The 56,624-nt window shown below is 55.7% G+C and carries 52 protein-coding genes and 6 pseudogenes (1 of these 58 running past the window's edge); 32 read left to right on the top strand and 26 right to left on the bottom strand.

Translation table 11 applies throughout. The features are described from left to right. The 8 genes and pseudogenes from FIV39_RS18975 to FIV39_RS33510 form a co-directional block, all read left to right on the top strand. Positions 1 to 381 carry the 3' portion of a phage major tail tube protein gene (locus tag FIV39_RS18975; RefSeq protein ID WP_090407600.1) on the top strand. The gene continues 123 nt to the left of window position 1, outside the view, so only the last 381 of its 504 coding nucleotides appear in the window; its start codon lies beyond the left edge, outside the window; its stop codon occupies positions 379 to 381. A gap of 14 nt (positions 382 to 395) precedes the next feature. Further along, a pseudogene (locus FIV39_RS33955) lies at positions 396 to 674 on the top strand (phage tail assembly protein); the annotation flags it as partial. Between the two features lie 24 nt (positions 675 to 698). Next, positions 699 to 1,004, top strand: a complete 306-nt coding sequence (locus FIV39_RS33950) for a phage tail assembly protein (RefSeq protein WP_244176495.1) — start codon at positions 699 to 701, stop codon at positions 1,002 to 1,004. A 140-nt stretch (positions 1,005 to 1,144) separates the two neighbouring features. Then, positions 1,145 to 3,658 (top strand): phage tail tape measure protein, encoded by a 2,514-nt coding sequence (locus FIV39_RS18965; protein WP_090407593.1) that lies wholly within the window; start codon positions 1,145 to 1,147, stop codon positions 3,656 to 3,658. Positions 3,659 to 3,667: 9 nt separating this feature from the next. After that, positions 3,668 to 4,513: a phage tail protein gene (locus tag FIV39_RS18960; RefSeq protein ID WP_090407590.1), complete on the top strand. Its 846-nt coding sequence runs from the start codon at positions 3,668 to 3,670 to the stop codon at positions 4,511 to 4,513. Next, positions 4,488 to 4,694, top strand: coding sequence for a tail protein X (locus FIV39_RS18955; protein ID WP_090407585.1), 207 nt, complete (start codon positions 4,488 to 4,490; stop codon positions 4,692 to 4,694). Before FIV39_RS18960 ends, FIV39_RS18955 begins: the two co-directional genes overlap by 26 nt. A gap of 16 nt (positions 4,695 to 4,710) precedes the next feature. Continuing rightward, positions 4,711 to 5,754: a phage late control D family protein gene (locus FIV39_RS18950; protein WP_090407581.1), complete on the top strand. Its 1,044-nt coding sequence runs from the start codon at positions 4,711 to 4,713 to the stop codon at positions 5,752 to 5,754. 63 nt (positions 5,755 to 5,817) lie between these two features. Beyond that, a pseudogene (locus tag FIV39_RS33510) lies at positions 5,818 to 5,979 on the top strand (glycoside hydrolase family 19 protein); the annotation flags it as partial. A 47-nt stretch (positions 5,980 to 6,026) separates the two neighbouring features. Here the strand turns inward: FIV39_RS33510 and FIV39_RS18940 are convergent. After that, positions 6,027 to 7,553, bottom strand: a complete 1,527-nt coding sequence (locus FIV39_RS18940; protein WP_090410117.1) for a Gfo/Idh/MocA family protein — start codon at positions 7,551 to 7,553, stop codon at positions 6,027 to 6,029. Between the two features lie 135 nt (positions 7,554 to 7,688). Here FIV39_RS18940 and FIV39_RS18935 point away from each other — a divergent pair, with 135 nt between their 5' ends. The 3 genes from FIV39_RS18935 (at position 7,689) to FIV39_RS18925 (ending at position 9,686) form a co-directional block, all read left to right on the top strand. Next, positions 7,689 to 8,222: a glycoside hydrolase family 19 protein gene (locus FIV39_RS18935; RefSeq protein ID WP_090407578.1), complete on the top strand. Its 534-nt coding sequence runs from the start codon at positions 7,689 to 7,691 to the stop codon at positions 8,220 to 8,222. Further along, complete coding sequence (locus tag FIV39_RS18930) at positions 8,219 to 8,743, top strand: lysis system i-spanin subunit Rz (RefSeq protein WP_090407576.1); 525 nt, start codon at positions 8,219 to 8,221, stop codon at positions 8,741 to 8,743. Before FIV39_RS18935 ends, FIV39_RS18930 begins: the two co-directional genes overlap by 4 nt. 148 nt (positions 8,744 to 8,891) lie before the next feature. After that, positions 8,892 to 9,686, top strand: a complete 795-nt coding sequence (locus tag FIV39_RS18925; RefSeq protein WP_090407572.1) for a DNA adenine methylase — start codon at positions 8,892 to 8,894, stop codon at positions 9,684 to 9,686. 2 nt (positions 9,687 to 9,688) lie between these two features. Here FIV39_RS18925 and FIV39_RS18920 read toward each other — a convergent pair whose 3' ends face one another. The 7 genes from FIV39_RS18920 to FIV39_RS18890 form a co-directional block, all read right to left on the bottom strand. Beyond that, positions 9,689 to 10,855: a Shedu anti-phage system protein SduA domain-containing protein gene (locus FIV39_RS18920; RefSeq protein WP_090407569.1), complete on the bottom strand. Its 1,167-nt coding sequence runs from the start codon at positions 10,853 to 10,855 to the stop codon at positions 9,689 to 9,691. Between the two features lie 319 nt (positions 10,856 to 11,174). Beyond that, positions 11,175 to 11,696: an HNH endonuclease gene (locus FIV39_RS18915; RefSeq protein ID WP_090407566.1), complete on the bottom strand. Its 522-nt coding sequence runs from the start codon at positions 11,694 to 11,696 to the stop codon at positions 11,175 to 11,177. A 277-nt stretch (positions 11,697 to 11,973) separates the two neighbouring features. Beyond that, positions 11,974 to 12,420, bottom strand: a complete 447-nt coding sequence (locus FIV39_RS18910; RefSeq protein WP_090407563.1) for a hypothetical protein — start codon at positions 12,418 to 12,420, stop codon at positions 11,974 to 11,976. A gap of 67 nt (positions 12,421 to 12,487) precedes the next feature. Further along, on the bottom strand, positions 12,488 to 12,961 hold the full coding sequence (locus tag FIV39_RS18905; protein WP_090407560.1) for a hypothetical protein: 474 nt from the start codon (positions 12,959 to 12,961) through the stop codon (positions 12,488 to 12,490). 1 nt (position 12,962) lies between these two features. Then, complete coding sequence (locus FIV39_RS18900) at positions 12,963 to 13,877, bottom strand: endonuclease/exonuclease/phosphatase family protein (RefSeq protein WP_143513900.1); 915 nt, start codon at positions 13,875 to 13,877, stop codon at positions 12,963 to 12,965. A gap of 156 nt (positions 13,878 to 14,033) precedes the next feature. Beyond that, the gene (locus FIV39_RS18895) at positions 14,034 to 14,219 is read right to left on the bottom strand and encodes a hypothetical protein (protein ID WP_090407554.1); all 186 of its coding nucleotides are present in this window, start codon (positions 14,217 to 14,219) and stop codon (positions 14,034 to 14,036) included. A gap of 590 nt (positions 14,220 to 14,809) precedes the next feature. Further along, positions 14,810 to 15,334: a hypothetical protein gene (locus tag FIV39_RS18890; protein WP_244176403.1), complete on the bottom strand. Its 525-nt coding sequence runs from the start codon at positions 15,332 to 15,334 to the stop codon at positions 14,810 to 14,812. Positions 15,335 to 15,872: 538 nt separating this feature from the next. Between FIV39_RS18890 and FIV39_RS33505 the strand changes: the two are divergent. Beyond that, positions 15,873 to 16,150: pseudogene (locus tag FIV39_RS33505) on the top strand (DUF6124 family protein). A gap of 88 nt (positions 16,151 to 16,238) precedes the next feature. Here the strand turns inward: FIV39_RS33505 and FIV39_RS18880 are convergent. Beyond that, the gene (locus tag FIV39_RS18880; protein WP_090407552.1) at positions 16,239 to 16,991 is read right to left on the bottom strand and encodes a metallophosphoesterase; all 753 of its coding nucleotides are present in this window, start codon (positions 16,989 to 16,991) and stop codon (positions 16,239 to 16,241) included. 196 nt (positions 16,992 to 17,187) lie between these two features. Here FIV39_RS18880 and FIV39_RS33500 point away from each other — a divergent pair, with 196 nt between their 5' ends. After that, on the top strand, positions 17,188 to 17,409 hold the full coding sequence (locus tag FIV39_RS33500; RefSeq protein WP_090407549.1) for a hypothetical protein: 222 nt from the start codon (positions 17,188 to 17,190) through the stop codon (positions 17,407 to 17,409). Between the two features lie 65 nt (positions 17,410 to 17,474). Here FIV39_RS33500 and FIV39_RS18870 read toward each other — a convergent pair whose 3' ends face one another. Continuing rightward, a complete protein-coding gene (locus FIV39_RS18870; protein ID WP_090407546.1) occupies positions 17,475 to 18,662 on the bottom strand; it encodes an MFS transporter in 1,188 nt (395 codons plus the stop codon). 493 nt (positions 18,663 to 19,155) lie between these two features. Between FIV39_RS18870 and mqo the strand changes: the two genes are divergently transcribed. Further along, positions 19,156 to 20,802, top strand: a complete 1,647-nt coding sequence (mqo, locus tag FIV39_RS18865; RefSeq protein ID WP_090407544.1) for a malate dehydrogenase (quinone) — start codon at positions 19,156 to 19,158, stop codon at positions 20,800 to 20,802. A gap of 85 nt (positions 20,803 to 20,887) precedes the next feature. On the opposite strand, the pseudogene FIV39_RS18860 reads toward mqo, so the two are convergent. Further along, positions 20,888 to 21,292: pseudogene (locus FIV39_RS18860) on the bottom strand (NADPH-dependent F420 reductase); the annotation flags it as partial. Between the two features lie 103 nt (positions 21,293 to 21,395). Here FIV39_RS18860 and FIV39_RS18855 point away from each other — a divergent pair. The 5 genes from FIV39_RS18855 to FIV39_RS18835 all read left to right on the top strand — a co-directional run bounded on the left by FIV39_RS18855 (position 21,396) and on the right by FIV39_RS18835 (position 27,032). Further along, positions 21,396 to 22,541, top strand: a complete 1,146-nt coding sequence (locus FIV39_RS18855; protein ID WP_090407541.1) for a tyrosine-type recombinase/integrase — start codon at positions 21,396 to 21,398, stop codon at positions 22,539 to 22,541. Next, the gene (locus tag FIV39_RS18850; protein WP_090407538.1) at positions 22,541 to 24,217 is read left to right on the top strand and encodes a hypothetical protein; all 1,677 of its coding nucleotides are present in this window, start codon (positions 22,541 to 22,543) and stop codon (positions 24,215 to 24,217) included. The genes FIV39_RS18855 and FIV39_RS18850 overlap by 1 nt, the downstream gene beginning before the upstream one ends. Further along, positions 24,214 to 26,103, top strand: coding sequence for a site-specific integrase (locus FIV39_RS18845; RefSeq protein ID WP_090407535.1), 1,890 nt, complete (start codon positions 24,214 to 24,216; stop codon positions 26,101 to 26,103). Before FIV39_RS18850 ends, FIV39_RS18845 begins: the two co-directional genes overlap by 4 nt. After that, the gene (locus tag FIV39_RS18840) at positions 26,100 to 26,501 is read left to right on the top strand and encodes a TetR family transcriptional regulator (RefSeq protein ID WP_090407532.1); all 402 of its coding nucleotides are present in this window, start codon (positions 26,100 to 26,102) and stop codon (positions 26,499 to 26,501) included. The genes FIV39_RS18845 and FIV39_RS18840 overlap by 4 nt, the downstream gene beginning before the upstream one ends. Before the next feature lie 237 nt (positions 26,502 to 26,738). Then, positions 26,739 to 27,032: an addiction module antidote protein gene (locus FIV39_RS18835; protein ID WP_090407529.1), complete on the top strand. Its 294-nt coding sequence runs from the start codon at positions 26,739 to 26,741 to the stop codon at positions 27,030 to 27,032. 408 nt (positions 27,033 to 27,440) lie between these two features. On the opposite strand, the gene FIV39_RS18830 is transcribed toward FIV39_RS18835, so the two are convergent. The 4 genes and pseudogenes from FIV39_RS18830 to FIV39_RS18815 all read right to left on the bottom strand — a co-directional run. Next, a complete protein-coding gene (locus tag FIV39_RS18830; protein ID WP_090407523.1) occupies positions 27,441 to 29,696 on the bottom strand; it encodes an AAA family ATPase in 2,256 nt (751 codons plus the stop codon). A gap of 286 nt (positions 29,697 to 29,982) precedes the next feature. Further along, positions 29,983 to 31,086 (bottom strand): hypothetical protein, encoded by a 1,104-nt coding sequence (locus FIV39_RS18825; protein WP_143513899.1) that lies wholly within the window; start codon positions 31,084 to 31,086, stop codon positions 29,983 to 29,985. After that, positions 31,087 to 32,319 carry a hypothetical protein gene (locus FIV39_RS18820; protein WP_143513898.1) on the bottom strand — a complete coding sequence of 411 codons (1,233 nt, stop codon included), beginning with the start codon at positions 32,317 to 32,319 and terminating at the stop codon, positions 31,087 to 31,089. A 612-nt stretch (positions 32,320 to 32,931) separates the two neighbouring features. Beyond that, positions 32,932 to 33,207: pseudogene (locus FIV39_RS18815) on the bottom strand (NADPH-dependent F420 reductase); the annotation flags it as partial. 99 nt (positions 33,208 to 33,306) lie between these two features. On the opposite strand from FIV39_RS18815, the gene FIV39_RS18810 reads away from it, so the two are divergent. Both FIV39_RS18810 and FIV39_RS18805 read left to right on the top strand, forming a co-directional pair. Continuing rightward, the gene (locus tag FIV39_RS18810; RefSeq protein ID WP_090407511.1) at positions 33,307 to 34,203 is read left to right on the top strand and encodes a LysR family transcriptional regulator; all 897 of its coding nucleotides are present in this window, start codon (positions 33,307 to 33,309) and stop codon (positions 34,201 to 34,203) included. A 132-nt stretch (positions 34,204 to 34,335) separates the two neighbouring features. After that, positions 34,336 to 34,665: a YXWGXW repeat-containing protein gene (locus FIV39_RS18805; protein ID WP_090407508.1), complete on the top strand. Its 330-nt coding sequence runs from the start codon at positions 34,336 to 34,338 to the stop codon at positions 34,663 to 34,665. Positions 34,666 to 34,671: 6 nt separating this feature from the next. Here the strand turns inward: FIV39_RS18805 and FIV39_RS18800 are convergent, their stop codons facing one another. From FIV39_RS18800 to FIV39_RS18780, 5 genes are all read right to left on the bottom strand, one after another. Then, positions 34,672 to 35,043, bottom strand: coding sequence for a hypothetical protein (locus FIV39_RS18800; protein ID WP_090407505.1), 372 nt, complete (start codon positions 35,041 to 35,043; stop codon positions 34,672 to 34,674). A gap of 71 nt (positions 35,044 to 35,114) precedes the next feature. Next, complete coding sequence (locus tag FIV39_RS18795; RefSeq protein WP_090407501.1) at positions 35,115 to 35,510, bottom strand: PIN domain-containing protein; 396 nt, start codon at positions 35,508 to 35,510, stop codon at positions 35,115 to 35,117. Then, a complete protein-coding gene (locus FIV39_RS18790; protein WP_186731540.1) occupies positions 35,507 to 35,821 on the bottom strand; it encodes an AbrB/MazE/SpoVT family DNA-binding domain-containing protein in 315 nt (104 codons plus the stop codon). Before FIV39_RS18790 ends, FIV39_RS18795 begins: the two co-directional genes overlap by 4 nt. A gap of 160 nt (positions 35,822 to 35,981) precedes the next feature. Next, positions 35,982 to 37,355: a nucleotide 5'-monophosphate nucleosidase PpnN gene (ppnN, locus tag FIV39_RS18785; RefSeq protein WP_090407498.1), complete on the bottom strand. Its 1,374-nt coding sequence runs from the start codon at positions 37,353 to 37,355 to the stop codon at positions 35,982 to 35,984. A gap of 147 nt (positions 37,356 to 37,502) precedes the next feature. Further along, positions 37,503 to 38,327, bottom strand: a complete 825-nt coding sequence (locus FIV39_RS18780; protein WP_090410113.1) for an aspartyl/asparaginyl beta-hydroxylase domain-containing protein — start codon at positions 38,325 to 38,327, stop codon at positions 37,503 to 37,505. A gap of 307 nt (positions 38,328 to 38,634) precedes the next feature. Here FIV39_RS18780 and fabV point away from each other — a divergent pair, with 307 nt between their 5' ends. After that, the gene (fabV, locus tag FIV39_RS18775) at positions 38,635 to 39,831 is read left to right on the top strand and encodes an enoyl-ACP reductase FabV (RefSeq protein ID WP_090407495.1); all 1,197 of its coding nucleotides are present in this window, start codon (positions 38,635 to 38,637) and stop codon (positions 39,829 to 39,831) included. Between the two features lie 55 nt (positions 39,832 to 39,886). Here fabV and FIV39_RS18770 read toward each other — a convergent pair whose 3' ends face one another. Next, on the bottom strand, positions 39,887 to 41,065 hold the full coding sequence (locus FIV39_RS18770; RefSeq protein WP_090407491.1) for an anthrax toxin-like adenylyl cyclase domain-containing protein: 1,179 nt from the start codon (positions 41,063 to 41,065) through the stop codon (positions 39,887 to 39,889). Between the two features lie 303 nt (positions 41,066 to 41,368). On the opposite strand from FIV39_RS18770, the gene FIV39_RS18765 reads away from it, so the two are divergent. Beyond that, entirely contained in the window at positions 41,369 to 41,992 is a 624-nt protein-coding gene (locus tag FIV39_RS18765; RefSeq protein WP_090407488.1) for an HAD family hydrolase, read from the top strand. On the opposite strand, the gene FIV39_RS18760 is transcribed toward FIV39_RS18765, so the two are convergent. Beyond that, a complete protein-coding gene (locus FIV39_RS18760; protein WP_090407484.1) occupies positions 41,989 to 42,894 on the bottom strand; it encodes a LysR family transcriptional regulator in 906 nt (301 codons plus the stop codon). The two genes, FIV39_RS18765 and FIV39_RS18760, sit on opposite strands and share 4 nt — an antisense overlap. A gap of 103 nt (positions 42,895 to 42,997) precedes the next feature. Between FIV39_RS18760 and FIV39_RS18755 the strand changes: the two genes are divergently transcribed. Continuing rightward, entirely contained in the window at positions 42,998 to 44,167 is a 1,170-nt protein-coding gene (locus FIV39_RS18755; RefSeq protein ID WP_090407481.1) for an aspartate aminotransferase family protein, read from the top strand. Here FIV39_RS18755 and punR read toward each other — a convergent pair. Beyond that, a complete protein-coding gene (gene punR / locus FIV39_RS18750; protein ID WP_090407478.1) occupies positions 44,156 to 45,076 on the bottom strand; it encodes a DNA-binding transcriptional activator PunR in 921 nt (306 codons plus the stop codon). The genes FIV39_RS18755 and punR overlap by 12 nt on opposite strands. A 122-nt stretch (positions 45,077 to 45,198) precedes the next feature. Between punR and punC the strand changes: the two genes are divergently transcribed. Beyond that, on the top strand, positions 45,199 to 46,383 hold the full coding sequence (gene punC, locus FIV39_RS18745) for a purine nucleoside transporter PunC (protein WP_090407475.1): 1,185 nt from the start codon (positions 45,199 to 45,201) through the stop codon (positions 46,381 to 46,383). Here the strand turns inward: punC and FIV39_RS18740 are convergent. Then, positions 46,380 to 46,621, bottom strand: a pseudogene (locus tag FIV39_RS18740) (nucleoside-binding protein); the annotation flags it as partial. The gene punC and the pseudogene FIV39_RS18740 sit on opposite strands and share 4 nt — an antisense overlap. 162 nt (positions 46,622 to 46,783) lie before the next feature. On the opposite strand from FIV39_RS18740, the gene FIV39_RS18735 reads away from it, so the two are divergent. Then, a complete protein-coding gene (locus tag FIV39_RS18735; protein WP_090410111.1) occupies positions 46,784 to 48,286 on the top strand; it encodes a nucleobase:cation symporter-2 family protein in 1,503 nt (500 codons plus the stop codon). A 39-nt stretch (positions 48,287 to 48,325) separates the two neighbouring features. Here the strand turns inward: FIV39_RS18735 and FIV39_RS18730 are convergent, their stop codons facing one another. Both FIV39_RS18730 and FIV39_RS18725 read right to left on the bottom strand, forming a co-directional pair. Continuing rightward, positions 48,326 to 49,258: a proline iminopeptidase-family hydrolase gene (locus FIV39_RS18730; RefSeq protein ID WP_090407472.1), complete on the bottom strand. Its 933-nt coding sequence runs from the start codon at positions 49,256 to 49,258 to the stop codon at positions 48,326 to 48,328. Between the two features lie 92 nt (positions 49,259 to 49,350). Further along, positions 49,351 to 50,115 carry a LuxR family transcriptional regulator gene (locus tag FIV39_RS18725; protein WP_090407469.1) on the bottom strand — a complete coding sequence of 255 codons (765 nt, stop codon included), beginning with the start codon at positions 50,113 to 50,115 and terminating at the stop codon, positions 49,351 to 49,353. Positions 50,116 to 50,298: 183 nt separating this feature from the next. On the opposite strand from FIV39_RS18725, the gene FIV39_RS18720 reads away from it, so the two are divergent. From FIV39_RS18720 to FIV39_RS18695, 6 genes are read left to right on the top strand one after another with little or no spacing between them, the layout of a single operon-like run. Continuing rightward, a complete protein-coding gene (locus FIV39_RS18720; protein WP_090407466.1) occupies positions 50,299 to 51,186 on the top strand; it encodes a proline iminopeptidase-family hydrolase in 888 nt (295 codons plus the stop codon). A 3-nt stretch (positions 51,187 to 51,189) separates the two neighbouring features. Next, positions 51,190 to 52,137: an ABC transporter permease gene (locus tag FIV39_RS18715; protein ID WP_090407464.1), complete on the top strand. Its 948-nt coding sequence runs from the start codon at positions 51,190 to 51,192 to the stop codon at positions 52,135 to 52,137. Continuing rightward, positions 52,134 to 52,991, top strand: a complete 858-nt coding sequence (locus tag FIV39_RS18710) for an ABC transporter permease (RefSeq protein ID WP_090407461.1) — start codon at positions 52,134 to 52,136, stop codon at positions 52,989 to 52,991. The genes FIV39_RS18715 and FIV39_RS18710 overlap by 4 nt, the downstream gene beginning before the upstream one ends. Then, on the top strand, positions 52,988 to 53,944 hold the full coding sequence (locus tag FIV39_RS18705; RefSeq protein ID WP_090407458.1) for an ABC transporter ATP-binding protein: 957 nt from the start codon (positions 52,988 to 52,990) through the stop codon (positions 53,942 to 53,944). Before FIV39_RS18710 ends, FIV39_RS18705 begins: the two co-directional genes overlap by 4 nt. Beyond that, the gene (locus tag FIV39_RS18700) at positions 53,941 to 54,960 is read left to right on the top strand and encodes an ABC transporter ATP-binding protein (protein ID WP_090407455.1); all 1,020 of its coding nucleotides are present in this window, start codon (positions 53,941 to 53,943) and stop codon (positions 54,958 to 54,960) included. The genes FIV39_RS18705 and FIV39_RS18700 overlap by 4 nt, the downstream gene beginning before the upstream one ends. Next, positions 54,942 to 56,456, top strand: coding sequence for an ABC transporter substrate-binding protein (locus tag FIV39_RS18695; RefSeq protein ID WP_090407452.1), 1,515 nt, complete (start codon positions 54,942 to 54,944; stop codon positions 56,454 to 56,456). The genes FIV39_RS18700 and FIV39_RS18695 overlap by 19 nt, the downstream gene beginning before the upstream one ends. The last annotated feature ends 168 nt before the right edge of the window (positions 56,457 to 56,624 follow it).

Below are 56,624 nucleotides of genomic sequence, written 5' to 3'. Positions count from 1 at the left end.
ATGGATGCCCCGGTCGAGATGGATCAGGGTATGGAAAAACTGGAGTCCAGTTTTGCTGGCAAAGGTGCGCGCCCCGAGATCATGAAGTTTTATGGCCTGGCCGATCAGACTGCGTTCAACGCGGTGTTCCGGGGTTCCTTCAAAGGCCAGAAAGGTGCGACCACGGCAGTGGTCGCCACCCTGCGCGGTATGCTCAAAGAGATTGATCCGGGCGACTGGAAAGCCGGGGAAGCGGGGGAGTTCAAGTACTCCGTGGCTGTCAGCTATTACAAGCTCGAAGTCGCTGGCCGCCTGATGTACGAAATCGATCCGGTTAACTGCGTCCGGGTTATCAATGGTGTGGATCAACTTGCCAGCGTCCGCCGCGACCTCGGCCTGTAACGGAAGCGACTCTAATGAAAGTGAAAAAGCTGAAATTGATTCCGTCCTGGCTAGCCTTCGGCTTGGACAGCGCGACGATCACCTTGACGCGTCCGAGTGACGTCAACGGCCTCAAGGTCGATCAGTTGACCCTGCGCGCTCCGACGTTGCGTGAGGTACGCGCCTCTGACGCAATCGGTGGCGATGACGCCGTGTTGTGTGAAGTGACCTTGTTCGCCTCGCTGTCTGATGCCGGCACCAAGGACATCGATGGGCTCAAGCTGACGGACTACGCGCGTGTGCAAACGGCGTATTCGCAGTTGCTACTGGACGCCGGCATCCCTGAAAAACAAGACGAGACCCCGAGCTGGTTGGTCGTTGGCCCCGATGGTGCTGTCGTCAACTTGTCCAGGCCGTATGACTTCAATGACGTGAAGCTCGACCGACTAATGTTGCGCGCACCTACTGTGCGCGACGTGCGTGCCGCGACCTCGGCGTCCAATGGCGACGACGATCAGCGCGATACGATCCTCCTGGCCAACCTGTCTGAATCCGAAACCAAGGATCTGGAGGGGCTTAAGCTGACGGACTACCAGCGGCTGCAAGCCGCCTACTTTCGCCTGGTGCAGGACGACTGGGTTTAACGCCGAACTGCAGAAGCAGGTCGCGAAACGTTTGGCGACGCAGTTTTCATTTGCCGCCAATGAAATCGAGACCATGCCTTTTTCCACGATGATCTGGTGGCTCATGGACTGAGCCCCGCATCCCTGCCTGGAGAGTTCTCATGGCAAACAACCTGGCGCTCGGCCTGGTCATCGGTGGCGTCGTCAGTTCCACGGTCGGCGCCGCCTTCAAGGACGTTGAAGGCCGCATCAAGAAACTCGGCGAAACCGGTACCAAGGCTCGCGTGCTGCAGAGCACCATCGGCGACACCATCCGCCTGCGGGACGAATGGAAAAAAGCCCACGACACCGGTGCGGCCTCGGCCGATGGTCTGCTGCGAAAGCTGGAAGGCAATCTTAGAACCCTCAAAGAGCAGGGCATTGAGGTCGGCAAACTGCGCAAGGAGTACGAGGCCCTCGGCCAGGTCGCGCGGGGCGCTGAACTCAAGGCGCTGGGCCATACGCAGATCCAGCAGGGCAAGGAGGGGATGAAGAACTCCCTCGGCAAAGCGGCGGCGCTTACGGCGTCGTTGGCGATCCCTACGAAAGTGTCCGGCGATTATCAAGCGCAAATGCGTCAGATGTCGCTGTGGGCTCATACCGCCGGTACTGGTGATGAGGCCGAGATGACTGAGGCGATCAGTAAGGTCGCAGCAGACAAGGGCATGAGCCAGAAACTGCTCGCGGGTGCTGTTGGTGCATTGATCGAAAAGGGCGTTGAGTGGAAGGAATCCACCAGCTACGCCGGGGAGATCGCCGATCTCATCGACGGTCAGGGTATGGAGCCTGCCACCATCGCGACCCTGATCAACTCTTTCAAAGAGGCCGGCGTTAAGCAGGCTGATATGGGCGCCATGCTGGGCCAGGTCGCGGCGGCCGGTGACATCGGTGCGTTCGGTCCCAAAGATATGGCGCGGTATCTGCCAGCCATGCTCGGCAACATCAGACGCCTAGGCATGGAAGGTCCAGAGGCCGTGCGCTTTCTCGGTGCCAGCTTGCAGTCGCAGTATTCGCAAACCCAGGATGCGGCGGCTGCAGCCACTAACATGGACAACTTGCTCAACGCTGTGATCAGCAGTACCAGCCAGGAACGGTTTGCCAAGGAAGGTTACGACCTGGCCGGCTCGATTATTGCGGCGACGAAAAGTGGCAAGGCGGCGAATCCTGTCGATGCGTTCATCATGCTCAGTGAGCAGTTGATCAAAAAACAGGATCCGACCAAGGCGAAGAAAATTGAGGCCCTCAAGGAGAAAATCAAAAGTTCGGCCGATGGTAGCCAGGAGGAAGCGCAGGCCATGATCGCCCTCACCGAAGCGGCTGGTCTGGCGACCATCGTCAGCGATCAGAGCGCCAGTGCGGGCCTGCTCGCGCAGATCAAATACGGCGACAAGATCAAGGCGGACATGTCGACCATCAAGAAGACGGACGGCAAGGCCAAGATCGAATCTGACGCGGCGAAAGCGCGTGAGACGTCCAACAGGAAGTGGGCGACCGCGACTGCCGGCATTGAGTCGTCGATGACGCGCATCGGTGATGCGTTGCGGCCGCTGACGGATATAGCGGCCGATGGGTTGGCGAAACTGGCGTATGGCCTTGGGGAACTGTCAGGGAAGTTTCCGACGGTGATCAGTGGGGCGACGGTGTTGGCTGCAGGCGTTGTCAGCCTGGGCGCCGCGATCAACGCAATTAAGATCGGCAAGGGCCTGCTGAACGTTGCTCGCGGATCGATGATGGGCAACCCCAACGTCATCCAGCGAGTGTTCGTCACCAATTCAGGAGGAGGTGATGGAGGCATTGATGGCGGAGATGGTAAACGCAAGCGTAATCGGCGTAAGCCCGCTCGCGGTCCGATACCCAATACGGCACCAGCCTCGCCTGTCGGCGGTGCTGTCAGCCGGTTTGCGCCAAAGGTCATGATGAGCAAAGGGCTTGGATTTGCGAAGGTCGGTGCGCCTTTGGCGCTGATCGAGGCCGGGTTGATCGCTGCCGATACCTATCAGAACGCTGAGACCCGCGACGAAAAAGCCGAGGGCTACGGTAACGCAGCCGGCACCTTGGCGGGCACGCTGGCCGGAGCGGCAGCGGGTGCCGCGATTGGTTCGGTGGTGCCAGTGATCGGCACCGTGGTTGGCGGATTGATCGGCGGATTCCTCGGCAGCTGGGGCGGCGGTGAGTTGGGCGGGGCCGTTGGCAAGGCTGCCTTCGGTGGGCCGGATGCTCCGGCCGAGCGATTGGCACTGCCGGATCAACCTTCGCCGTTGCGGCTGCCACCGCCTGGCGCGGCGCCGATGCCACGTCTGGCGCAGATGGCGCCGTCGTTATCGCCAGGTCCGTTGATGCTCAGGACACCTGCTGCACCAGGGCCAGCCTTGGGAGATGTCTCGCGCTCTTTGGCGGCAGCTCCCACAGCAACTGCGGCTCCGGCCGTGCTTGCTGCTGGACTCGCCGCAAAACCGGAACCCCCTCGGGTTGATCAACAGTGGACGTTCTCCCCAACCATGCCGGTGACCGTGCACGGCGACGTCAAGGATCCACGACAGCTCGCGCAGGAAATGATGCCGCACCTGCGTCAGATGTTTGAGGAATTCAGCCGGGAGCAGGGGCGGCGCAACCTGTTCGATGCCCCTCACGTTTAAGGAGTTGTCATGACTTACATGGAGCAACTGCAATCCGGTTTCAAATCCCTGGTCCAGGCCGGGGAGGCGGGGCGCCATAGCATCGACGATATGATCGGCCCGGTGAATGGTGCTATTGGTGAAATCACAGGGGCGGCTGATGAGCTGTCCAGCATTCCAGGCGTACCACCTGGTGTAGGGGAAAAGCTGCAACGGGTGATGCGTGGGATCAATGCAGCGCAATCCAAGGTTGGCACTGTTTTGTCGACCTACAGCAAAGCAACGCGCGCGATGTCAGCGATTGATGAACGTCTGGGCACTTTGAAGGAACAAGCCGCCCGGGCCAGCACGGCAATCAACCAGATCGCGGGCAAGGTCAGCCCGCGCCTGGCGAACATCTTGCCCACCAGCGCCTTGGCGCCCAGTGCAACGCCCATGGCGGAAGCGGTCAAACCGTTTCCCCACTTGCTGATCCTGCAGCCGCTGCAAGCCAATGCCCAGCCGTTCTACTTCAACCTGGACACGGCGGCCTTCGACGAACTGCGCCGGCAAACCCAGTTCCGCTGGGCCTCACAAGAGCGCCTCAGTCGTCGGCCAGCACAGCAGGCCGTGGGTATCGGCGAGGATAAGCTCAGCCTCAAGGGCGCAATTTTCCCCACCTTCAAGGGAGGCCTCAAGCAGCTCGACACTCTGCGCTCCATCGGCGGGCAACTGTTGCCGTTGAACCTTACTACGGGGTACGGCGTTGTCCTCGGCACTTGGTGCTTGGGCAGCGTAGAGGAAGAGCAGGGCGCGTTGCTGGCCGGCGGGATCCCGCGCAAGCAAACCTTTAGTTTGGAGTTCACGCGCTATGGCGATGATATGCAGAACGTCTGACGGCGACCTACTCGATACCCTGTGTTATCAGCATTACGGCCACCTCAATGGCACGGTCGAGGCGGTGCTGGCGGCCAATCGGTTGTTGGCAGATGAGCCGCAACCGCTGCGTACTGGGTTGCTGATCACCTTCCCTGACATTGAACAAATGACGGTCGAGCAGGTGCAACTGTGGGATTGAATTTCGAGGATCAGCCATGAAGCCAATCTTTCGAATTGTCGCTGATGGCAACGACATCACAGCCTTGATCAACGACCGCCTGCTGTTGCTGCGCACACTGGACAAGCCCGGCATGGAGTCGGACGAGTTCGAGTTACGTATCGATGACCGTGACGGCGCCGTCGCGCTCCCCAAGAAGGGCGCCGGGATCGAGATCTATCTTGGCTACGACAGCAAAGCGCTGGCACGTCTTGGACGTTACACCGTGGATGACATCGAGGTCTCCGGCCCGCCGGACACCCTGGTCATTCGCGGTAAGGCCAGCGACATGCGCGGCAGTGGCAAGACCACCCGCAGCGGCAGTTGGGAAAACGTGCCGTTATCCAAGATCGTCAGCGACATTGCCGCACGCAACGGATGGAAGCCGGAATGCCCTGTAGCCACGGTCGTGCCCAGAGCCGATCAGATGAACGAGTCTGACTACAACTTCATCACCCGGCTCGCCAAGGATCACGACTGTACCGCCAAGGTGGCCGACAGCAAGCTGCTGGTATTGCCGCGTCAGAGTGGGCAGACCGCCAGTGGCAAGAATCTGCCAGCGATCACCATCCGACGCAGTGACGTCAGCCGCTGGCAATTCCGCTTTACCGACCGCACCACTCAAAAGGCAGTCAAGGCCAGGTATCAGGACAAGAAAACCGGCGAACTGGTCAACCTGACCCTGGACAACGATGACGCACCTGCAGGTTTGCCGCCGGTGCATACCGACCGGCATATACACCCGAACAAATCTGCCGCTGAGCAGGCAGCCAAAGCTCGGCTCGCCGCATTCAATCGTTCGACTGCTGAAGTACGGTTGGAGATGGTCGGGCGTACGGATCTCTACGCTGAACGACAGGTCAATGCGCAGGGCTTCAAGGAGGGGTTGGACGGTGAGTTCCTGGTCGACTCGGTGGAGCAAGTGTTCACCCAGTCCGGTTGGAGCACCACAGTGGAATGTAACGCAGGGAAGAAGGGTAAGGCCAAGGCGGCCGGTAAGAAAAAGAAGGCGCCCAAGGAGGTCAAAGTTCTTGAGCTGTAAATCGCCGTACCTGCCTCATCACCCGCCGCCATCGAGCGGTATTTTTTTGCCTGGGAAAAAGCTATGCCCATCACCGAACAACAACTCCAACGCATCATGCCGAACGCCCGCCGCCAAGCGGGCATTTTTGTTTCCGCGCTGAACACGGCCATGAGCAGCTACGGCATCGTTGCGCAAAAACGAGTCGCGGCTTGCATCGCCCAGGTCGGACATGAGCCGTGTCAACGTACGCTACGTGGGCGATATTTGGAGGGCACGTAGCCGAAGCGCACTCAGGTTACGATTTCTAGGCGCTTGGTGGTCTTCCAATTGCCACGCGTGAAGTCAGGGAAATCCTGCGGCATTCCATCTTCCTCCACCGACTTGCGGGACAGTGCACCAACTGAAGACCAATAGGCTCCTTCGTAAATGTTCTGATCTAGCGGCAGTCCTTGGCGAAGGCATTCGATGATGCGGAAGTTCATGATCGCGTCCATGCCTCCGTGGCCGCCATATTTAGCAGCTATACCTTCCATGCGCGTGTAGAGGGGATGATCGAAATACTCGTAAAATGCGTTGAAGCCGCCTCCCTCAAACCATGAGCGGTGATCCTTGGCTTTGAATCCTTCTCCCTCAATCCATTCGTGATAGTCGGAACTTTGGTCAGGCTTATCCTCAGGCAGTTTGAGGAGCGTTCTGAGTTCCGGTGTCGCATTGTTCCAGCAATAGTCCAGCGCGATTCGATTTGGAAATCCCGCCCCTGTTCCGCGCGTACCTTGGATGAGGTTGAGTCGGCTGTAAGGACGTGGTGTGGTTTCGTCCCACTGGACCATGATCGTACGACCGAGCGCTGTCTTAATGATCGAGGTGCTGGTGTCGCCCCCTCCGCTAAAGTCGATTTTATTAACCGGCGAATCTGGTTTGAATTTCGCCTTAGCGTAGAGCTGACCGCCTCTCGCAGGGGTTGAAAAGGACACAATACGGCGAAAGTTATCCTCGCCCCGTGCAAGGCTCATGTATTGGGCGACTGGTCCTAATCCGTGAGTAGGGTAGAGATTTCCTTTCATTTCGGCTCGGCGGTGCACACGCCAGAACCCGCTGAAGCGACCTTCTTCGACCTGTGTCATCTGGTCGCGAAGCTCGTGAATGTAAGCCGCTTCACCGTGGAGGAGTTCACCGAAAACATTCTGGCGACACATGTTAAGAAACATCAGCTCATCGCGGCCGTAGTTGACGTTCTCTAGCATCATGCAATGCTTACCGGTTGTTTCAGAGGTATCTATTATTCGCCAGATGTCTTCGACAGTGGTCGACAGGGGCACTTCGACAAATGCGTGTGCTCCAGCGTTCATTGCGTCAATAGCCATCTGCGCATGCCATTCCCACGGAGTTGCTATCCAAACAGCGTCAGGTTTCGTTTCAGCAAGCATTTTTCGATATGCGTATTGGTCGCCGAAGTAAATCTTTACATCCTTGTGTCGCTGCGAGTCCATGTGAAGCACAGTTCTTTTTGCGTCAACGCATAAGTCTTCATATAGGTCGCAGATGCCGACAAACTCTGTTCCTTGAGCGGCTGCCGCATGATAGGCGTGAGTTGGACCGCGAGCGCCAACGCCAATGATGGCTACCTTAACCTTGTCGAGCTTTGGGGCGGCGAAGTCGCCCATGTATTTTGCTCTTGCTTGTCGGTAAGGATCACCATCTTTAGAGCCAACGCCAGGAAGAGAGGATGCAAAGGACGGGATGGCTGTAAGACCAACAGTCAAACTGCCAAGGGTCTTAAGGAAACTGCGTCTGAGAAAGCCTGTTTTGTCATCCATGATTGTCTGAGCCAATGTTAGCAGGTGGATAAATGAGGCCGGGAGTATCCGCAAGAGCTGTCCATCGGTCAAATCGCTGCAACATGTAAGAAATCCACTCATCTTTGATCTGGTTTTTATTACCCGGAGGTAACCATGCCAATCACCCAGCAGCAGCTGCTGCAAATTCTCCCGAATGCCGGCCATAGAGCCGGTATTTTTTTGCCTGCGTTAAACGCCGCTATGAGCCGGCACGGGATTGTCGGAACCCCAAGGGTTGCTGCCTTCATCGCTCAGGTCGGCCACGAGTCTGGCCAGCTGCGACACGTGCGCGAGATCTGGGGACCGACAGCGCAGCAAGCCGGTTACGAGGGGCGTGCCGACCTGGGCAACACTGTGCCGGGTGACGGCTCCAAATACCGTGGACGGGGCCTGATCCAGATCACCGGCCGGGCGAACCACGCGGCGTGCGGTGAAGCGCTGGGCCTGGACCTGATCAATCAGCCTGAGCAGCTGGAGCAGCCTCAGTATGCCGCGATGTCGGCGGCCTGGTTCTGGTCTACCCGTGGGCTGAACACCCTGGCGGATCAGGGCGACTTCGTGAAGATCACCCGCCGCATCAACGGCGGAATCAACGGCCTGGAAGATCGCCTGCAGCTGTGGGAGCGGGCGAAAAAGGTGCTGGCATGAGTCCGGCACAGAAGCTGGCGGGCCTGGTGTTGCTGATCCTGGTGCTGATGGCGACGGCATCCGGTGTTACCTGGCAGGTTCAGGACTGGCGCATGGGCAAGAAGCTCGCCGAGCAGTCCGGCCTGCACAAGGACGACCTTGCCGCGATCACCAATGCCGCCGCCGACCAAGCCCGCGACGAGACCGATAAGCGCCTGGCCCTGGAGCAGCAGCTCGCCGCCCAGGACCAACAACACACCAAGGAATTATCCGATGCCCAGCGCAATCAGGCTCGCCTGCGTGACCAGCTTGCTACTGCTGATGTCCGGCTGTCAGTCCTTCTCGACCCCACGGATACAGCCGGTGGCTGCAACGTGCCTTCCACCCCCGGCGCCGTCGGCGTGGTTCATGCTGCCCGTCGTGCCCAACTTGACCCAGCGCATGCTCAAAGAATTATCGGAATCACCGATGCCGGCGACCAAGGATTGATCGCCCTGCGGGCCTGTCAGGCCTACGTAAAAGAAGTTTCTACACCGAAGTAAAAGGAGCGGCCGGGCAAGATGCTTCAACATCCAACCCGGCCACCTTCCCCGCAGAACGTCCCTGCAAGTCCAGCCAAGGCTCCTGCTTCGTGCACAAAGCGGAGCGAGCCTAGCACTGTTTATCCATACAGCAAAGGTCTTGCTTTATATGTCCACACCCATCATCCCTTGGATGGGCGGCAAACGCCGCCTGGCCGACCGCCTTATCCCGCTCTTCCCACCCCACGAATGCTACGTCGAAGTCTTTGCCGGCGGCGCCGCGCTCTACTTCATGCGTCCCCAGGCCGCGCCGGTTGAAGTCCTCAACGACATCAATGGTGACCTGGTGACGCTGTACCGCGTGGTGCAGAACCACCTGGAAGAATTTGTGCGCCAGTTCAAATGGGCGCTCAGCTCCCGCCAGGTGTTCGAGTGGCAGAAGATGACCCGCCCTGAAACCCTCACCGACATCCAGCGCGCCGCGCGATTCTTCTATCTGCAGCATCATGCCTTCGCCGGCAAGGTGACCGGACAAACGTTCGGTACTGCGACCACGGGTCCGGCCATCAACCTGCTGCGGATCGAGGAGAACCTCTCTGCAGCTTGGCAGCGGTTGTCCGGCACCTACGTTGAGAACCTTCCTTGGTTGGACTGCGCTGAGCGTTACGACCGTGCACACACCTTTCACTACATGGATCCGCCTTACTGGCAGACGGCAGGCTATGGCGTGGATTTTCCATTTGAGAATTACGAGCGCATGGCTGATTTCATGCGGCGTTGCAAAGGGAAGGTGATGGTTAGCATCAACGATCATCCGGATATCCGGAAGGTATTTGATAGCTTTCACTTCGAGACCTTGGACATCCGATACACCACAGCCAACCAACGACATGGGAAGGCCGAGGTTAGTGGTGAGCTGGTGATCATGAACTGGGAACCGGCCGCGCTGGGAGGGTTGTTCTGAGGCTACTTTGAATAAATATAGAGTTGGGACAGGGTGTCATAATCGATTACATCTATGCCTGTATATTGCCTGCAGGCTTGATTGACTTCATCAGCGTCAAGATTGTCCCAGCTTCCAACGACAAGAATTAGTCGTGGGTTATTTACTTCTATACCATACTTTTTTTTTGCCAGGCCGGCGTTCTTGGGGTATTTAAAGTACTCTCTGTAATTCGCAAGCTGGGCCATGCCTTCCGCGACATAGTCGATAAAGCGCCTACGGCTACGTGATGCTTTTGTGATTTTCTTCTTGTCTAGTTTGGCCGTTTTAAGGTCGCAGATGTCGAAATATCCGTCTTCTCGTTTAATTAATAGATCTGGGTTTATTTCGGTGTCCGTGCATGTTCCGTCATGTTCGAGCCATTCAAGAGATGGTTCGTACTCAAAATAATCTGAATTAAATGCATGTTTAATTATTTCAGGATGAAGTTTTAGAAATTCCCCTATCGTTGTTTCTCGAAGTCCGGGGGATAGATAAAGGTTTTGGAGTTGACTCGCGATCATGAGTCGTTGCTCGGTGTCGCTAACGGTATGGACTCCACTGATGAACTTATCTTTTGTTACAGAGTTGAATAACTCTTCAAGCTCTGCGTTTGTTATTGATTTTTTAACTATTAGGGCGGATAGAATGCTTTTGCATCGATAAGTGTTTTCTTTGTGGTTCAGTAGCGTGCAGTTGTCTATTGAACAAGATGTAAAGTCTTTTCCGAATGCCAAAGTACTGCCATGGGCGTTGGTACCTATCATTTTTGTGCCGTGGAGTGCTAAGTGGGGGAAGCGTTTTTCCGTCGCCTCGAATGTTATTGGGTGGCTTAGGCACATTTGACTAATTATGTTGCAGGCAGCATTCATGTAAAATATTGGATTTGAAGTGGTGTCGTCAAACTGCCCAAGGTAACGTAATATGGATGCCTCTTTGTGTATCTTTATTGTGAGGGGTTGGAATTTTTCGTTGGCGCCAATAAGCTCTGCTATATAATGGTTTTTGCACTGTGTAAGTAGTAGTATGTTTGGGTATAAGATTTTCTTTCCGTTTGAATCGGTTCTTCCTTCTTTCTGAGCTGTCGAAACCATTGTAAAATATGAGGTCCAGTTTTTCTTTGTTTTCTCGGCGAATTTATCAAATAACATTTAGGGCCTCATTAGTGAATTTTGATGGCTTTGCTACTGTGCGATTCGTGTCGACAAACAGCTGGCTCAGTGCGTATGGCCTGCGAGAGGTATTCGGCAGTATGGCTCACTAGAATGGTGTCTTGGTCCCCTTGAGCGATATGATCGAATTTTAGGGCAGATTCAGGGTAAATCGGGGGGCCGCAATAGGCTGCTATAGGCCAACACGGGTTATGCATTTTTGCAATCAGGTAAGGATGGGCGTTACAGGCGGTAACCACGGGGCTATCCCTCAAAAGTCCCACATACCCCAGCACAATTTGGGGGGCTGGCCGATTGTTCACCCCATCTCAACCCCATCAACGTAACGCTTAATAAAGGCCATTCCCGCGTCAGTGACCCAGTAGGTGAAAGTCAGCGGGAAGCTTTTAAAATAACCATCAGAGCCATTGATATCGAAAGTCATACCTTGAACATTCTTGTCCTCGAAAAAGCCATCTTGAACCGCGTTTGCTACAAGTACATCGCCACCTGGTCCCAATAAAAAAACGCGTTCTCCGTTTTTCGCGATCAAGGCAAACAATCGACGCTCACATTCCCCGTACCGGTTGTTCAAAACTGCTAGGTTTTGCTTGTAGGCCTTTACCGAAAGGCGATCAATATCTTTTTTTTGATCAAAACGGGTATGACAATTAGGACAAAGGGCGATCAAATTTTCGAACGAGTTATCCTGCGATTCTGCCCATGGAACGATATGGGCAATCTCCGTCGTGGTTGACCTGCACGTGGGGATCGCGCACCGGTGACCAGCCTCTACTAATACTGCCCTTTGAACTGCTGTTGGAATGTGGTCTCTCGGCACGGGGGGCTCCTAGTTGTTTGTTGGCCTGGAAGCCGCGATCATTTGGTGCCGATGCGGGCTCATGTATTTTAGGGCAAAATTAGGGCATATGCGGGGCCGCCTTAGACCTTTTTGGCCCAGAGACACAAGGCTGCGAGTGTATTTATACGGCCTAAATCGGTCCATAGTGCATGCTGAAGGGGGCGAATCCCTGTCTATAAGGATCGCTTAGTAGGCGCTTCTAGCCAAGGCGATTGCAGGGGGAACTCGACTGCTACCAATTTTCTTCGATGATTTGTCATGGCCCTCGACCAGCGAGTTCCGCATTGAACCTGGCAACAAGCTCGGTTTCAAGGAGGTTATAGCGGTTCATTACGGAGTAGTAGTTTGAGACTGCTCGATCCAATAGATCGCACGCCTCGGTCTGCGGATCGAAGTGCACATGGTCATCATCTTTCTTGTCCATGTGCTTCGTTCGGTTTCTCGCGTAGTTGATGATATCTGCGATGTCTTTAGGTTTCGCCTCTATCCCGTCGTTCAAAAATTTAGAAAGTCTTACTGCTCCGTCTTGCTGACTCCTGAACGATGATTCATAGCCTAAGCGCTCAGCGTAGGCACCGAGAATTTCCTCGGCGCCACCTGCAAGGTGCAGTGCAGCGAAATAGGAGTTCCCTTCGTAATACAGGATCAAAGCTCGATCCAATAGCTCGGCTGCTACTAGAAGCTTCCGCGTAGGCTCGAACATGACGTAGCCCCTCCCGATGTTCCCATGAGATCTTTCGCAATATCGTTCTAGAGCGCAGCTGCGAATTTCATTCGGGGTCCTGTATTGAAGCGACTGGAAGTCTGATAAGTTTGGAAAGCTGTTTTCCTACTTCTGGGTCACTGAGCATTAATGATAGGACTCTTTCAAGTCCTTTCTTGTCCTCGCAAAGATATTTATCGCCTCCGAATTTGATCTCGCACGGATATCCTCTTTTGTCTATGTCGACTTGCCCGATGTCAGCCTTGTTGCTACTTTCAGCTAAAGGATTGATAGCGACAATATAAGTAATATATTTGATTTCTGGTTCTGGTTGTTTGCTTGAGAAAAGTCCCAATCCTAGAAGCGCTGCCATTGAAGTGCGGTCGGATCTGGTTTCTCGTCTGATATTGACCTTGCCATCACTCGCAGCAGAGATTTCTGTATTCACTTCATCAAATACAGAATTTATTTCAGCTATGACTGCTGCAGCGTCTGCGGCGGCTTTAAGACCCTGATCAAAAGCGTTTTTGAAGTTTGCCATATCACGCTACCTTTTCGATTATCCCGCATATGGGTATGTGGTCAAATTTTGATTTTGCGCTGATTACTAATTCCGCTAATCCGGGAACTTCAATGAGATGCGTATTGTCATCAGAAAGTTTCCATTTTTTTGCGGATACAAAAGCGTGTGAATATATAATTTGATCGAAGGTGTGCCATCTGGTGGTTAATCCGCTTTTGTAGTAGTAGCTTCCCCTATTGTGCGGTTCTCCAGACTTGGCTTGTCCCATTTGACCCCAGTAGGGGTTGTACATTAAGTGCTTTCGCTTTTGTACAAGTTCGATGTCCCTTGTGGCCATTACTTGTGCGCTTAAGGATTGGTCGAATGGCTCGTCGTTATAGTCGCCAAGAAGGATTATGTGGGGGGGAGTAGGGCTGGATTTTAGAATCTTATCAACTTCATCTCGTAATCGAATACCTAAGACATCTCTGTCGGCATGATTTTTATGGCACCAAAGTCGGCTAGGCCAATGCGACGCGAAAATTTGAAACAGTGTTTTACTTTGATTTTCTATAATGTCAATTCTTTGGGCTATTTTAAGTGTGCTAGTTCCTTTCTCTGAAGTGATATTCTCAGTGCTGAGAACTGAGACTTTTGCAGGGTTGTATATGTAGCAAATATCGAACTGTGACCTGCCAGCTTTTGAAATGCCAGATTTAAACTCCAAGTCTTTGAATAACTCGATTGACTGGAGATATGTTAAGTCCTCCGACGAGATCTCACCAAGCGCCATGAAGTCAACCTTGGAGGTTACTAGTAAATAAGCGATTACCTCTACGGCTTCTAGTCTTAAGGTTTTGCAACGTCTACTTTTTCCAGACGGAGCAAGACTTGTGTTCCACCAAGCAATCGTCAACTTTTTATCGATGTTGATGCTGTCACAACCGGTAATCATGTTTTACCCGTAGTCATTTGATGGTTTCTTATGGAGGCTATCTGGGATGGCTAGGCTGATATCATAGCGCCAAGCATGAGGTTTTGTGAGGCGTAGATCAATTATTGGGTTGAGTCTACGCCCGAGGCAAATACAAGAGTGATCGTGGGCTGGCGCTTATTGGAGGTGGTGTATGACGAGATTGCTGGGGCGCTGCAAATGACCTGCAAACCGTCGATCGTTTTCACCAATCGTATCCAGCGCTTCCCGGATATTGTCCCGCACCTCGGACGCACCTCGCTGTTCGACATGCGGTGTCAGCCCCATCAGGGCTGCTTCCAGGGCCAGTTGATTGGTGTACATCCTCTCCAGCACATCGGACGGCGAATTATCACCCGGCGTGGCTTCGATTCCTTTCGAGAAAAAGTACAAGCATAGTACTGGCAGTGCCCTCGTCAGGCAGTAAAGGCGGCTTGCTTAGAAATTGCTACAACGCGAAGAGATTACGGCAGGTTAGCCAAGCTGGCTGGTGCGTTGGAGGAGGGCTACGCCCAATCCATCATGGGGGCCACGGAAAAGCGGCGGGAGAGGGCTTGCGGTGGAGCTATGACTGAGGGCATTGGGATCTGGGATGGAGAATGCGAAGGGTGGGCAGTTTATCAGGAATGGGTTGGAGGGGGCTGGGTGTTGATCGTGCGATGCGAGGCCCAGTGTTAAATAAATCTGTCTCCTTTTTTGCTTTTTTTCGTCCCTTTTTTTCTTCAGATCGCAGGCGGGGAAAAATCATCGTGAAAAAAGGTCTTTATGGTGGGATAATAATGGCTTAATGCCATTATTTTTTATAAGTACTATTAATGAAAACGACATTTTCCGCGAAATTGTTTATTGTTTTTATTGCTTTATTATTAGTCTGCGTTGTTTGTTTATTGATCGAAGCATTGCTCTAGAACGTTCTACGAACGATTCGGCTGCTTATATTGCCGTGTGAGAAATCTGCCCAATACAAAAAAACTACCCAGAATAAAACCCAAGAAAGCACCCAGCACGATGAATTTTGTTGAGTTTTTGCTGTTAACGGTTTTGACTTCGTCGAGAACGTTGAATGCGCGGACGCTTTTTCCAGAAGCCGGCGGTGGCAAGTTAAGTGCGATGGCTTCGTTGTTGGCCGTATCCAGTGCGGATTTCAGTTGCGCTCTTGCTGACTCTTCAGTCGTGGCTGTTGTCGATGCAACGTACAGGAATGATTCGTTTTTGCCTGTCTTAGGCGGTGCTTCCTTCAGTGTAATGGTTTGAGCCGCCATTACGCCCATGGCGGTGTAGAACACATCGTTTTGTATTGAGCTGTACAGATCGGTTGCCAGCGATTGCGGGTTCGCAGCAGAGGCAGGTTCTTTTTGTTTAACTTTTTCATATAAGCTGTATAGCGAAGCTTTGGTGGTGCAAGTGCTGGCAGTCCATTGTACGGGGGGAGGTTGCATAGATTGCATATGAAACAATAGTGCCCACTACTGTTGTGGCTATAAGGATTTTCTTACTTGTCCATAAGGCTTGGATAAGTGGAATCAAATCTATTCATCATTAGCGTGGTGGGTGTTCGAGTTTTTTGAAATGCTCACAAAAAGTTTCTTTACTTTGCGTTTCCGAATTGTAGAGAAAAAAACGCAATACGGCATGTATTATTATTAGTCGATTCAGATGCGAGTTATTCTTATTTGCATAAGTGGAGGTCGCTCTTTGTGGAGTCGTTCCTGCTTGCCCCTCAGACCTCCCCTAGCTAACCTCCTCAAGCCGCTGCCAACCCAGCGGCCGGATGTGGAAGTCCGTACCAAGCTAAGACGCAATCGCCCATAAACCGCTACCGGCGTTTTTTTACGCCTGTATTATGTGTTTCGGCGGCTGTACGCGGGGCATTTCGGTGCGCCGGGTCCTTAGCCCTGGTCTTCCACACCTGCGTACAGCTGCCACCCTCATGTGGAAGTGAGTTTGGCAGTTCCTGAATAGTTAAGGAGCTTCGCCATGTACAAGGTCACACCTAACCCACCTCATGCTTCAAACGCTGCACCAGCCGAACAACCCACTGGCAACGCCCCAATATCGACACCGAAACCCTCCTGGCCAACGCCGCCGAAAACCTTGCATCCGCTAACCAAATGGCAACAACCCTGGCTTTCGACCTCGACGAATCCCAGCGCTCCATTGCCTTGGGCATTTAGCAGCTAATCGAGTTGAGCTCTCTGCTCGTCGACCGAGCCCAAGAGCAAGTAGCCCCGGCAGCCAGCGCGACCACATCCTGACACCCAACCTTGCCGCCTTAGCCCAAGAAGGCAGCAACCTGTTCCCCCCCAGTATTCCTTAGGGGAATGCTTGCTCACGTTCAAGTAATTACTGCGCACTGACACCGAGGGAGTCATGCAATAAATGCATGCTTACATGGCTAACCTCTCCACTCTCGATGTCTATCAAACTCAACGCACCGTCCGAAAAAGAACAACCGGTATCGATATAAACGACATTACCCAATGGATGCACATGGGGGACTGTCGAGTGGCCCACATATAACGTATCCAAACCTTTGATCGGTGCCTGGTTTTGCTGCTCTATTTTTTCCCTGGCATAGAGTGCGGTTTTCAACGCTTGTTGTTGGGCGGATTCCCCTCGCACACCACTGATAGCGTCTTTGGCGTCTTGCCAACTATGGGTAGCACATGAAAGAAACGCTTCAGCATGGACAATGCCGATTTTTCGACCATCCGATAAGCCGATCTCAATCATTACTGGGAGGGTTTGCAGTACGTTGTAAATCTCGTTCTGGACACTGGGAGCCAGCGCGTACAGCCACGCTCCGCCGTTTCGCGTGTGCCTGTTGATGTCGCCGCTTCCCGAGAGGCAATCAATCAGCATCTGTTCGTGGTTGCCGCGTACGCCGTAGAACCAGGGCTCGCTGAGCCACTTCAATACATCAATAGAGTCAGGGCCTCTATCAATAAGGTCGCCCACACAAAACAAGCGATCCTGTTGGGTGTTGAAGTTTACTTTTTCCATGAGTGACGCGAGTAGCTTGAAATGCCCGTGAATATCACCCACCACGAAGTCGCGGCCCTTTGGGTTGGATTCAAATACGTCGATGGTGTACATGTTCAGGCTTCGGTGGGGTGGACATTAATGGACTATATCATTGCCACTGCCTGCGAAAACCTGGCATCCCCCCGAATCAGGCAACCTGAACCCACCCTGTCACCCAGTAAAGTTTCATAATTCCCTACACCGTTGAGGTCTACGATCTCGCTTAAGAGAGGACCCCCACACCTCCAGCCCACAGGGAACTGAAAAAATGATCTCGAACCTCCTCAAAGTCGTGATGATTGCTGGCACGTTGCTGTTGGGCGCTTGTTCTTCGGGTTCGTCCGGTGTGAGCAGTGACCCTTGTTTTTCAGGCGGATGCCAGGCGTTTGGGGACCACAGCCCCAGCAAGGCCGCGAAGATGAATTTTGGCGGCAGTGGGCTGGGGAGTAGTTATGGGGAGTATGGGTCGGGGTTGTTGCATGATGATTGATGCGGGGGCAGTCATTGGTGTGTTGACTGACCCACTGCTATCGGGGGCAATCCCCCCCTCAGGCGTCAGTGGCCGCCCTTCATCCGGCGGGCGATCAGGTAGAGGCCCAGGCCGACCAGTGCCGTAGCCGCGCCGATGTAGCCGGTGCTGGTCCAACCAAACCCAGCCGTAATCGCCATCCCGCCAAACCATGGTCCCAGCGCATTGGCCAGGTTGAACGCCGCATGGTTGGACGCTGCCGCCAGGCTCGGTGCTTCGTGGGCGATGTCCATCAGGCGGATCTGCAGCGGTGCGGCCAACGAGACCATGGTGCCGACCAGGCCCATGCTCAGCAGCACGCCCCATAGCGAGGACGCCGCGAAGGGGAAGAACAGCAACACGGCCATCGACCACACCAATATCCAGCCCACGGCGCGAAACTGCATGCGATCAAACAGCTTGCCGCCGGCGATGTTGCCGATAATCCCGCCCACGCCGAATGCTGCCAGCCCAAATGGAATCCACTGCGGCGACACCTTGGTCACTTCCAGCATGGTCGGCGCCAGGTAGCTGAACACGCAGAACATCCCGGCAAAGCCAATGGCACCAATGGACAGGGCCATCCACACCTGGGGTTTGGTGAAGGCGCGCAGTTCCTTGCGCGGGTCGCTGCGTTGTTCGTCGTGGCGATGGGGCACGAATTGCCAGACCAGGGCGATGGTGCACAGGGCGATCACGCTCACCAGTGCAAACGCCGAGCGCCAGCCCAGGTGCTGGCCGAGGAAGGTGGCAATCGGGTTGCCGAGCAACATGGCCAGGGTCAGGCCCATCATGACCCGCGCCACGGCGCCGGCGCGTTTGTCGTTGGGCACCATGCTCGAGGCAACCACGGCGGCGATGCCGAAGTAGGCGCCGTGGGGCAGGCCGCTGATAAAGCGGAAGGCCACTAGTGAGCCGAAGGTCGGGGTGAAGGCGGTGGCGAGGTTGCCCAGTGCATACAGGCCCATCAGCAACAGCAGCATATGTTTGCGTAGCAGCTTGGCACCGAGGATGGCCAGCAGCGGGGCGCCGACCATCACGCCGAGGGCGTAGGCGCTGATGGCGTGGCCGACTTGGGGTTCGCTTAAGCCCAGGTTTTGGGCGATATCGGGCATCAGGCCCATGATGGCGAATTCGCCAGTACCGATCGCGAAGGCGCCCACGGCCATGGCAGCTTCCATTTTGGCGGCGCTGCGCGCGGGCAGTACGTGCCCGGGTGTTTGGTGGATAGACATGGATCGCTCTATGTTGAAAGGTGGCACGGGGGAGAACCGTCGATGCTACGCAAGCAACGGTGAAGGCGTCTAGAACAGCCATTTTTGGCAGAGTTCAGTTTCATTAAACACCCTGTGACCCCACGTCGCGCTTGCCACGCTTGACATCTGCGCGTTAAAACCCGCGATTTAGAGCTGTCAATTGGCCAAACGACGCATAAACGCCGTTTAGCGTGATATTCTGCGCGCCGTCTTGGTCTAGTCTTTCCCCGGTGCGTACACCCGTATACGTCCCGGCGGTTGGCTGTCGCCCAGGTAGCTGAAGCCAATAATGATAAGAAGTCAGCGCAGAAGGGACATAAAAGTGAGGTCGATACGTCGGCCTTGTGTGCCCACCCTGCGGTCCCCGTATAAATGTGTAAACCTCGCGGTGCGTTGCCTGGCGCAGCGTGATTGAGGGTTGCCCATGATCCGGGACGGTAGGGCGGATGGCGTTTTATCATAGGTGCTACTGATGTTTAAGAAAGTAAACACTGCCCTGCTGGGGCTGGCTTTGTCGATGGGGATCACGTCCGTTCACGCGGAAGAGGCAAAGAAAGTCGATGTGCTGCTGATCGGCGGCGGCATCATGAGTGCAACCCTGGGTGTCTGGCTTAACGAGCTGGAGCCGGGCTGGTCGATGGAAATGGTCGAGCGCCTCGATGGCGTCGCCGAAGAAAGCTCCAACGGCTGGAACAACGCCGGTACCGGTCACTCGGCCCTGGCTGAGCTGAACTACACCCCGGAAGACAAGAACGGCAACGTTGAGATCCCGAAAGCGGTCGAGATCAACGAAGCGTTCCAGATCTCCCGCCAGTTCTGGTCCTGGCAGGTCCAGCAGGGCGTGCTGAAGAACCCGCGTTCGTTCATCAACTCCACACCGCACATGAGCTTTGTGTGGGGCGATGACAACATCAAATTCCTCAAGAAGCGCTACGAAGCCCTGCAAGCGAGCCCGCTGTTTGCCGGCATGCAGTACTCCGAAGACCCGGCGCAGATCGCCAAATGGGTTCCGTTGATGATGGAAGGGCGTGACCCGAACCAGAAAATCGCGGCCACCTGGAGCCCGTTGGGTACCGACATGAACTTCGGCGAGATCACCCGCCAGTTCGTCGCTCACCTGCAAACCACGCCTAAGTTCGACCTGAAACTGTCGAGCGAAGTGCAGGACATCACCAAGAACGCCGACGGTTCGTGGCGTGTCAGCTACAAAAACCTGAAAGATGGCACCAAGACTGAAACCGACGCCAAGTTCGTGTTCATCGGCGCCGGCGGCGGTGCACTGCACCTGCTGCAGAAGTCGGGCATTCCTGAAGCCAAGGAATACGCTGGCTTCCCGGTTGGTGGCTCGTTCCTGGTGACTGATAATCCAACCGTCGCCGAGCAGCACCTGGCCAAGGCCTACGGTAAGGCTTCGGTTGGCGCGCCACCGATGTCGGTTCCACACCTGGACACCCGCGTGCTGGATGGCAAGCGCGTGATTCTGTTTGGCCCATTCGCGACCTTCTCGACCAAGTTCCTGAAAGAAGGTTCGTACCTGGACCTGCTGACCAGCACCACCACCCACAACATCTGGCCAATGACCAAAGTCGGTATTCGTGAATACCCACTGGTCGAGTACCTCGCCGGCCAACTGATGCTGTCGGATGACGACCGCTTCAAGGCGCTGCAGGAGTACTTCCCGAACGCCAAGCAATCCGACTGGCGCCTGTGGCAGGCCGGTCAGCGCGTGCAGATCATCAAGCGTGACGAAGAGCAGGGCGGCGTCCTGAAACTCGGTACCGAAGTGGTCAGCTCCGCCGACAACACCATTGCAGGCCTGTTGGGTGCATCGCCAGGCGCGTCCACCGCGGCTCCGATCATGCTGACCGTGCTGCAGAAAGTGTTCAAGGACAAGGTTGCCACCCCAGAGTGGCAGGCAAAACTGCACCAGATCGTGCCAAGCTACGGCACCAAGCTTAACGACAGTCCTGAGGCTGTTGCCAAGGAATGGGCCTACACCGCCAATATCCTGCAACTGCCTACACCGCCTGTTATTCCGCAAAAGTCTGCTGTCAAGGCGACCGAGGCTGCCAAGCCTGCGGCTGAACCGAGCAAGCCGGCGTCTGACCTGGCGCTGTAAGCCGCTGCGAGGTTCTGAGTCAGGACCTTGCCGGTAACAAAAAGCCCGCTGAACCGGTAACGGTCAGCGGGCTTTTTTTGCGTGATTAACTGCGGGAGCGCTCGACAGGAGGCAGTTCAACCGTACGCTCGGCGGCAGCCAGCGCGGCCTTCAAACCCGCTTGGTCCAGCGGGACGCAATAGGCAGGCTTGCCCCGTTCCAACCGCCAGCTGTCATCCAGGCTACCGGCATCCACGGCGTCGAACCCCAGTTCGTCGAGTAGCGTGATGACGCGTGCCTTCGCTGCGGCGTCATCCGCGGCCACCGGCAACGCGCGGCGGTCGGGAGCGCCGTGGGGGCGGGCGTCCTGCGTCAGGTCGGGGGCGAAGATCGCGTTGAACACTTTCACTACATGTGAATGGGGCAAATGCTCGGCGAGCAACCGGCTGGTGGTGGTTTCAAAGCGATCCAGGGCCGGGATATGCCCGTCGCGGTTCGGGTAGTAATTATTGTTATGGGGCTTGCTAAACGTTAGGACTTAACTAGCTTAGTAAACAGCGATTTAAAAATAACCTGGAAGCGATGAGGGTAAACCAGAGCTTGGAGGAAGGGCGATGGAGCTTGTGTGGGCCAACGATGAGTTGGTAATTGGCGGTCGTCCCTATCCAGGCTTTCCTATCTTGCTCTGGGAGTCGCTTGACAGTTGCATTCCTGCGAATGATTTTTTTCGCTACTACCTATTGCGCGGCGCTATTGGGTCGAGCAAGTCGTGGCCAAGCACGGGGCGTGCTCTATACGACTTTTTCAGTTTCCTTCAGGCACATGACCTCGACTGGCGCGATGTCGAGCGTGGCGAGGCCAAGAGTGTTGTTGCGGGTTACCGGGACTACTGCTTGGTAGAGTGTCAGTTGGCTCGATCAACAACCCGTCAACGACTCCACTATGTCTGCAAATTCTACGAATACGCTCTGCAGCGGGGATGGGTGAAAAGGTTGCCGTTTGGTTATGAGGAGAGAAAGGTCAGACAGGCCCCCGGCGTTCTTGCACACATTGATGCCAGCGGCGGTAAAGCGATGGTGAGCGATATTATGCCGCGTCAGCATCGAGTGCTACCGAAGTTCCTCAGCATGGGTGAGATTAATGTGTTGTTGGAAAGCGCGGAAAATCCGCATCATCGAATGATGATTCGACTAGGGCTTCAGACGGGGCTGCGGCGGGCGGAAATTGCTTCGTTTCCGTTGGTTTATATCTTCGACCCGGACAAAGCCTGCAGGCAGGAGCGCAATATCCGGATTCGCCTTGATCCATGCGATGGTCACGGGATGCGCACGAAGGGAAGTAAGCCGCGTGATATCTATATCAGTCGACGCTTTCTCGCCGATCTGCACCGATATGTAGTGCAGGTTCGTGGTGAGCGAGCATCACTGAGTCGTAATCAGCACAAGCCGCTGTTCCTGAATCAAGTCGGTGAGCCCTATGCCGATGATGGCAAACGCATCGAACGCATTGTCCGAGAAATTGGCAAACGAGCGGGTATCAAGGTTCATACGCACATGCTTCGCCACACCTACGCGACCCATACTTTAGTCGCTCTTCAGCGTGATGGTAGCAACCTGAACCCGCTAGTATTTGTCCAGCGACAGCTTGGTCATAGTTCTATCCAGACGACGATGATGTACCTGCACTTGGTCAACGAGCTAGCTGACAATGCAGTGCTGGCGTACGACGATGAACTGTCTCACGACTTGGGAACTGTTTAATGGGTAAGCGTAAGGTCTTCACCAAAACCGACCTTAGTGTTCCGCAAGTCGAGCATAGCCATGACGCGACCGGTACCGTCATCGTGCTTCCCGAGTTGATCCCACCTGCCTACACCCGAGTCAACTTCAGAAGGAACGCCACACTCGCCAGAGGAATCGACTTCGCTTGCTGGTACGGCATGGGCATCGATTCGATCACTTATGCCTGCCAGCGGCAGACTGAGCGCTTTTTGTCCCAGCAGGATATGGAGATCGAAGTAAGTAGCGTAGCAAGCTTCTGTAAGGGAGGCTTACGTCACTTTCTTAACTTTCTCATTTTGCGTGCTACCGCGCTGAGCCGTGAGTTAACCCTGAACGACATCGATCGTGCTTTGATTGACGATTTTCTCGGTTACCTTGCTGGATTGGGCATCACCACTCTTAGCCAGAGGGGTCACTACACCGGCGCGAAAACTGTCCTTCACGTGTTGGGCCGCAGAGGGATCATTTCGTTGATCACAACAGGGGAAAATACAACGTTTCCGAGAAACCCTTTCCCAAATTTGGGCAAGAATAAGGGCGAAACACCATTACCGAAACGCCAACGGCAGGCGTTCACCTCAGCATTAAGACAGGCGATCATGCCAATTTGGAATGATGACGTCTCGGTGACCGGTGAGCTGCTCGCTTATGCTGTGTTGACCGTTGCACTTTACACAGGACGTAACTCGACACCGTTGCTAGAAATGGATCACGATTGTTTACGTGCCCATCCCAAAGACAACAGCGTTTTCTTAGTTCTCTGGAAGCGCCGCGGACACAGCAGTAGTAAGGTGGCTCTGCGCGCAAGGAGTCCTACTACGCGTCTTCTAGAATCCACCCCTACCGTGAAAACTAACATTGAGCGCCTAATACGTCGCGTTCTCGCTCATAGTGAAACGCTGCGTGCAGAGGCTCCTGACGACATTAAAAATCGCGTGTGGCTGTATCGTGTGCACCGTGGGCGGGGTCTTGGAGACGTTATTGCTTTGACTGAAGGAGCATTGAAGAACGCGACCAAAAAATTAGTCGCCGATTATGGACTCGTCGATACGGACGGTCAGCCGCTTCGCATAAACATCTCTCGATTACGTAAAACGTTTGCCAACCGAATATTCGAATTGCTCGAGGGTGACTTGATGACCACGGCTATCGCGCTTGGAAACACATCACAGGTGGCCGGACGAAATTACTTGGCACCTAGCGCAGACTCGAGGCGCAAATGGCAGTTTATGGGCGAGATAATGGTCCAGGAGTTACTCAGCCGGACTATTGGTGCTACTTACAAAACCACCCCAATAGGGCGTTGTGGTGATCCGGTGAACGGCCAGTATGCCCCAAAACGTGAGGGGGAAGCGTGCTTCTCATTTCTCAACTGTTTGCGATGCAAACATTACGCGGTCACGGGAGATGATTTACACCGGTTATTTAGTTTTTACTTTCGTGTGTTCGCAGAGCGCTCTCGCATGAGCAAGCAGCGTTGGGCTCAGGAATATGCACACATTCCGCGACTTATTGATGACTACATTGTGGCTGAAGGGCTTCGGCGTGGAGTCTTCAAAGCGACCGCCGTAGACGCCGCCCGAGAGCACGCCCGCCGCGCTCCGCATCCGTTTTGGTCGTCCGATGTGGTGAATAGTCTGGAGATATTTGCATGAGTAAAAGCAATAAGGCTTCGTTACCTTGGGCAAGTATCGAATTGCAACCAGGCGATGTGCGTGAGCTTCCCGAAAGCGACCGTGATGCACTCATCGTGAGCGCCATTTCGGTAGATGGGCACTGGGTTATTTTGAGTCGTTATCGCGACAATATTTGGCAGCTCGAAGGGCTGACTAGCAATGTGCCAGATAACATGAGGAACTTGGACTTCAATCGAGTACCCGCTGAGTTTATAGCGGTCATGAAGTCCCTCTTTTATCGCTACCTACGGCGAGGTCGCGCAGGTCAGAAGCGCCCAGTGGCAAGTACGTTGCGCAATGTTTTTGAAAATGTATTACCTTTTCTGCGATATCTAAGCTCGCTTAGACTAGTTAACTTAAGCGCTGTGACGTCTATGATTTGTGCACATTACGTCGCCGAATGCCGGGAGATCAGGCAGACGCGCCGTAACAGGGGCCAGGCCCTTTCTTCGGCGGCCCTTGAACGTCGTTTTATGTCTGTAGAAGCGCTTTATGAACTCAGTCAATACACTATCGATCCGATTCCAAGACATCCCTGGCCCGATACCTCGGCGAGAGCATTGGCCGGAAGAGGTTCTCTCACCAGCGAGGCAGGCAAAACTCCGTTGCTGCCCGATGAGGTGCTTTGTACCTTGTTCGAGAAGGCCTATGCACAGGTTCAGGCGGGCAAGGCCCTGCTTGATTTGCGCGACGCACTCGATCATGTCTCTGTAGAGCGCGAGGGACAGGTTCTCAGAACAATCCAAGATCATAAAGTTCGCCTACTCAGAGCCCATGGATGGGTAGGTGGGCTTGAGGCGTTCAATCAAGCGATTAAAGATTTGAGAACCGCCTCCTACATCGTTCTGGCCAGTACCTCCGGCTGCCGGAATCATGAGCTGGCCAACGTAAAATCAGGAGCGTACCACTGCACGGAGGATGATGAAGGCACGGTTTTTCATTGGCTGCGCTCCACGTCGGAAAAAACCGATACAGGCGTGCACGACTGGATGATTCCAGAAATTGCTGTGCTCGTATTGTCCCTAATGGAGCGATGGGCCGAACCTTACCAGGCTATGATCGTCGCTGAGATCGCCGAGCGACGAAGACTTGATTCGAGTGATTCGCAAATTGCCAAGGCGCAGAAGCATCAGCATGCTCTTTTTCTTGGGGTTGCTGCCACGAAGCGTAATCAAGTTCGTACCCTCTCGGGTTCGACATGGAACATTTGCCTTAAAGCGTTCGCAAAGAGTTGTGGTCTGAATTGGATCTTAGCAAGTCATCAGTTTCGCCGTAAATTTGCCAACTATGTAGCACACAGTCAATTCGGGGACCTGCGTTACCTGCGTGAGCATTTTGCGCACTGGTCGATGGACATGACCTTGGGCTACGCCATGGATAAAGACTGGGGCTCTCACCTTGATATTGAGCTGTACGAAGACATCCAGTCCGAGCTCGAAGACATAAAGTCTGGGGTCGTCGGCACTTGGCTAAGGGAAACACCGCTGGCTGGCGGCTACGGTCGATCCATTAAGCATTGGCAGCGCGATTCGGCGAACTTGGCGATCTTCAAAAGCCACGCCTCAATGGTGAACTCGATTGCTGAGAGCACCCCGATTCGAAGTAATGGCCACGCCTGGTGTACCGCCGACGATGATCGTTGCGTTGGTAACACCCTAGAGCGAACGCGTTGCGGTGACTGCAACAACGCTGTGATTGGCGGTGCGCACGTTGGTATATATCAGCGCCTTTACGACAACATGAAGATGTTATTGGATTGCAACGACATTGGTGACGGTGGTCGCCGGCGGGTCTTACGCGACTTGAATTCTTACCGTGATGTGCTCCTGCAGCTTGGGTTCGATCCGGAGGCGAATGTAGCATGACGATTGAACGCAAGCCCTCGACCCTCCGCGAGCGGGATTTACAACTCGCACTTGCACGTATACAGCGTGGTAGGGCACATAGTGGGGAAGTCAAAGTTACTATCGCTGCCGTAGCTCGCGAAGCTGGCGTTTCAACGGCATTGATCCATAACCATTACCCCTTAATCGCCGAGGCGATACGCGATGCTCAGGGGCGGTCCAGTCGCGCCCAGCGCAAGGTGACCCAACAGAGTCTGCGCGCTGTTTGTGAGAAGAATCGCGCGCGTCGTCAAGAGATAGAGATCTTACGCGCCAAAATCGCTAGCCTCGCCTCTATCAACGAGGTTTTGATAGCCGAGAACCGCGTTCTGAAAGCAAAGCTGGGCGATTCCAAGGTGGTCGACTTGATCACGAGTTAATCTGAGGTATTAATCAACCTGAGTTGCGCAGCACTATAAAAGAACACCTATTGATTGGTTGCCCCTGTTTAATCCCTACAAGAAACGGCCAAAAGTCACCGTTTTCTAAAGTGCGAATTAAATTGAATCACTAATCGTACTGATAACTAGGGCTTGCTAGGAAAGTTTGATGTATTTGGGCTCTAAAAGCCTATTAGATATCCGTCCAAGACATTGCAGCCTACGGAGTGTACGTATATGAAAGGGGAGTTATTCGATTACGACCCAGCGGAATCACTGAGCAACTCTGAGTGTTTTGCTATTTTTATGGCGGACGCTTTCGAAACGAACGACTCTGCGTTTATCGCCTGTGCGTTAGGCGTGGTAGCCCGCGCAAAGGGTCTAAGCTCCATCGTCAGCGAGACGGGACTATCGCTGGAATATCTATGCGGTGTGTTTTCGCAGACGCGTGACCTTCGGCTTAAACCTATGTTGGCTATCATGCATGCTGTTGGCTTGGAACTGGCGGTGCGGCCGCAAGCTGCTGATTGAAAAAGGCTGGCTGCAAACCTCAATCAACGCTTCTTAAAGAAGCGTCGCAGGGGGCCAAAGTTTGCAGAGTGATACGAAGAGCGTCAGGTGCGGAAAACTTGGAGCCTACATCGAATTACTTCAGCAGACCGCCACCGCGTTCGTAGATCTTCTATGCCTCCTCCTCGATGGAATAGCTGTCATAGACTTACCTCAGAGGGCCATGGTGGCGTGGCAAAAAATTATCGATATCCCTAAAGGCAGTCAATGGGGTTTGCTCAGATCCAATGGAACATTAGACTATTAAGTCTCTGCGAGAGGACTGCCTGAATGGGTTAGAATTCAAAACTTTACAGCCGGCCAGATCAGAATATCTGCCGGCATTCCCTTATGGATCTTATCACTCGACAGGCTGAAGCTTTATTAACATTACTGAACCGCGTCCATCAGAGCGTTCCAGTGTAGTGGGTCTTTTTGCTCAATCTCTGTCAAAAGATCATTGACGGCATGTTCAACGTCAAAAATCAGCTCATTATTTCCCAAGAATTTATCCATATTGTTGCCATGACTAAAGTAGTGGAGCACCTTCAAAATCCGTTTGGAGGTTTCTGGTCCGAAAAGTACTTCTGCACGCCTATCGACTGATAGACCATCAAGGTCAACAGGGATTCTGGAATAGGTGTAAAGCTCCGTAAAGCGTCTGACCGCATTGGGCAGAAGCATAAGAGCCTCATAAGCACCTTTGTCCTGAGCGGCTCGAAATTTGAGTATCGTTTCGAAAAGAAAGTGATATTCCGAAGAGTATTTGCAAAGAGACTTAGGCATATCACCAAAAATAGATTGGGTAGAGCTTACCTTTCTCAAAAAATAGAGCTGCGCTCTAGGCTGATTTTTTGGCTCTAATTCTCGGACCAAATCAAAAAACTGGAAATTATGTGTGGAAAGGAAAAATTGTTTGCAGCGGGTTGTCCATTTGTTCTCCCCATTTTTCCAAAAAAAGTTTTCTTTAATTGCCGCATTGATTTGAAAGAGGTGGTTAGCATCAAGGCTGGAAATCGGATCATCAATATATACTATAGTTTGCTCGAATTGCTCAGGCTTTAATTCTTGAAGCTTGGTCAAGAAATAAGAGAACGCAATCGCTGTTCGTTCGCCGTCACTTAAGTTTCTGGCAATCTTACCGTTCTTACGAATGAGCTGAAAACGCTCTTGACCCAGAGTGTCTTTAACAACACTCATCTGCACGGCTTCGCTACCCAGCATTGAAGCAAGACGCTGATTGACTTTCTCTCGACCAAGCTGGGCGTTGCTGATTAAAGCCTGAAGCTTATCAATATCTCTTTGCAGAGTTGTCACGAATCTTTTTATTCTCTCCTGCCAAATCTTCAATCGAGCAATTTTTTTACCGCCATCTGACTTTTCAAGCGAGTCAATTAGTTCTTGGATGTAATGGTGTTTCACTCGTTTGACGGCGGCGATTTTGGCTTTTGAAAAGTTTGTTGCAAGCTCATTGTTTTCGTCAATTAGTATATTAATTGTCCCTATTGCTTCAGTTATTGACTTTGAAAGGCCATCACTTAGCGAAGTAGGCTCTATCGACTTTAATGGTGTATCAACCTTGCGCTGAATGTCCTCAGCTAGCGTTAAAATAGCGTTATTGAAATCAGTCAGCGCTTGGGGTAGAGTAACTAAAGCTTCTCTATATTTCTCCCGAAACTGCGGATTAAATTCTGACTCCTTTGGGAAAGTTAGTTTGACCTCTGCTGCTTGAACCCTCAGGAGAAGATTGGCAACCTTTCGCTTGTGGTCCCCTAAATCCTTAGAGAAGTGCGCTCGTAGGGCGCCCATACGATCCGCAGTGATATCGCCACCGCAAAATTCGCAACTTTCCTTTTTATCGTGGAGGGGGAGGCCGGATTCAACCCAACGCTCAACACTTGGGTTGTCCTCCAGGTGTTTGATCGTATTGGAGAAGGTTGGGGTAGCAGTTAGCACTGAACCTGCTTCTTTGTGTAATTCTTCAATAGAGAGGGAGGCGGAGAGTCTATCAACTATACTAGGTTTCTTATTGTCAGGTGTAAGTGCTAGCTCAAGATTGTCACCAAAATCTTTTTCAGATAGAAGCTGCGAGCCCAACACGCCTACACCCAACATATCGTTATTTAGGTGCGTTGCGGTATAGGGGTCAACCTTGAGAGTTTGGCGAATCTGTTTTGCTGAACCTGTTTTGGCCTGCGAAATAGTATCCTCGAGTCCACGAATACTACTTGCTATGTTTCGAGTAAAATCTTGAGATTTTTTAATTCTTTGATCCATTCGATCAATTTCTTTCTGAGCAATATCGGAATCCTTACCGAGCAATAAAACCGGTTTGAAGTCCTCGCCGCCAAAATGAAGGTTGTCTCGAATAAAATCTGAATTAAATACGCGAACTATTAGTTTTGAAGTTTGATAGTTTGCATCTGTAATTGGCTCACCATCAGTCTCAAAACTAAAGGCACACCCATTCAAATCAGGATTGGCAGCCTTGCTTTCGAGCAAAGAAAATAGCCTTGAGAGAGTCGTTTTTCCAGAGTAGTTCCACCCATATATGAGATTTTTCACTCCGAAGTCTTTAGTGTCATTAGGTTTGGTGTAATCTTCGTAGACACCAAGCCCTTTGATTTTTGCGATCCCTTTAATCAAAACGCTTTCTCCCTAGTTTTTTATTTTTAGCTTTCTCGATGCGGAAATACTTTGCTCTAAGAACAGCTTGGTATCAACCTTCTAATGAAAGTAGTAACTTGGGTCGCTAGGGGTGTGCTAGTAGCCCTCCCTTCCCTCATCCCTAAAATCAGCACTAAGCATATTGCATTTGGCAATAAAATTGCGAATCGAAAAATAATACTTGGTTTAGACGGAGCTCAGCATCTAGACCACTAAAAAGGTCAGCCATAGATCATTGGTCTATATCTATAGCTGACTCCTAGATCTACTTTATTTTACTTGAAATTAGGCTCATCGCCGCATCTGAATATATGGTTCCAAATTCAGGCGGTAACTTTAATGATCTCTGAAGATATTCGGCCGCCAACAATAAAAACTTTGGAGAATAAGGAGATTCCTCTGCGATGCTCAGTTGCAACTGGGTTGCTGGTTTACTTTTTAGTGACCCAAAAGACATTTCTCTTGCTAAGAGAGCTGCTGGCAATGCTTGTTGAGGAGCTTGAATTACTTCTCTCACCAATTGTTCAAATCGTTCAGTGTCTGGAAAAATGCTTACTATATCCTCTGAGCCTGCACCAGTTGCGAGTTTTCTAATCTTTAGCGCGGCTTGTAAGTTCTCATATCCACCATACAAAAATGCCAACAAGAGAGAAGAAAACTCCTCTCTTGAGGCAGGCCGCATAAGTATTAAAAACAACCTGTTGGCCAGGCTTGAAATTGAAAGCATAAATAGCGAAACGCAGTCGCCAAAAATCGCAAGATGCTCCGGTTTAGAAGGATCTAACTCAGACCTAATTGATCTAAGCTTCGCGACAGTTTTTCTGCACTGTTCACCGGAATCTTTTATAACCCAATAACTTGACCGAGAAAAAGAGAAATAGTCTGCAAATACTGGGTATTTACCGGGAATGCTGAGAAATTCTTCCCATATGGAAATGTCTGAGCAAAGAGCATCAGTTTCAGATATATGGGTAGTGCCGCCCATGCCAACAGCCAAGTCGTCAAACTCGCTCTCTTGCAGAAGAGAGACCCCTATTTCTGACGCACTAAGGCGATGGTCGCGGCTTAATTTTATTTTTGAATTTATTACAACAAATCCATGATCTGCATTAACTTTTGCCATAACACCATGAAGCCAAAACGCTCTGCCTATTGCAGATTCCCTCAAACCGCTTTTGCAATCGAATACTAGTTTTACGTGCTGTCCTGTCGGTGATCCTGTGACGGCAAGAACGTCGAGGTCAGTTAGTAAATATTTTGATTTTTCAACTCTATTAGTTGATTCAATCTCAACTTCCAATTGTGGAAGCCAGCGCTTAGACACACATAGCTTTAGTGCGGTCGCCTTTTGAGCACGATCTTTAAGCATTCAAAAGCCCTCAAGAAGAAGTTGTGTGATTTCATGACCACTTTCTTCAGATAGGGTAATTTGCCCCTTGTCACGCATAATTCTTGAGCTCACGAGAGACTCGACGTATTCTTGTGTTCCGCCCATAGCCATGATGGCCTCTTGATCGACTAAAAGCTCAGGGATTTTTTCTCCTTGAACTAACTGATATGCAATGTTGAGCGACTCTCGATTCTCAGGTGTATCAACGATCTTAAGTTGCCTATATCCATTATCCAGTTTTTCAAGGCGAGCTATCCTTAGATGCTCTAGGTTTTGATATTGCTCCGCATAGTCACTAGTCGGTCTAAGCTGCAACTCATTCTTTAAAGTATACAGCACTGCCCCCGGGCTTCTTATTCGATACTTGTTTGGCAGTAACTCGCCTTGCCTGACCGCAGAAACAATAGCAAGTGCCCGTTCATACTGCTCTCTTTTCAGAGGGCTTATATTCACATGGCCAGGAGTGGGGGTAAACATAAATAGCGACTGGCCGGTATGTGTAGTTGTAATGGAAGGTGGTTTAACTACCCCGTCCTGAGCTAGACGGCTGAGCAAGGCTATTTCGTCAGCCGAAACCGCATTTCCTGCTATCTCCCCTCTTTTAATGATGAGGGACAACGGCCAACCCTGTGCTGCTTTTAATAACTCCAGGGTTCTTTGAACTGTTTTGGCGCCACATTTAGCCACATGATCAGCGAAAACATCTCCATTTTCGGAAAAATAAGTAGGGTTCATAAGGACATCCTTTGATCGATGTCGCCTACTGATTAAAAAACTACCTTTTGTTCCAAGTTCGATACTGCTATCGAAATCCTTGCGATCAGCACCTAGTTTGCCTGCTAAAGCGTCTGCGTTATATGGAGAGCCCGCTAGTTTGTCGACGATTTCTAGAGTAAGACTTTCGAATTCGTCTATTTTACTTTCAGTTTCAAGATACTCACCCAGCCCCTCATACAACTCCTCAAAATAAGGAACTGTGGGAAGGACCGCTTTAATTCTTTTTCCATCTTTACTCAGTCGTACAAACTCTACCTCATCCAGAAGGGTTACGATTCTGTCAACGGCTAACCTTGGAATACCAATTAACGTTGTAGCCACCAGCTTTAAAAGCTCATACTCAATCACGGGAAGACCCCGTATATGCAGAGCCAACTGAACTGCCATGCCAATCTCAGGAATAGTTTCAAATCGCGCTACTTCCTTGTCCTTCATAGCAAGCTGAATCTCGTGACATCGAGCTACTGCTATCTTCCTATCCATCGAATACCCTTCCCCTGAGTTTTTTGTAACCTGCCATGGACACGCGTTCGCACACACATCTCAGTTTCTTGAGAGGCTCCTGCCAGCAGACGCTGTGCTTTCCTCGCGACGGCAGCTACCTTAGCCTCTGCGCGCGTAATTCTCGCTCGATCATTCTAATTTAGCGATAGAACGTCAGGCTAGCATACACTTTCGGCGGAAAAATTTGAGTCGTCAAAACGCTTGCGCCAACGTATATGCCCAGGTGAAAAACGTGCCACAGAATTCAACCATACCTTGTTATCCACTTTTCGGCTCAACAGGCCCGACTAGTCAAGTCAAATTGCTTTCTGTTCGTCCAATGGTTGAACATTGGCGGCTATCGATTTTTCTAGGCACAGCTTTTCTTAAAGAGTCCCACTTCGGGTTGGGTCTCAACGATTAAGAAATGTATTTAGAGTGGCATCATAGAAATTCTTGCATTTGGCCGGGCTCAGTAAAATGCGATCCTCTAAACTTTTAGAAATAGTTAGAGGAAGCAAGCTGTTGAAATTTAAGAGTAAAAGTCCTGCTAACGGTTACTAAGGGTCCGGATCTGTTGGCGTCCATCACGGTCTTGCCTTCCAGCCATTGCGCCGGGACGCTGCGGTAATGCTCCAGGGGGATCGCCACGAGCACCACATCGCCGAATCTGGCGGCGTCGTCGGCGCTGCCCACCTGCACGCCGAGTATGCCGCTCACTACGCTGCTCATGGTGTGTGGGCCGCGGGAGTTACTCAACATCACTTCGTGCCCGGCCGCCAGCGCCAGTTGGGCCACGGCGCGCCCGATAAAGCCTGCTCCAATAACACCAATCTTCATGGTCTTGCTCCAATGAATGGGGGGAGCGGCTATGATGATTGGCAACTAATTGGCGATAAATCGTCGTTTTGGTGTGGATGTTGTTACTGGGAGTGGTGAATGATGGATCGGCTGTCGAGCATGAATGCCTTTGTGATGGCTGCTGAGTTGGGCTCGTACGCGCGGGCTGCCGAGCGCTTGAGCATGTCGCCGCAGATGGTGGCCAAACATGTCGCCGCGTTGGAGCAGCGGCTGGGTGCTCGCTTACTTAACCGCACCACTCGAAGGCAAAGCCTGACGGAGTTGGGGAGCGCGTACTACGAGCGTTGCAAACATATCCTGGTAGAAGCCGAGGCTGCCGATTCACTGGCGCAGATCATGAACGACACGCCGCGCGGCAAACTGAAAATCACCGCTCCGGTAACCTTTGGCTCCAACAGCCTGATGCCGTTGATTACCGGGTTCCTGCGCGATAACCCGGATGTGGAAATCGACCTGCACTTGACCGACCGTTTCGTGGACCTGGTGGAGGAGGGCTATGAAGCCGCTTTTCGTATCGGCCCCCTGGCGACCACCGGTCTGACAGCCCGGCCGCTGGCACCTTACCGCTTGGTGGTCTGTGCTTCGCCGGAGTACCTGGCGGCACGCGGAACCCCGCAGGCCCCAGCGGACCTTGAGCGTCACGAATGCCTCGGATATGCCTTCTGGTCGCGGCCGGCGGATCGCGAGTGGGTGTTCTCCCAGGATTCGACGCCGTACAAGGTGCAGGTTGCCAGCCGTTTGCAGATCAATGAAAGCAGAGCCTTGATGTCCGCCGCGCTGGATGGCTTTGGCATCGTGCTCGGCCCCGAAGACTTTTTGCGTGGGGCATTGGCCAGGGGCGAATTGGTCCGGGTGCTGCCGGACTATGAAGCGCCGAGCCGGCCGATGCACCTTGTCTACACGGCGAATCGCCAGCGTACGGCCAAGCTGAGACGCTTTGTCGAAGCGGTGTTGGGACGCTTCGGTCACCCTTGATGCGTGCTGCTTCAGCAATCCGACAGACACAACCTGTTAAAAAAGTACCCAGACCTGAGCAGGAGCACGGCTAAAACACGGAGGCATTTTTTACCGGTGCAAGTGTGGGGCGATAACGCCCGAGGGGGTTGTATGTTGTTACGTTACGCGGCATTAGCGGCAGTTGTCGTCGCGGCGTCCGGGTGTGTGCAGGAGCGCGTGGTGCATGAGCGCCGGCCTGTGCAGCGTGAATATGTCGAGGTGGTGGCGCCACAACCGCCGCCGGTTCAGGTCATCGAAGTCGAGCCTGCCGTACGTGAAGGCTACATATGGTCACGTGGTTACTGGCGCTGGGAAGGCGGTCGCTACGTTGCCGTACACGGCCATTGGGAGCCGGTGCGCGAAGGCTATCGTTATGTGCATCCGCATTGGGTGCAGCGTAATGATGGTTACCACTGGCAGGGCGGTGGCTGGGTTCGTTGAGCCCGACTAGGATGGCTTCCTTGTACCCAGGAACCGTATTTCCCGTAGCAGCGCGGCACCGAGTTGATCGGTGCCCAGCTCCTTGTATCCCACGGCCTTGACCTCTCCGTTCTCTTCGGCCTGGATGATGATCACTGGCGTCTCTTTGCCGGTGGCTTCGTCGATGTGTAAAGCGTATTGGGGAATATCCACCTTGATCGGCGTACCCGCCGCTTTGCCTTGCACATTGATCAGGAACGCTGCGCAGCCGGTGTCGACATCCACACTGGTGGCAGAGCGCCCGCTGACGAAGCAGCTCTTTGGCAGGTCGGGCCAGATGATCTCGGCCAGTGCGAGGGACGGCGTCAGGGCCAGGGCAGCAAGAAGAAGCGTGCGCACGTGGGGCTTTCTCTCGATCAGGGATAAGCGCGATTTTTACCAAAGCCTACCCGTTGCCGCAATGCTACGGCTCAGGCCAGACGCTCCATACCTGCTGCCTTGGCCGCATTGAGGTCAAAGGTGGCGGTGTATTCGCAGCCGGCGGCGTGGGCGCAGCGCTCTATCAGGCAGTCGGCAAAATCGGCGTTGTTGGCCGTGAACCGTCGAAGCGCCTGCCAGATGACTTCGGCATGTTCGATGGTCAGCTCACGGGTGCGCAGCAGGGTTTCCAGAACGACGACGATGTCATTTTTGGCGGATTGGTAGCAGCTCTGTAACACCCATACCAATTCCACCACGGAGACCAGGCTGACAAACCCTGGCGAAAGCGTGGTGAGGGATTCGATCAATTCGGATGCCTTGGGGGATTGAACGGGATCATCCTGGGTGACGTAGCGCACCAGTACATTGGTATCCAGTCCGATCATCCAGCCTTCGCTCCCTGCGCCGCGATGGCACGGTTCATGTCGTCAATGGACACAGCCCTGGCAGGCTTCTGGATCAGCCCCTTGAGGTCATGGACAGTCTTGCTCGCTGCAATGATGGAAAACTTGCCATCTTCCGTTTCGACGAACTCGACGCGGTCGCCTGTTTCCAGGCCCAGTGCAGCCCTGACTTGGACGGGGATGGTGATTTGCCCTTTTGAGGTAAGTGTGGCGGTCGCCATAGTAAAGATCTCCAACATAATATTCCTTACCTTAGGGTAAGGAATGATGGAGGACAATATCCGTTGGTCCATAGGTCGCTCTTCAGAGGAGGGGTGAGTCGGAGTCATAAAGCCCTAGCCCGAACTCAGCCCCGCCACACGCTTACCCATGCCGCAAACAGATACAAACTATGACCGACCGCCCGTTGAAGCCTGGCGGCTGTCATCAAATGCGCGACAGTGCCGGGCTAGCTCACTGCACCACGCGATAGCACGGTACATACGCCGCGCCGCCCGGCAACTTCATGCGGTGCTGGGCGACAAACGCCTGCAACAGCTCATCCAGTGGCTTCATGATGGCCGGGTCGCCGTTGATCTCGTACGGACCGTGTTGTTCGATCAGGCGAATGCCCTTGTCCTTCACGTTACCCGCCACGATCCCCGAGAACGCACGGCGCAGGTTGGCCGCCAATTCATGGGGCGGCAGCGTGTGGCTCAGCTGCAGACTGGCCATGTTTTCGTGGGTTGGGTCGAACGGGCGCTGGAAGCCTTCGTCGATCTTCAGCAGCCAGTTGAAGTGGAACGCGTCGTTGCGCTCACGGCGGAACTGCTTCACCGCCTTGAGGCCGGCAGTCATCTGGCGGGCCACTTCGGCCGGGTCGTCGATGATGATCTGGTAGTGCGCCTGCGCGGCTTCGCCGAGGGTGGCGCCGACGAAGGCATGCAGTTGTTGCAGGTACGGCGCGGCTTGTTTCGGCCCGGTGAGAATGACCGGGAAGGGCACGTCGCGGTTGTCCGGGTGCATCAGGATGCCCAGCAGGTACAGGAACTCTTCGGCCGTGCCGGCGCCGCCGGGGAAGATGATGATGCCGTGGCCCACGCGCACGAAGGCTTCCAGGCGTTTTTCGATGTCCGGCAGGATCACCAGTTCGTTAACGATGGGGTTCGGCGCTTCGGCGGCGATGATGCCCGGCTCGGTCAGGCCCAGGTAGCGCCCGCCGGTAATGCGTTGCTTGGCGTGGGAAATGGTCGCGCCCTTCATCGGGCCTTTCATCACGCCTGGGCCGCAACCGGTGCATACGTCGAGGCTGCGCAGGCCGAGTTCGTGGCCGACTTTCTTGGTGTATTTGTACTCTTCGGTATTGATCGAGTGCCCGCCCCAGCACACCACGATCTTCGGTTCCACACCCGGACGCAGCGTGCGGGCGTTGCGCAGCAGGTGGAACACGTAGTCGGTGATGCCCTGGGAGTTGCTCAGGTCGATGCGCTGGCTGTCCAGCTCGTTCTCGGTGTAGACGATGTCGCGCAGGGCGCTGAACAGCATTTCGCGGGTGCTGGCGATCATTTCGCCATCGACGAAAGCATCGGCGGGGGCGTTCAGCAGTTCCAGGCGCACGCCACGGTCCTGCTGGTGGATGCGCACTTCAAAGTTCTTGTAGGCGTCGAGGATGGTCTTGGCGTTATCGATATGCGCGCCGGTGTTGAGGATCGCCAGGGCGCACTGGCGAAACAGGGTGTAGATGCTGCCGGTACCGGCTTCGCTCAGTTGCTGGACTTCACGTTGGGACAGGGTTTCGAGGCTGCCCTTGGGGCTGACGGAGGCATTGATGACTTGGCGTTGGGGCATTCTGATTCCTTGAAAGCGCAGCCACCGCACCTGTTGAGGTGCGATGACTTGAGAATGGTGGGCGCAGGTTAGAGCGCACGAGCCGAATATTTACCTCAGGCGCAGGGCCGAGCGCAAATACCGTCCAACACCATCATGCCGCAGAACTTACTCAATCAGCTTCCAGTTTTTGTAGAAAACTCGACGCAGGGTGAAGACCAGCCCGGCAAATCCCGCGATGACGGCGTTAAGCACCGATGGCAGCGGCGTCGGCCGTACGATGTCGATAAACAGGCAGTAGCGCTTGGCGTCATTTTTGTTGAAGGACGCATGCATCAGCGTGTCATCGAAGATAAACAGCGGGTCGTCATGCCAGTAATGCTTGTGCTTGCCGACCTGGATGTACACGCCGTCGTGATGGGGCGCCGGTGCCATGTTGTAGAGCACACGGAACATCATGCGCAGGGGGCCGAAGTGAAAGGACGTCGAGCGGTTTTCGTTGAATACCGACACACCGATGGTTTTCACGAATGGCAGCTTTTTGCGCAGTTCAGGAATATCCAGGGTGGTTTCGATCGGCCGCCCGTACCACTGGAAAAACAACATGCCGCGCTTCTTCTCGGCCATGCGTTCGTCCAGGTAGCCGATGATTTCATCCTTGTGGGACATGGCGTCATCGAGCACCTGTTGCAGGTCTGCGCGCCAGGCGGGCGGCAGGTCGCGCATCGTGTAAACGTGACGGTTGCGCGAGCTCAGCAGGTCGAACAGGGTGTTGAACGGCGCCAGCAGCCAGGTGTTACGGCCGCTGCCGATAAAGTATTTCTTGAAGGTGGGCTTGTCATACAGGCCGTTACGCAGGAAGTCGTAAACGCCACACACCAGGACCAGGCAGAGGAACACCAGCGTGGTTTCGGGGAACACATCGATAATCAGCAGTACGCCGAGCACCCAGGCGACCGATACGGCTTTCTTACGCAAAGCAGACTTGTTCATGCAACACAGCTCCAGGAGGACGCCATTCGACAGGTCCGGATCCGTGGCCGCGAGTGGTGGGTTTTGAAACATAATGAAACAACTCCGTCATGATAAGGCGTCCGGCAGCGGATTGGCGTTTTAAATAGTGCGAAATTGTGAAGGCTCGACACAGTTTTAACCCTTGTGGGCTTGTGTGGATTGGATTTTGTAAACAGAAGATTTGCGACTATCGTGACGCTTCGGTTTTTCGGACGTCATAGACCGGTACGATTGAAGTTGAATGGCCACCACTGGCCTTCGGCACCTTGGAAGAGGCAGAAATTTTATGATCATCAAACCGCGGGTTCGTGGCTTTATCTGTGTGACCGCTCACCCTGTTGGCTGTGAGGCGAACGTCAAGGAACAGATCGACTACGTAACTGAGCACGGCGCCATCCAGGATGGCCCGAAGAAGGTGCTGGTCCTCGGCGCTTCCACCGGCTACGGCCTGGCCGCGCGCATCAGTGCTGCGTTTGGCTGCGGCGCCGATACCTTGGGCGTGTTTTTTGAGAAAGAAGGCGAAGAAGGCAAGCTGAGCTCCGCCGGCTGGTACAACAGCGCTGCGTTCGAGAAGTTTGCGGTTGAAAAAGGCCTGTACGCCAAGAGCATCAATGGCGACGCGTTTTCCGACGAGATCAAGCGCCTGACCATCGAAACCATCAAGAAAGACCTGGGCAAGATCGACCTGGTCGTCTACAGCCTGGCCGCCCCGCGCCGCACCGATCCCAAGACCGGTGAAGTCTACAATTCCACCCTCAAGCCAATCGGCAAGGCCGTGACCCTGCGCGGTATCAACACCGACAAAGGCGTTGTAGTCGACACCACCCTCGAGCCTGCAACCCAGGAAGAAATCGACGGCACCGTGAATGTCATGGGTGGCGCGGACTGGCAGCTGTGGATCGACGCCCTGCGTGATGCGGACGTGTTGGCCGAAGGCGCCAAGACCACCGCCTTCACCTACCTCGGCGAGAAGCTGACCCAGGACATCTACTGGAACGGCTCGATCGGCGAAGCCAAGAAAGACTTGGACAAGAAAGTCCTGACCCTGCGCGACAACCTCGCGGCACTGAAGGGCGACGCCCGCGTATCGGTCCTCAAGGCCGTGGTCACCCAGGCCAGCTCTGCGATCCCGATCATGCCGCTGTACTTGTCGTTGCTGTTCAAAGTGATGAAAGAGCAGGGCACCCACGAAGGCTGCATCGAGCAGGTCTACGGCCTGTTCAAGGACAGCCTGTACGGCAGCCAGCCGAAGCTCGACGCTGACGGTCGCCTGCGTGCCGACCTGGCCGAACTGGAATCCAAGGTCCAGGACGCCGTGGCGGCCTTGTGGAACCAGGTCACCGACGAGAACGTCAACGAGATCAGCGATTTCGCCGGCTATAAGGCTGAGTTCCTGCGCTTGTTCGGCTTTGAAGTCGATGGCGTGGACTACGACGCTGACGTGAATCCGACCGTGAAGATCAATGGCTTGATCCAAGCGTAAATGATGTGACTGATAGCGGCCTGATCATCGGGTTATCAGGCCGCTGTCTTCCCAGTCATGATTCAGGCAAGGCTATTTTTTTTGCCTGGGTGAAGGCGGACCGCCTCACGTTGGTCACTTCTTTCTCCCACAGGGGATTCAGCGGTACGTAATAACCGCTGTCCTTGGCGGTCTTGATCAGTTCTGCCATTTCCCTGCTGTCGTGGATGATGCTGATTTCATCGAATCGACCCAGTTTTGCCGGTAGGAAAAACGTCGCCGGGTAATTGGCAGCCACTTCCGTGGCCGGGCTGCCCGAGTCCGCGTTGTGATGAACCACTCTCTCTCCCTCGCCGACCAATTTTTGATTGATCAGCCCTATCATCTGCTCTATCCGTGGTGTTGCGTTGCCAAGGTGGGGATCTTCTTTCCGGTAGAAATGGCCGGGGCTGTCGAAGTCTGCGCGTAGTACCTCAGGAACTTGCTTATAGCGTTCAACTCGACCCTTGAAGACACTGTGGGCCACGTCCGGTATGGGGAGTTTGTCCTGGGGGCCGAAGTCGCTGATATGGGGCGCGATCAGGTGCAGGTCGTAATCGGCGGTCAACGGTTTGCCTTCTGCATGCTTGGCCAGCACTTCAAGGGGCTTGCCCTGATGGGTGATGAAGTAGCTGTCGCTTGAAGGTGACGTGCGATGGCCTTCGAATGTATAGGTTTGCTGACTGGGCCCACGGGCGCTTAATTGCAATGTGCCGTCAGCGCCTTGAACGGCCAGTTGGGTTATGTGGCCGAGCTTGACCAATACATCAAGGCGCTGGCTCGACAGCTGCAGGGGCGTTGCAACTGCATGGCCTTCTTGGATACACGCTTGGATTTGCTCATTGGCGTTGGCTACTTTGGCTGGTGTTTTTTCGGCAACTTGTTCAAGTTTGCTGAATGCCTGGTCTGTACAGATCAGACCTGCCTGAGGGCCCCAGTTGGCGCTCTTGCCTTTGATATGGAAGTCCTTGGTGGGGTGCCCGGCTTCTATCAGGCCTGTTGCGACGGTTTCGACCGGGCGTATGCCTATGATGGAGTTGGTGGTCATTGCGATGTCTTGCAAGGGGGCAAGATGGCTTGGCACGATGCCTGTTTCGTCCTTGACCCGATCGACCAGCACTGCTGTGGGAGTATTTGCGCCTTGGGCGAGATAGTTTTGCAGCGCGGCAAGGCTGTATGCGGAAGGGGAGGTCATTGAAGAGGTTATGCTTGTCATTGAAGTTTCTCCGAGTCATATCCACAGCGAAGTTCGATGATTCCCTCCAGACGCTAGCTCCTTGAGTTGGACGCCCGAGATTAAAGTGAGGGCGCCTTCAAACGGGAAGAACAAGTGTGACTATCTATGTGAGATAGAATCCGCGCCTTAAAGCTAAAGACCTTTATTAACAAGGGAAGCTGCGGGTTCCCCGCGCACGCCTTGTTTGAATCTCAGAACAATCCTACTCGTGCTTACTTGCTGTTAGGGGCCGGGTACATGCCAAACTGTCCTGACCCTGGCGTTGCACAAAAGGAGGAACCCATGACGATCCGCGCAGTAGTGTTTGACTTTGGCGGTGTACTGTTCGACTGGAACCCGCAACACCTCTACCGCAAGCTGATTGCCGACGATCAAGAGCGGCAGTGGTTCCTCGATAACATCTGTACCCAGGCCTGGAACACCGAGCAGGATGCGGGGCGGCCATTGGCCGAAGCCACGCAAATCCTGATCGATCAATACCCCCACCATGAACCCTTGATCGCGGCCTACTACGACCGATGGCACGAAATGCTGCGTGGCCCGTTGCCCGAAGGCGTGGCAATTCTCAACGCGCTGCATCAGGCCAACATGCCACTGTTTGGGCTCACAAACTGGTCGGCGGAGACCTTTCCCTATGCGCTCGCCAATTACCCCTTCCTTCGCAAATTTCGCAACATCGTGGTGTCTGGCGAGTTGAAGTTGATCAAGCCCGATGCGGCGATCTATCACGCCAGCCTCAGCCAGATACGGGTGTACCTGCCGGACATCCAGCCGGGGGAAGTGGTGTTTATCGATGATGTCGCCGGCAATATCGATGCGGCCATCGGCCTCGGCTGGCAAGGTATTCACCATGTGTCTGCCGAGCAGACGGCTGGGCGATTGCGCGAGCTGGGTGTGGGCTTCTAGCGCGCCCACTTTTCCAGGGCGAAATCGACAAAGGCGCGCAGCTTCGGCAAGCGATAACGATCCTGACCGTACAGCAAATGCATGGGCCGGCTGGGCAGTTGATAGGTGGTCAGCAAGGCCACCAGCTTGCCGGACTGCAGGTCCGGCTGCACCAGGGCATCCGGCAGCATGACGATCCCCATGCCTTGCACGGCTGCCTGGCGCAAGGCCTGGGAGCTATTGATGGTCAGCGAGCCGGACACCGGGATTTCCACTTCGCCTTCTGCGCCGGTCATGCGCCACAGCTTGTCGGCGTTGCGCCAGTCGTCGGTGGAAGGATAGGCGAACGCCAGGCAGTCATGCTGTTGCAGATCCTCGGGCGCCTGTGGCGTACCCCGTCGGGCCAGGTAATCCGGTGAGGCGCACAGGGTGATGGTGTAGTCCTGCATCGGTCGGGCGATCAGGCTTGAGGGTTCCAGTTCGCCCAGGCGGATCGCTACGTCAAAGCCGCTGTCGACGATGTCCACGCGCTGGTTGCTGAGCACCACGTACAGCTTGATCAGCGGGTAGCGTTGTGAGAACTCGCTCAGGGCCGGCGCCAGGCGTTCGGTGCCGAAGGCGGGTGGCGCGGTGATGCGCAGGGTGCCTTTGGGGATGTCGCTGTGGGCCTGTTCGGCCAGTTGCTCGGAGTCGGCCACCAGTCCCAGCACTTCCTGGCAGCGCTGGTAATACTGGCCGCCGAATTCCGTGAGGCTCTGTTTGCGGGTAGTGCGCTTGAGCAGGCTGACGCCCAGGCGTTGTTCGAGGGCGCGCAAGTGGTTGCCGACCATAGTGGTCGACATCCCGCAGGCGTGGGCGGCGGCGGTCATGCTGCCGGCTTCTACCACCTTCACGTACACCGACATCGCTTGGAACAGATCCATTAACAAGCCCTGATTTAAAGTCATTGCAGGAAAGTGCAGTTTATCCAGCTGAAGTGGCTAACGATACTGCTGCTATCACAACGATGCACTGGAGCCTGCCACCATGACCGCCGCCTGCCTGATGACCACCTATCAACCCTTGGCCCTGAGTTTCACTCGTGGCCTGGGCACGCGCCTGTGGGATCAGCAGGGGCGCGAATACCTGGACGCGGTGGCGGGTGTGGCAGTGACCAATGTCGGGCATTCCCACCCAAAGCTGGTGGCGGCCATCAGCGAACAGGCCGGCCTGTTGTTGCACACCTCCAACCTCTACAGCATCGACTGGCAGCAACGTTTGGCCCAGCGCTTGACCCAGCTGTCCGGCCTGGACCGTGCCTTCTTCAACAACTCCGGCGCCGAAGCCAACGAGACGGCGCTGAAACTCGCGCGGTTGCATGGCTGGAAAAAAGGCATCGAAGAGCCCTTGGTGGTGGTGATGGAGAATGCCTTCCATGGCCGCACCCTGGGCACCATGGCGGCGAGCGATGGCCCCTCGGTGCGCTTGGGTTTCCAACGCTTGCCGGGGGATTTTCTCAAGGTCAGGTTTGGTGATCTGGCGGCGATCGAGGCAATCACCCAGACGTTCGGCACGCGAATCGCGGCGGTCTTGCTGGAACCCATCCAGGGCGAAAGTGGGGTATTGCCAGCGCCGCCGGGTTACCTGCAAGCCCTGCGTGACCACTGCACACGGCACGGCTGGCTGATGATGCTCGACGAAATCCAGACCGGCATCGGCCGTACCGGTGCCTGGTTTGCGTTCCAGCATGAAGGCATTGTCCCGGATGTGATGACCCTGGCCAAAGGCCTCGGCAATGGGGTGCCCATCGGTGCCTGCCTGGCCAGGGCTGTGGTAGCCGAGCTTTTCACGCCCGGCAGTCACGGCAGTACCTTTGGCGGCAACCCGCTGGCGTGCCGGGTGGGCTGCACCGTATTGGACATTATCGAAGAGCAAGGCTTGTTACAGAACGCTGCGCAACAGGGCGAACGCTTGCTGGCGCGGTTACGCATGGAATTGGAAGAGCATCCGCAGGTGCTGGCGATTCGGGGGCAGGGCCTGATGATCGGTATTGAGTTAGCCAGCCCCTATCGCGACCTGGCCCAGCGCGCCGCCCAGGAGCATGGGCTGCTGATCAATGTGACGCGGGGTAAGGTCATTCGCCTGCTGCCGCCGTTGACCCTGGAGACCAAGGAGGTCGAGATGATCGTGCGGGCCATCACTCGGCTATTGAGCTAGGTCCCTGCCGTTGAGCCACTCCTGGTTCAGGGTGTCGGTATCCCCCAGGTACTCCAGCAACCACGTCATGGCCGGGGACAGTTTGCTCTGGGCCCAGGCCACGCACGACGGGCTGGCCGGGAACGGGCGCGTCAGTTGCAGCGCCACCAATTCACCGCGCTCGATCCACGGCAATACCTGATGCGCCGGTGCCATGCCGACGCACAGGCCATCGCGCAGGCAATCGATGGCGGAAGCCCAGTTCGGCACCACCAGCCGCCGTTGGTTATCCAGGGTCCAGGTGTCGCGCTTGGGCAGGTTGCGCGAGGTGTCGGTCATGCACAGCGAGGCGAAGGGGCGCAGTTGGTCGTCATTGAGCAAACCTTCCACCGCCGCCAACGGGTGCCGGGCGCTGACCACGCACAACCAGTTCAATAAGCCCATATCGCGAAAGGTGAAGTGACTGGCCACCGGCACGGCGCTGGTGGCGCCGATGACAATATCGGTGCGCTCATCCGCCAAGGCATCCCACACGCCGTTGTACACCTCGTATTCCAGGAGCAATTCCACCTCGGGAAACTGCCGATAGAAATCCAGCACCAACTGCCGGCAGCGCTGGGGTTTGACGATGGAATCCACGGCCACCTTCAACTGGCCACTCCAGCCATTGGCCACCTGTTGGCACAGGCGCCGTGTGCCGAGCATTTTTTTCATCACGCCGCGGGCTTCGTCGATAAAAAGGCGGCCGGCGGGGGTCAGTTCCACATCACGATGCCGGCGCACAAACAGCGGCACCGCCAGCCACTCTTCAAGTTGACGTACGGTATAACTGATGGCTGACGGCACACGGTGCAGTTCCTGGGCGGCGGCGCTGAAGCTGCCATGCCGCGCTACTGCGTCGACGACATCCAGGGAGTATTCGGACCACATGAGGGTTGCCTTCAAAAATATTGATAACAGTCGCCAATTATTATCGCTTCACACAGAAACTGTCAGCTTCATAATGCGCGGCAGTCAGCAAATAGTTTGATGGCAAGGTTAACAAGGCTTCAATGAAAAATTCTTTTGGTTTCACCTGGTATCTGGCGGGGCTGAGCATGCTCGGTTACCTCGCCATGGACATGTATTTGCCCGCGTTCGGCGCCATGGGCGAGCAGTTGCATATTGGTGCGGGGGCGGTGGGCGCCAGCTTGAGTATTTTCCTCGCCGGCTTTGCGGTGGGGCAATTGCTCTGGGGACCGTTGTCCGACCGCCTGGGGCGCAAGCCGATTTTGCTCGCAGGCTTGAGCCTGTTTGTCGTGGGGTGCGCGGGGATGTTTTGGGTCGAAACCGCGCCGCAGTTGCTGGCCTTGCGCTTTATGCAGGCGATTGGCGTGTGTTCCGCCGCCGTGAGTTGGCAGGCGTTGGTGATCGACCGCTACCCGGCCGACAAGGCCCACCGCGTATTCGCCAGCATCATGCCGTTGATGTCGTTGTCGCCGGCGCTGGCGCCGCTGCTGGGCGCGATGGTGCTGAACCACTTCGGTTGGCAGGCCATCTTCGGCGTATTGCTGGGCGTGTCGTTGCTGTTGTTGCTGCCGACGTTGTTCCTGCGCTCCGTGCCGAAACCTCAGGCGCGGGAAGGCGAACCTGCGGGCCTTGGCTATTGGCAGTTGCTCACCTCCCGGGTGTTTACCGGCAATGTGATGATCTTCGCCGCCTGCTCGGCCAGCTTCTTCGCCTGGCTGACCGCTTCGCCCTTTATCCTGGGCGACATGGGCTACAGCCCGAATGACATCGGCCTGAGCTACGTGCTGCCAACCTTGGCGTTTCTGGTGGGGGGCTACAGTTGCCGCAGTGCTTTGCAGCGTTTCCAGGGCAAGACGCTGTTGCCGTGGTTGCTGCTGGCCTATTGCATCAGCATGGTGGCGTTGTACCTGGTCGCCACCTTGACCGTGCCGACGCTCACCACCTTGTTGATTCCGTTCTGCTTGATGGCGCTGGTCAATGGCGCCAGCTACCCGATCGTGGTGGCGAATGCGCTGATGCCGTTTGCAGAAAACTCCGGCAAGGCGGCGGCACTGCAAAACACCCTGCAACTGGGCCTGTGCTTTCTCAGCAGCCTGTTGGTGTCGTCGATGATCGAGCAACCGTTGCTGATCACCGCGATCGTGATGCTGGCGACCGCGCCCTTGGCCGTGTTGGGCTATTGGCTGGCGCGGCCGAAGGCAGACGATTCGGAACTGGCGGCTGCCTAGAACGTCACTTCCCTGTTCACCGTCGGCGTGACGCACGGCTGCCCCGGCCGCCGTCCACGCCGAACTTGTTGTGCCAGTCCTCGTAACCCACCCTGAGGTACAGGTTCGGCTTCACGCTCTTGCCCGGTCGTACCGCGACCATCAGCGCGCTGCGCATCAAGGCTTCCGGTGCCGTATCACGGCCGCGGTAGTCCTCGCCTTTTTCCCCGACGTAATTGATGAACCCCTGGAATTTCGCCACTTCAGGTTGAGCATGTAGCGTTCTGGCTCATCACAGTCGAATTGTTTTTGTAACGCTGATGGAGGGTATTTTGTTCGATTGATTGTATACAACTCTATGGACATCCAGTCTAAAGATTGCATACAGTGGCCGCACAACAAAAACAGAGAACCCCTCACCATGACTATCCCGAAGGCGTCACCGCAGCGGCCGGAAGATGAGAATCTAGGCGTCGCCGCTAACATGGCTTACGGCCTGCAGCATGTGCTCACCATGTATGGCGGCATCGTCGCGGTACCGTTGATCGTTGGCCAGGCGGCCGGGTTGTCACCAGCGGATATTGGCCTATTGATCGCCGCATCGTTGTTTGCCGGTGGCCTCGCGACCCTGTTGCAAACCCTTGGCCTACCGTTCTTTGGCTGTCAGTTGCCGCTGGTGCAGGGTGTGTCGTTTGCCGGGGTGGCGACCATGGTGGCGATTGTCGGCAGCGATGGCGCCGGTGGGGTGCCGGCGATTCTCGGGGCGGTGATGGCCGCGTCGTTTATCGGGCTGTTGATCACCCCGGTGTTCTCGCGGATCACCCAGTTTTTCCCGCCGTTGGTGACCGGTATTGTGATCACCACCATCGGCCTGACCCTGATGCCCGTGGCGGCGCGCTGGGCCATGGGCGGTAACAGCCGCGCGGCGGATTTCGGCAGCATGCCCAACATCGGCCTGGCGGCGTTGACCCTGGTGCTGGTGCTGCTATTGAGCAAGATCGGCAGCGCGACTATCTCGCGCCTGTCGATCCTGCTGGCGATGGTGATCGGTACGGTGATTGCGGTGTTCCTTGGCATGGCGGACTTTTCCGGCGTCACCCAGGGGCCGATGTTCGGTTTCCCTACGCCGTTCCATTTCGGTATGCCGACCTTCCATATCGCGGCGATCATTTCCATGTGCATCGTGGTGATGGTGACGCTGGTGGAAACCTCAGCCGACATTCTCGCGGTGGGTGAAATCATCGATACCAAGGTCGACTCCAAACGCCTGGGCAACGGCCTGCGCGCGGACATGCTGTCGAGCATGTTCGCGCCAATCTTCGGTTCGTTTACCCAGAGCGCCTTCGCCCAGAACGTCGGCCTGGTGGCGGTGACCGGGGTGAAGAGTCGCTTTGTAGTGGCAACGGGTGGGGTGTTCCTGGTGATCCTCGGCTTGCTGCCATTCATGGGGCGGGTGATCGCAGCGGTACCGACCTCGGTACTGGGAGGTGCCGGGATTGTGCTGTTCGGCACCGTGGCGGCCAGTGGTATTCGCACCCTGTCCAAGGTGGACTACCGCAACAACATGAACCTGATCATCGTGGCCACGTCCATCGGTTTCGGCATGATCCCGATTGCCGCGCCGAGTTTCTACGACCAGTTCCCCAGCTGGTTTTCGACCATTTTTCACTCGGGTATCAGTTCGTCGGCGATCATGGCGATCCTGTTGAACCTGGCGTTCAACCATTTCACCGCGGGTAACTCTGACCAGCAGTCGGTGTTTGTGGCGGGGACTGAGCGCAGTTTGTGCTTCCACGACGTAGCGGCGTTGCGGGATGGGGACTATTTCAGGGGGGGCAAGTTGTTCGATGCCGAGGGCAAGGAGATTCCATTGGTGGCGCAGGTGCCAACGAAAGCTGCACAAGCTGAAACCACGGAGGTCTAAAAATGTGGGAGGGAGCAAGCCCCCTCCCACATTCGGAACTCAACCAACCTTGCGGACTGTGTGCGGCATAGAACACGCCTCATCCAAAAACTTCACCACGGTACCCATGCATGCCTGGCGTTCTTCCACGTGGGGCATGTGGCTGGAGTCTTCAAACAGCGCCCAGCGCACATCCGCGATCTCATCCAGGAACGGCTTGACCACCAGTGGCGTGGCTTCATCATGCCGGCCGGAGATCACTAGGGTCGGCACCTTGATCGCCGACAAGCGGCCAATGGATTTCCAGTCCTTCAGGCTGCCGATCACGTGGAACTCGGTCGGACCGCTCATGGCGTGATACACCGTGGGGTCCGAGTCGACTTGGGCAAAGGTACGCGCCACTTCTTCCGGCCACGGGTTAACGCGGCACACGTGCTGGTCATAGAACACCCGCGAAGCGACGAGGTATTCCGGATCGTTGTAGGTGCCGGCGGCTTCATGCTCGAGCAGGGTTTCATGCACGCCTTGGGGCAGCAGTTTGCGCAGGCGGTTGGCCTCGCTGACCCAGGTGCGCATGCAGGTCGGCGAGTTCGCCGGGATAAACGCGCGCAGGCCTTTGGGTTGCAGGATCGCGTGCTCGCTGCCGAGCATGCCGCCCCAGGACTGGCCGAGGATCGCGTAGTTATCGCTGATCTGCAGGTGGTCCAGCAGGTTATCCAGTTCTTTAAGGAATAGATCGACGGTCCAGAAGGACGGGTCTTTTTCTGGCAAGTGGGTGGAGCGGCCATTGCCCAGTTGGTCGTAATGGATGACCGCGTGACCGCTGGCTGCGACGTCCTTGAAGGCGTCGACATAATCATGGGTGCAGCCGGGGCCACCGTGGATGATCACCAGCGGCGTGCGGCCGCTGGACGGGTCGCCGGTGACGCGGTACCAGGTCTGGTAGGCGCCAAACGCCGCATACCCTTCGCGGATTTTTTCGATGAATTCCATTTCGTGCCCTGCTCTGAAAAAAGGATCAGGGACACGATAGTCTGCGCGCGAAATTTAGGTAACTAGCAAAACAGCTAGGTTTTGCCGGGGGATCAGTCTTCCAGCAGACGATAATGGGTAGCGCGGACCACAGCTTGTACACGGTTCTTGGCCCCCAGTTTGTGCATCGCCGAGGCCAGGTGCAGGGTGACAACCGCCAGTGAACGGCTCAATTGCGTAGCGATTTCGGCGGCGGTGAGGCCGTCGGCGGCCCACTTGAGGCATTCGCGTTCACGTTTGGTCAGGTGAATGTGCGGGTAGGTGCGCAGCTCCTTGCCGAACAGCGGGTAGGCCGCTTCCTGCAAAGCGTGGGAAATCAGGCTGAAGTCAGACAAGGTCTGCTGCGCATCCGGCAATACGGTGTGAGCTTTGCCGATTCGCAGGCCCGTCAGCGAAGCGAAGCCGCCCCGAGGCAGATGGATCGGCACGCTGACGCCACAGGTCAGTTGCTGGTCGTGCAGATAGGACGACACGGGGGCGTGGCACGGGTCGATGATCTTTTGCAGCGGGGTGTTGGCCTTGGCTTCGTAGGACCAGACAAACGGTGACACCGTGCTCAGGGACAGGTGTTGCACCGGGTCTATCTGGTAAAACCCTTCGCGGCACCACAAGGCATGCCAATCGGGCGGCGTATTGCGCAGCTCCAGCACCGAAGGGGTGATCAATGCACCCTCCTGGTCGATCGGCACCGGGCTGTAGTCGTACACCAGTGCATCGAAGCCCAACTGCTGGGCGAGGATGAACGTGTTGTCCATCTGCTCATCCAGGCTCCTGCCCGGCATCAGACGTTGATTGAAGGCAGTCAGCTTGGTCAGCATCCGTTCTGCTCCCGAATTCATTTGAATCTCGACTTGCTGCAAGTAGAATGCCACGCCCCGGCGAAGGACTGCCAGGCCAAACCTATAAGAAATACTAGGTTATGGACGCACGGCATCCTCGGTAGTGTTGGCCTGATAAACGGCCGCTACCCGCCAGGCCGATACAACACAAGGAATGTATGCATGTGGCGTGAAATTGCCCCCGACCAGCAGTACAACGTGCAAGTCGATGGCCACAACCTCGTGGTCTACAGCTTTGGCGAAGGCGATGAGGTGCTTTTGTGTCTAAACGGCGGGCCGGGCCTGCCGTGTGACTACTTGCGCGACGCCCATGGCTGGCTCAAGGACCATAACCTGCGAGTGGTTGCATTCGACCAGCTTGGCACAGGCGCATCAGCCAGACCGACCGATGTTTCCCTGTGGGAAATCCGCCGTTATGTCGAAGAAGTCGAAACCGTACGCCAAGCCCTGGACCTCGGCCGCGTGCACCTGCTCGGGCATTCCTGGGGCGGCTGGCTGGGCATCGAATACGCCATCCATTACCCCGACACGCTGAAAAGCCTGATCCTCGAGAACACCGTCGGCGACATTCCGCACCTGTCCCAGGAGCTGGAACGCCTGCGCGGCGCGCTGGGCAGTGAAACCGTGGCCATGATGCAGCGTCATGAAGCCATGGGCACCCTGGACCACCCGCAGTACCAGGCCGCGATCACCTTGCTCAACTATCGCCATGTGTGTCGTCTGGACGAATGGCCCGAACCGGTCAAGCGCTCCCTCGGCGACTGGAACATGGGGCCCTACGAAACCATGCAGGGCCCCAACGAATTCCTCTACGTCGGTAACCTCAAGGACTGGAACCGCATCCCCGAGATGGCCGCTTTCAACATGCCGATCCTGATCACCACCGGCCAGCACGACGAACTCACCCCGGCCTGCGCGATGCGTATGAAGATGGCAGCCAAGCACGCCGAACTGCATGTATTTCCCAACAGTAGCCATATGCCGTTCTACGAGGAGCCACACGCGTATTTTCCAGTACTGTTGGACTTTCTCGCTCGCCACCGAGGCTGACAGATGAACCTGGCGCGCTACCGTTTTGTACTGTCCCGGCCGCTGCAATTGCTGCCGGTACTGTTTGGCATCAGCCTGATCACGTTTGTGCTGGTGCGCTCGATCCCGGGCGACCCGGCACGCGCCTTGCTGGGCTCGCGCAGCACCCCAGACGCCTTGCTGAAAATCCGCGCCCAGTACGGCCTCGACCAGCCTTTGTGGCAGCAGTATTTCTACTTCCTGAAGAACCTGCTCAAGGGCGACCTCGGCCAATCATTGTTGTACAAAGTCGACGCCTTGAAATTGATCGTCACCCGTATCGAACCCACCCTGGTGCTGGTGCTCGGCAGCGTGGTGCTGGCGCTGCTGATTGCGCTGCCGCTGGCGACGCTGGCCGCGCGCAATAAAGGCGGGTGGGCGGATAACCTGATCCGCGTGTTCACCACCGTGGGCCTGGGCATGCCGGCGTTCTGGCTGGGCCTGATGCTGATCCTGCTGTTCAGCGTGCAATGGGGGCTGTTCCCGGTGTCCGGCTACGGCCGTACCTGGCTGGACAAGGCGCACCATATGGTCCTGCCGTGCCTGACCATCGCCCTGGCGCTGTCGGCGGTGCTGGTCCGCAACCTGCGGGCGAGCATGTTGATGGAGCTGCAGGCCGATCACGTCACCGCCGCTCGGGCGCGTGGGCTGTCGGAAGCAGCGGTGTTCCGTCGTCATGTGTTACCCAATTCCCTGGTGCCGGCGGTCAACCTGCTGGCGGTGAATATTGGCTGGCTGATCAGCGGCACCGTCGTGATCGAAAGCCTGTTCGCCATTCCCGGCATCGGCCAGTTGCTGGTGCGCGGCATTTTTACCCGCGATTACATGGTGGTGCAGGGCGTGGCGATGGTGCTGGCGTGCGCGACGGTGGTGGTCAATTTTGTCGCGGACGTGGTCACGGTGGCCCTCGATCCTCGGGTGAAAATGCAATGAGCAGCCGTCCACTGATCGCCCCATGGCGCCTGCGTCTGCGTTTTGGCTTTCGCAATGGCCGACTGACGGCCGCGTGGGGGCTTTTGATACTGCTTTTGTGGTTGGTCCTGGCGCTGTGTGCACCGTGGATCGCGCCCTATGATCCGATTGCGCAGAACACCGACATCAGCTTGGTGGGGCCGAGTCTGGCCCATCCGTTCGGTACGGATAACTACGGTCGAGACATCCTTTCGAGGGTGATTTGGGGCGCGCGCGTCGACCTGCAGCTTGCCATCATCGGGGTGATATTCCCGTTCATGATCGGCACGTTTATCGGCGCCGTTTCTGGCTATATCGGCGGGCGCTTCGACAGTTTCTGCATGCGCGTGATCGACGTGATCCTGGCGTTCCCGTTCCTGGTGTTGATGCTGGCGATCATGGCCATCCTTGGCCCGGGCCTGAAGAGTTTTTATATCGCCATGGCGCTGGTCGGCTGGGTGTCGTATGCGCGGCTGATCCGCTCACAGATCCTGGTGCTTAAGGAAAGCGACTTTGCCCTGGCGGCCAAAAGCCTGGGTTTTGGCCATGGGCGCATCCTGTTCCGGCATTTGCTGCCGAATGCGATGTTTGGCTCGATAGTGTTTTCCATGTCTGACGCGGTGCTGGTGCTGCTCAACGGTGCGGCCGTGAGCTACCTGGGCCTGGGCGTGCAACCGCCGACGGCGGAGTGGGGCACGATGATTGCCGAGGGGCAGGCGTTTATCACCACGGCCTGGTGGATCTGCACGTTTCCGGGGTTGGCCATCGTGAGCCTGGCCATGGGCTTCAGCCTACTGGCCGATGGTGTGGCGCAAGTGTTGGGGGACCGCTCATGAGCCTGTTGCAGGTGCAAGACCTCAGCGTGATCGCCAACAACGCCGGGCGCGATGTGACCTTGGTCGACCGCGTGTCCTTTGACCTGGCCGAAGGCGAAATCCTCGGCCTGGTGGGCGAAAGCGGCTCGGGCAAGACCATGGCCTGCCGTGGCTTGATGCGCCTGTTGCCGTCGCCCAACCTGCGCGTGCAGGGCGGTGCGGTACGCCTGGCCGGCCAGGACCTGCTGCAACTGGATGACGCCGGCATGAGGGCGGTGCGTGGCGGGCAGTTGGGCATGATCTTCCAGAACCCCAGCAGTCACCTTGACCCGCTGATGCGCATCGGTGATCAGATCGCCGAAGGCATCCGCCTGCATCAGGGCACGTCGAAAAAAGACGCGCGCCGACAAGCCATCGAGGTGTTGCGCCAGGTGGGCATTCCCGATCCCCAGGTACGGGTCGACAACTATCCCCATGAGTTTTCCGGTGGCATGCGCCAACGCGCGATGATCGCCGTGGCCCTGGGCTGCAACCCCAAAGTACTGATTGCCGACGAACCGACCACGGCCCTTGATGTAACCGTGCAGGCGCAAATCCTGCGCCTGCTGCTGGACCTGCGTGACCAGCGCGGCCTGTCGATCATCATGATCACCCACGACCTCGGCGTGGTCGCGCAAACCTGTGATTCCATCGCCGTTATGTACGCCGGGCGCCTGTGCGAACACGGCAGCAAATACGACCTGCTCGCCCATCCGCAACACCCCTACACCGCAGGCCTGATCGATTGCCAGCCGGCCCACAGCAGTGGCCATGCGTTGCTGCGCACCATCCCCGGCCAGCCGCCCTTGCTGGATGCGCTGCCGGATGGCTGCCGCTTCAACCCGCGTTGCCCGCAGGTCGGCGCGTTGTGCACCGAACTGTTGCCCGAAGGCGCGCGCGTGGCGTGTCACTACCCGTTGGGAGCGCGCCCATGAGCCTGTTGCAGATCAAGGACCTGGAGGTGCGGTTCGCCGCGTCCGGCACGGGTGTGTTCGGCCTGAACAAGCAGTGGGTGAGGGCGGTGAACGGCGTGTCGCTGAACCTGGCAGCCGGTGAAACCCTGGGATTGGTGGGGGAGTCCGGCAGCGGCAAAAGCACTTTGGGGAGAGCGATCCTGCACCTCAACCCGATCAGTGCCGGGCAGGTGTTGTTCGATGGCATCGACATGGCCCATGGCAGCGCGGTCGACATAGCGCGCCTGCGCCATGAAACGGCGATGATCTTCCAGGATCCCTACGCCGCGTTGAACCCGCGCCACACCATCGGCGAAACCATCGCCGAGGTGCTGCGGGTGCAGCGCAAAGTCCCGGCAGAGCGTATCCCGACTCGCGTCAACGAGCTGCTTGAGCTGGTCGGCCTGCGCCCTGAACTGGCCAGTCGTAAACCCGGCTCCCTCAGTGGCGGCCAGTGCCAGCGTGTGGGGATCGCCAGGGCGCTGGCGGTGGAGCCGCGCTTGATCATCGCCGATGAATGCGTGGCGGCGCTGGATGTGTCGATCCAGGGCCAGATCATCAACCTGTTGTTGGAACTGCAACAGCGCATGAACCTGGCGATCCTGTTTATCGCCCACGACCTGGCCATCGTACGACGCCTGTGCGACCGCGTGGCGGTGATGTACCTGGGCAAGATCGTCGAGGAAGGGCCGGTGGAAGCGGTCTTCACGTCGCCGCGCCATCCGTATACGGCGGCGTTGATCGAGGCGATTCCGGAGATCGATCCGCATCGGCCTTTGCCTACGGAACCGTTGCCTGGCGAGCCGCCCAGCCCCCTGAATTTGCCTACGGGCTGTGCCTTCCACCCACGTTGCCGGTACGCCCGGACGATGTGTTCCGTGGTGTTGCCGCCTACCCATTCCCTGCACGAGCATCGGTACAGTTGCGTGCTTGAAGAACCGTTGACCCTTCCTGCCCATCATGAACAAGGAGTTATGACATGCAATCGCGCCACTTGAAGTTACTCGCCGCTGCTACGCTGACAGCCTGGTCGCTGACCGCCGGTCTTGCCCAGGCCGCCGGCGTCCTCACCATCGGCTGCCGTGAAGACAGCACCACGTTCGACCCGATCAAAAGCGCGCAAAACCGCGATACCTGGGTATTCGCCAACGTCTACGACACCCTGGTGCGCGTGGATAACCTGGGTACCAAGATGGAGCCGGGCCTGGCAGAAAGCTGGGACGTCTCCAAGGATGGCCTGACCTACACCTTCAAGCTGCGCGATGCGAAGTTCTCCGATGGTTCGGCGATCACCGCCGAGGATGCCGCGTTCAGCCTGCTGCGTATCCGCGACAACAAGGCTTCGTTGTGGGCTGACCCCTTCAACCTGATCAACACGGCCAAGGCATCAGACCCGCACACCCTGGTCGTCACGCTGAAGACTCCGGCGGTGGCTTTCCTCTCGCAACTGGCCTCGCCGACGGTCTCGATCCTGTCGGAAAAAGCCATGACCAAAATGGGTGAGGACGCCTACTCGGAAAATCCGGTGACCTCCGGCGCGTTTACCGTGGACGAATGGCGCAAGGGCGACCGGGTCATCCTGAAGAAGAACCCGAACTTCTGGCAGGCCAAGAAGGTCAGCCTGGATGGCGTGGAGTGGGTCTCGGTGACCGACGACAACACGCGGATGCGCATGGTCCAGAACAACGAGTTGGACACGGCGATCTTCGTCCCCTTTTCCCGGGTTGAAGAACTGAAGAAAGACAAGAACGTGGTGATCCACTCCGACCCCTCCACCCGTGAAGATCACCTGCTGATCAACCACGCCCACGGTCTGCTCGCCAAGCAGGAAGTGCGCGAGGCGCTGGACATGGCGATCGACAAACAGTCGCTGGTGAAAACCGCCACCTACGGGCAAGGCACGGTGGCCTATTCCTACATCCCTAAAGGCTCGTTGTTCCACTACGCCAACAACCTGCAACGCCCGTATGACCCGACCGCCGCCAAGAAGCTGTTGGAAAAGGCTGGCGCGAAGGACTTGAAGCTCAACTATGTGGTCAACGCCGGCAACGAAGCCGACGAGCAGATCGCGGTGATCATCAAGGACCAGTTGGCCAAGGTCGGTGTGACCGCCAACCTGCAGAAAGTCGACCCGACCCAAAGCTGGCAGATGCTGGTGGACGGTGAATACGATATTTCGGTGATGTACTGGACCAACGACATCCTCGACCCGGACCAGAAGACCACCTTCGTACTCGGCCACGACACCAACCAGAACTACATGACCCGCTACAAGAACGACAAGGTCAAGGAGCTGGTGGCGGCGGCGCGCATCGAGGCCGACCCGGTCAAGCGTGAGCAGATGTATGTCGAACTGCAGAAACTGGCGAAACAGGATGTGAACTGGATCGACCTGTACTACAGCCCATACATCAACATCTCACGCAAGAATGTGAGCAACTTCCTGCAAAACCCGCTGGGGCGCTTCACGCTTGAGGAAGTGGTGAAGAACTAAGTTCCAGAGAACACCCGCAATACAAGTGTGGGAGGGGGCTTGCCCCCATATGCGCTAACCATATCTCAAAAGCTATAGTAAAAACTGCCTCGCTATAGGAAGTGACTAGCAGTGACAGACGCCACGCAAAAACTGAATGAAGACTGGCCAAAACTCCTGGCGCTGTTG

The organism is Pseudomonas grimontii (genome assembly GCF_007858185.1).
GTDB lineage: Bacteria > Pseudomonadota > Gammaproteobacteria > Pseudomonadales > Pseudomonadaceae > Aquipseudomonas > Aquipseudomonas grimontii.
Note: the sequence above shows the minus strand (reverse complement) of the source record. Positions and strands in the feature narration are given on the sequence as shown.

Coding starts and splice junctions, on each gene's coding strand:
- FIV39_RS18965 (WP_090407593.1), top strand. CDS start 1,145: ATGGCAAACAACCTGGCGCTCGGCCTGGTCATCGGTGGCGTCGTCAGT.
- FIV39_RS18960 (WP_090407590.1), top strand. CDS start 3,668: ATGACTTACATGGAGCAACTGCAATCCGGTTTCAAATCCCTGGTCCAG.
- FIV39_RS18955 (WP_090407585.1), top strand. CDS start 4,488: ATGGCGATGATATGCAGAACGTCTGACGGCGACCTACTCGATACCCTG.
- FIV39_RS18950 (WP_090407581.1), top strand. CDS start 4,711: ATGAAGCCAATCTTTCGAATTGTCGCTGATGGCAACGACATCACAGCC.
- FIV39_RS18940 (WP_090410117.1), bottom strand. CDS start 7,553: ATGGATGACAAAACAGGCTTTCTCAGACGCAGTTTCCTTAAGACCCTT.
- FIV39_RS18935 (WP_090407578.1), top strand. CDS start 7,689: ATGCCAATCACCCAGCAGCAGCTGCTGCAAATTCTCCCGAATGCCGGC.
- FIV39_RS18930 (WP_090407576.1), top strand. CDS start 8,219: ATGAGTCCGGCACAGAAGCTGGCGGGCCTGGTGTTGCTGATCCTGGTG.
- FIV39_RS18925 (WP_090407572.1), top strand. CDS start 8,892: ATGTCCACACCCATCATCCCTTGGATGGGCGGCAAACGCCGCCTGGCC.
- FIV39_RS18920 (WP_090407569.1), bottom strand. CDS start 10,855: ATGTTATTTGATAAATTCGCCGAGAAAACAAAGAAAAACTGGACCTCA.
- FIV39_RS18910 (WP_090407563.1), bottom strand. CDS start 12,420: ATGTTCGAGCCTACGCGGAAGCTTCTAGTAGCAGCCGAGCTATTGGAT.
- FIV39_RS18905 (WP_090407560.1), bottom strand. CDS start 12,961: ATGGCAAACTTCAAAAACGCTTTTGATCAGGGTCTTAAAGCCGCCGCA.
- FIV39_RS18900 (WP_143513900.1), bottom strand. CDS start 13,877: ATGATTACCGGTTGTGACAGCATCAACATCGATAAAAAGTTGACGATT.
- FIV39_RS18895 (WP_090407554.1), bottom strand. CDS start 14,219: ATGTACACCAATCAACTGGCCCTGGAAGCAGCCCTGATGGGGCTGACA.
- FIV39_RS18890 (WP_244176403.1), bottom strand. CDS start 15,334: ATGCAACCTCCCCCCGTACAATGGACTGCCAGCACTTGCACCACCAAA.
- FIV39_RS18880 (WP_090407552.1), bottom strand. CDS start 16,991: ATGTACACCATCGACGTATTTGAATCCAACCCAAAGGGCCGCGACTTC.
- FIV39_RS33500 (WP_090407549.1), top strand. CDS start 17,188: ATGATCTCGAACCTCCTCAAAGTCGTGATGATTGCTGGCACGTTGCTG.
- FIV39_RS18870 (WP_090407546.1), bottom strand. CDS start 18,662: ATGTCTATCCACCAAACACCCGGGCACGTACTGCCCGCGCGCAGCGCC.
- mqo (WP_090407544.1), top strand. CDS start 19,156: ATGTTTAAGAAAGTAAACACTGCCCTGCTGGGGCTGGCTTTGTCGATG.
- FIV39_RS18855 (WP_090407541.1), top strand. CDS start 21,396: ATGGAGCTTGTGTGGGCCAACGATGAGTTGGTAATTGGCGGTCGTCCC.
- FIV39_RS18850 (WP_090407538.1), top strand. CDS start 22,541: ATGGGTAAGCGTAAGGTCTTCACCAAAACCGACCTTAGTGTTCCGCAA.
- FIV39_RS18845 (WP_090407535.1), top strand. CDS start 24,214: ATGAGTAAAAGCAATAAGGCTTCGTTACCTTGGGCAAGTATCGAATTG.
- FIV39_RS18840 (WP_090407532.1), top strand. CDS start 26,100: ATGACGATTGAACGCAAGCCCTCGACCCTCCGCGAGCGGGATTTACAA.
- FIV39_RS18835 (WP_090407529.1), top strand. CDS start 26,739: ATGAAAGGGGAGTTATTCGATTACGACCCAGCGGAATCACTGAGCAAC.
- FIV39_RS18825 (WP_143513899.1), bottom strand. CDS start 31,086: ATGCTTAAAGATCGTGCTCAAAAGGCGACCGCACTAAAGCTATGTGTG.
- FIV39_RS18820 (WP_143513898.1), bottom strand. CDS start 32,319: ATGAAGGACAAGGAAGTAGCGCGATTTGAAACTATTCCTGAGATTGGC.
- FIV39_RS18810 (WP_090407511.1), top strand. CDS start 33,307: ATGATGGATCGGCTGTCGAGCATGAATGCCTTTGTGATGGCTGCTGAG.
- FIV39_RS18805 (WP_090407508.1), top strand. CDS start 34,336: ATGTTGTTACGTTACGCGGCATTAGCGGCAGTTGTCGTCGCGGCGTCC.
- FIV39_RS18795 (WP_090407501.1), bottom strand. CDS start 35,510: ATGATCGGACTGGATACCAATGTACTGGTGCGCTACGTCACCCAGGAT.
- FIV39_RS18790 (WP_186731540.1), bottom strand. CDS start 35,821: ATGGACCAACGGATATTGTCCTCCATCATTCCTTACCCTAAGGTAAGG.
- ppnN (WP_090407498.1), bottom strand. CDS start 37,355: ATGCCCCAACGCCAAGTCATCAATGCCTCCGTCAGCCCCAAGGGCAGC.
- FIV39_RS18780 (WP_090410113.1), bottom strand. CDS start 38,327: ATGAACAAGTCTGCTTTGCGTAAGAAAGCCGTATCGGTCGCCTGGGTG.
- fabV (WP_090407495.1), top strand. CDS start 38,635: ATGATCATCAAACCGCGGGTTCGTGGCTTTATCTGTGTGACCGCTCAC.
- FIV39_RS18770 (WP_090407491.1), bottom strand. CDS start 41,065: ATGACAAGCATAACCTCTTCAATGACCTCCCCTTCCGCATACAGCCTT.
- FIV39_RS18765 (WP_090407488.1), top strand. CDS start 41,369: ATGACGATCCGCGCAGTAGTGTTTGACTTTGGCGGTGTACTGTTCGAC.
- FIV39_RS18760 (WP_090407484.1), bottom strand. CDS start 42,894: ATGGATCTGTTCCAAGCGATGTCGGTGTACGTGAAGGTGGTAGAAGCC.
- FIV39_RS18755 (WP_090407481.1), top strand. CDS start 42,998: ATGACCGCCGCCTGCCTGATGACCACCTATCAACCCTTGGCCCTGAGT.
- punR (WP_090407478.1), bottom strand. CDS start 45,076: ATGTGGTCCGAATACTCCCTGGATGTCGTCGACGCAGTAGCGCGGCAT.
- punC (WP_090407475.1), top strand. CDS start 45,199: ATGAAAAATTCTTTTGGTTTCACCTGGTATCTGGCGGGGCTGAGCATG.
- FIV39_RS18735 (WP_090410111.1), top strand. CDS start 46,784: ATGACTATCCCGAAGGCGTCACCGCAGCGGCCGGAAGATGAGAATCTA.
- FIV39_RS18730 (WP_090407472.1), bottom strand. CDS start 49,258: ATGGAATTCATCGAAAAAATCCGCGAAGGGTATGCGGCGTTTGGCGCC.
- FIV39_RS18725 (WP_090407469.1), bottom strand. CDS start 50,115: ATGCTGACCAAGCTGACTGCCTTCAATCAACGTCTGATGCCGGGCAGG.
- FIV39_RS18720 (WP_090407466.1), top strand. CDS start 50,299: ATGTGGCGTGAAATTGCCCCCGACCAGCAGTACAACGTGCAAGTCGAT.
- FIV39_RS18715 (WP_090407464.1), top strand. CDS start 51,190: ATGAACCTGGCGCGCTACCGTTTTGTACTGTCCCGGCCGCTGCAATTG.
- FIV39_RS18710 (WP_090407461.1), top strand. CDS start 52,134: ATGAGCAGCCGTCCACTGATCGCCCCATGGCGCCTGCGTCTGCGTTTT.
- FIV39_RS18705 (WP_090407458.1), top strand. CDS start 52,988: ATGAGCCTGTTGCAGGTGCAAGACCTCAGCGTGATCGCCAACAACGCC.
- FIV39_RS18700 (WP_090407455.1), top strand. CDS start 53,941: ATGAGCCTGTTGCAGATCAAGGACCTGGAGGTGCGGTTCGCCGCGTCC.
- FIV39_RS18695 (WP_090407452.1), top strand. CDS start 54,942: ATGCAATCGCGCCACTTGAAGTTACTCGCCGCTGCTACGCTGACAGCC.